Consider the following 57,671-nt stretch of genomic DNA (forward strand, 5'->3'; position numbering starts at 1 on the left):
TGAGGTCGCTTTGAAACTTCAAATATAATCACTTTCAATTTATTAAGGTCACCGAACTGTATTTGCCAAATAATTGCTTTATTTGCTATGTAAAACAGAAATTATGAAATGGATGGGTAGGCGCGAAAGCGACAATGTTGAAGATCGTAGAAAGTTTTCAGGAGGTAAAATAGCTTTAGGGGGTGGACTGGTTGGAATAATTATAATAGTCATCAACTTATTAATGGGTGGCGATCCAAATCAGTTGTTGCAACAAATACAGCAACAGGCAGCAACTCAAACAACATCTCAGGAACCATCAGCTGCCGATGATGAAATGGCAAGCTTTATAAAAGTAGCATTAGCAGATAACGAAGATATCTGGAAGAAAATTTTTCAGGAAAATAAACTTGAATATAGAGAACCTAAATTGGTGCTTTTCAGAGATGTCACACAGTCTGGTTGTGGCAATGCAAGTTCTGCGGTTGGGCCGTTCTATTGTCCTGCTGATGAAAAAGTTTATATTGATTTATCTTTTTTTGATGAGTTGAAGAGTAGGTTTGGTGCTCAGGGTGGCGATTTTGCCATCGCTTATGTTTTGGCTCACGAAGTAGGTCATCATGTTCAACATTTATTAGGCACATCAGATAAAGTGCATGAAATGCAAAACCAATTATCAGAAACAGAAGCAAATAAGTTGTCTGTTGCTTTAGAATTGCAAGCTGATTTTTATGCTGGTGTTTGGGCAAATCAAAATCAAAAATTAAACAATGTTTTAGAAGATGGTGATATTGAAGAAGCATTAAGCGCAGCAAGTGCTGTAGGTGATGACAAGATTCAGAAAAAGTCACAAGGATATGTCGTGCCGGATGCTTTTACACACGGCACTTCAGAACAGAGAATGTTTTGGTTTAAAAAAGGCTTTCAGACAGGAAAATTACAGGAGGGTAATACCTTTAAGGAACTTAATATTTAATTTATTCAATTTCAGATGCAAACTTTTTAAACCCGGTAAAAACTAAATGTTATTTGTCGGGTTGTTATGTTTATATATAAAATTCAAAATCAAATTTAATTATTATGCAAAAATTCACATCATCGTTAATGGCACTTATCATTGCCACAACAACAACTTCAATGGCGCAGCTAAAAACGCCACAACCAAGTCCGACTCAAAGTCTGACACAGGCATTTGGTCTTGGTGAAATAAAAGTCGAATACAGCCGGCCATCAGTCAAAGGAAGAACCGTTTTTGGCGATCTTGTTCCTTATGGGAAAATCTGGAGAACAGGGGCCAACCAATCAACCAAAGTAACATTTGGTGCTGATACCAAAATAAATGGTAATGATATTGCTCCCGGTACTTATGCGCTTTATACAATACCAAATACAACTGATTGGGAAATTATTTTTTATAAAGACTTAACTCTCGGAGGCAATGTAGGTGACTATAAGAAAGAAGACGAAATGATGCGTTTTAAAGTGAAGCCAATGGCCACAGCCGATAAGATGGAAACTTTCACTATCAATATTAATAACATTACACCAACTTCATGCAGTATTGATTTGCTGTGGGACAAAACAAAGGTGAGTATTCCGGTAACTACCAATATTGACGAAAATGTTATGAAGCAAATAGATAAGGCTATGGGTGACAACAAGCCCTATTTTCAGGCAGCAAACTATTATTATGAAAATGATAAAGACTTGAATAAGGCACAGGAGTGGATAAACAAAGCTGTGGAAAACAACCCTAAGGCATATTGGGTTTTACACACAAAAGCAAAAATTGAATATAAATTGAAAAATTACCCTGAAGCAACCAAGGCAGCAGAACAAAGTCTGGCTTTAGCTAAAGAAAGCAGCGATAACAGCTACATTAAAATGAATGAAAAATTGATTGCCGATGTTAAGAAAATGGGTAAATAAAAAGTTATTAACAATCTGATCCTCAAAACGCTATTCTCCTACATTTGTGGAGGGTTTATTGTTTTTAGGTTAGAGGGGAACAACATAATAGTTGTTTCCCTTTTTTATTAATCCTAAGTATAAAGATGAATTCCAATAAGAGATGATTTCTGTTCTCATGAATTAATGGTTTATCAACATAAGATTACAATAAAAATAAAATATGCATGTCAAATCATCGTTTTGATTACTAATTTTGGAAAAAAATAATATAATACAATAAAATAAAATGAAAAAGTTAGTTAAACGCTTGTCTGCTCTTAGTGCAATGCTTATTATCTCAACTGTAGCATTTTCACAGTCAACTACAACACCTGAAACAGAACAAACAACCCCACCGCCTACAGAATCAACTGAAAGCACAGAAGACTCCACAGCAGCTTCGGAGGCTTTACCCGATTCAACGGCAGTTGCACCAGAAGGTGATGCCGCTGCCGGTGCTGCCAATGAAAAACCTGCCACCAGACACAAGTTATATTCAGGTAAGCAACGTGGCAATAATGTAATTTATGATCCTAAAAAATAAAGAGTTGTTAAAGTCCTTTCTTTATTGTATTTTTACTTAATTAAAAATATATCAATCAATGAAAAAATTATTATTAAGTTCAACAGTTTGTTTGGCAGTAATTCTCTGCACAATGGTGTCATTCGGTCAACAGACTGAAAAAAAATCAACAGAATCAGGATTCTTTATTCGAAATGGCCTTGTCTATTATATCAAAGGCAACACAGTTAATTTTCTGGAAAGCGATCAAGAACTTGATAATGGTGCATCCATTAATCAAAGAGGAATGATAAAATATCCCGATGGAAAAACAGCACAGCTGCAACAGGGAGAAATTTTTACATTCAACAACGTTCTTGTTCCCAAGGCAGTTGAAGAACATCTTGAATTAAAAGATGGAAAGCTTCAAATTGTAACTAATGGTATTTTTACGCCTGTCCAGAAGGCTATGAAACTGGAAACTGGTGTAACAATTGATGAAGAAGGACATACATCATCAGGAATAACACTTATGCCAAAGCAAAAAATGAACATGATGGGAGAATTAATGAAGTAGTATTGGTTCAAAAAATATGTCAAAGCCGGGTAATACCGGCTTTTTTTATGCTTAATTTTACCTGACATGTTTAAGTATATTGATCAAACAGGATTTGAAATAAAATTGGAAGCACCTCCTCAAAGAATAGTTTCCCTGGTTCCATCACAAACAGAATTGCTGGCAGATTTAGGATTGCAAGATAGAATAGTTGGTATTACAAAATATTGCATTTATCCACCCGAACTTTTTTTATCTGTACCGCGAGTAGGAGGAACAAAATCAATAAATCATGAATTAGTCAACCAATTGAATCCTGATCTTATTATAGCAAATAAAGAAGAAAACAATCGCGATGCTATTGAGCGCCTCAGAGAGAAATTTCCGGTTTGGTTAAGTGATGTGAGTAATCTGCACGAAGCATTGGATATGATTTATAACATAGGTGTGATGACTAACTGTCAAGAGCGTGCTTCTGAAATAAATAATCAGATTGCTGAAAAATTTAAAGCAATTACAGAAAAGAATAAGAAGCATGTTGCCAGACGCGCATTATATTTTATTTGGAGAAACCCTTATATGTGTGCCGGTGGCGATACGTTTATTAATGACATGATGAATAAAGCCGGATTTGATAACCTGATGTACTATCATAAACGATATCCGGAACTGTCGGAGAAAAAAATTGCAGAATTGAATCCGGAAGTAATACTTCTTTCATCGGAGCCTTATCCTTTTAAAGCAAGACACATTCAGGAATTCAAAAATATTTGCCCTAAAGCTGAAATTTTATTGGTTGACGGAGAGTTTTTTGCATGGTATGGCAGTCGAATGGTTAAAGCTGCTGATTACTTTCATCAGTTGTGCGATAACAATTCTAATGTATCAGAATAATACCTTTGCACAATGATGCAGAAGTGGATAAAATTGTTATCTATAATTAGTTTGTTGAATGTAAATTTTTTGTTTGCACAAAAAGTTGGCTTGGTATTAAGCGGAGGTGGTGCAAGAGGGTTTGCGCATATTGGTGTGATAAAAGCACTTGAGGAGAATGGAATCCCTATAGATTTTATTACCGGAACATCTGCGGGTGCACTGGTTGGTGGCATGTATGTTTCTGGTACCAGTCCACAACAAATGGAGAATATCGTTTTAAGTGACGATTTTAAAAATTGGGCAACAGGTACTTTAAGTGATGAACTTATATATTATTTCAAGGAACGCGAAAGGGATGCATCATGGGCAACTGTTAAACTTAGCTATGATTCGACTTTAAGAATGAATCTTAATGGGTCGTTGGTCAATAGTGGCCAAATAGACTTTGCTCTGCTCGAAAATCATTCAGCCGCAAGTGCCGGTGCCGATTACGATTTTAATAATCTATTTGTTCCTTTTCGTTGTGTTGCCTCAGACATCAAAAATAAACGCCCTGTAATTTTTAATTGTGGCGATCTTAGTCAGGCAATAAGAGCCTCTATTGCCTATCCGCTTTATCTCTCACCAATGACAGCCGATAATCAGCTTTACTACGATGGGGGTATTTATAATAATTTCCCATCAGATGTTATGCTCAATGAGTTTGAGCCAGATATTATGATTGGTGTCTCAGTAGGTGGTGGTCCCGATATTCCGAAAGAGGACAATATGTTTTCACAGCTCAGAACAATGATAATTCAGTCGCAGCATGTTGTGTTGCCGGGAACTGATGATATATTAATTCAACCTGATGTTACCAATTTTGGAGTGTTTGACTTTTATAATTTTCAATCATTAATTGATAGCGGTTATCAGGCTACGATGGCACGGATGGATGATATTAAACTTGCTATTGCCAGAAGAATTTCACCCGAAGTTTTAAATCAAAAACGAGATAGCTTTATAAGTAAACTACATCCCTTAATTGTTGGTGATATTGTAGTTACAGGCGTAAATTCACAAAAAGCAAAATATATTAAATCAATTTTAAATCCACGGGGAAGTAATATGTTACTGCGTCAACTCAAACCCCGTTATTTTAGACTTTTGGCTGATGAGAATATCAGATATGCTTTTCCTAAATTGGTTTATGATCCTAAAACAGAAGTTTACAATCTTGAAGTATATATTAAACCGGAAACAGATTTGCGTGTTGACATAGGAGGAAATTTTTCTTCCCGACCAATTAGTGAAGGATTTATTGGATTTCGGTATAATATTCTTGGTCCATATAGTTTAAGTATTCATGCCAACACCTATTTCGGCAAGCTTTATAATTCCGGCCAGTTAAAGTTAAGACTTGATATACCCGGGAGACCTGATTTTTTTATCGAGCCGTTTACAACAATCAATAGGATGGATTATTTTAAGAGTAGTAATTTTTTCAAAGATGATATCAAGCCTGCATATTTGTTAGTAACAGATCAATCCTATGGTTTGAATTTAGGTATGCCTGCACGGAATAAAGGAGTGCTGACAGTCGGTGGAAATTTCTTTAATATTAAAGACAGGTATTACCAAACCAGAAATTTTTCTGTCAATGATACGGCAGACTTTACCCGGTTCGAAGGATTGAGTTGTGTTGTTGGCTTTGAGAGGAATACTTTAAATCGGAAGATGTACGCATCAAAAGGCTCTTTTTTATCTATTCGCACACGTTTTGTCTCCGGCAATGAAGTTACCAATCCCGGAACTTTACATAGCAATGCTCCAACCATTAAAGAGTGGCATCAATGGTGGCAGGTTAAAATGATTTACGATAATTATTTTTTCAGAGCAGGAAAGTATAAACTCGGTTTTTATGCCGAAACAAATTTTTCCGGTCAACCATTTTTTAATAACTATACTGCAACTATCTTGCAAATGCCCGGATTTTATCCCACTCAGGAAAGTAAAACTTTGTTTCTTGACAATTTTCATGCACCAAATTATTTCGGTTGTGGTGTTCGTAATATATTTAGTTTACGCTCGAATATTGATTTTCGGTTAGAGGGTTATGCATTTCAACCACTTCAGGTAGTTACAAAGAATGATAATGAAAAAGCAGTTTTTGGCGATGCCTTCTCTGCACGTTATTTTATTGCCTCATTTTCTGGAATATTCCATAGTCCAGTAGGTCCAGTAGCAATGACTCTAAATTATTACGACAGAAAAACAAAGTCATTTACTGTGCTTTTCCACATTGGCTATATTTTGTTTAATAAGCATGCATTGGATTAGTTAGTTGATTTTTTCTGAAACAAAAGATGAGCAAAACGGTCATTGTAGCTCCCTTAAACTGGGGACTGGGTCACGCAACAAGAAGTATAACTGTTATTAATAGTCTTATAGCTGCCGGTTGCAAAGTAATTATTGCTTCTGATGGAAATAGCTTAAATGTATTAAAGAAACAGTTCCCTTTTTTGCATTCAGAAGTTTTGCCTTCCTATAGTCCAGTTTATCCAACAACTGGAAATATGGCTTGGGCAATGCTCAAACAAGCACCCAAAATGCTTCTCAATATTAGAAATGAACAGTCGGTAATAAGGAAGATTGCTTTAAAATATAAGTCGGAGATTATTATTTCTGATAATAGGTATGGATGTTTCACAGATTTCACAAAGAACATTTTTTTATCACATCAACTGATGATACAGGCATCCGAATCATTACAGTTTTTGCAACCTTCAATCAACAGACTCCATGCAAAATATATAAATCGTTTTCACGAATGTTGGATTCCTGATGTTGGACAAGGATTTAAGTTGTCAGGAGTTTTATCCGTAAATAAATATATTAAAATCCCTCAATTTAATTGTGGATTGCTCTCCACTTTTCAATTTTCTAATATTTCAAATGATAGTAAATTTGATTTAGTTGCAATCCTGTCAGGACCGGAACCACAGCGAACAATATTTGAAGGTATGATTATTGAACAATTGACAAAAATCCGTTGTCGTTCTTTATTAATTCGCGGAAAAATTTCTGACCCTAATGAAATACCGGATAGGGGAATGGTGCAGTTTAAAAACTATGTAACAGCAGAAGAAATTGTTAAATACTTAAGCACAACAACATTAGTGATTGCAAGGTCTGGTTATTCTACAATAATGGATCTGGCACAATTAGGAGTAAAAGCGTTATTGATACCGACTCCTGGCCAGACAGAGCAAGAATATCTTGCTTCATATCTTGATGATAACAAAATTTTCATGATGCAAACTCAAAATAATCTTGACATTCAAAAAGCAATTGAGATGAAGTTGAATTTCTCAGCTTTAAAAACTGAAAATAATATTTTATTACAGCAAAACTTGAATCGGATATTACAAACCTAACTTAAAGCAAGTTCATATTGTATTCCTGTAATAGCATTGAGTTCACTGATGCAAAACAACGCATCTTCAATTTGTATTTCACTTTTTTTGATAACAGCTTCATAATATCCTTCTGTTGACAGCCATAAGCCTTCGGGTAAATCAACCAGTTCGTGAGTATAAAGGATCATCACCAATTCACCCTCATCATCATAAAGCTCGTTTACCGAGGCAGGAAATTCCTCTGAGGCTTTTAACTGCGGATTATTCATGGATTATATTAAAATATTCTTTTTATCAACCTGAGTTTATGGGTATATCGTTTGGTTTCCTGATTGTAAATACCAACTTGATCAAATGCATCAATACGAACTTTTCCTGATGCATGTATAATGGTATCACGAGAAGTTAATATGCCAACGTGAATAATATGACCTTCTTCATTATCAAAAAAGGCTAAATCGCCTGGCATGGCCTCATCAACTAGGTTTACAATACTTCCCTGTTCAGCTTGTAAAGAAGCATCGCGTAGAAGTGAATATCCTGACAGTTTATATACCAACTGCGTAAATCCGGAACAATCTACGCCAAATGGTGATCTTCCTCCCCATAAGTAAGGTGCATTGAGATACATGTATGCGTTTTCAATTAGTAATGCTGAAGAAGCTGCTTTTTGAGGAAACTTTGCATTACCATCAAACCTATATGTTTTTGTATTAATTCTGCAATGCTGGTTTTCAAAAAAGGGCAAGGCACTGCCTAAAATTACAGTCTGAATTTTATTATCGTGTAATAATAGTTGCACCAAATCAAAGCAAACAAATGCTCCGGTTTTTTGCAGAAATTGAAAATCGTTATAGCTGATTTCTGTATGTTGAGCTAAAGAAATGAAACCTTCATAACCATCATGAGAAGTTCTAATCTTAAACCACTCTTTTTGCGATTCTACAATTTCGTAATGCTCTCCAAAAAGTATTTGTGAAACCAACTCACTTCTGTGCGAAGGCTCCTTCCTCATAGGAACAAGACTCATTTCACAAATGCCGAATGACATATTCTGTTAAATATTGAATTTAGGCCAATGCATCAACTACATCTTGCCTGGTTACAATGTAGTTTCTGTCAGCTTTAAAATCTTTTACAATAACTGCCTGATTGTTTTTGCTAAGCAGGTCACTTAACGTGTCAATTGAAGTACTGATATCAATAAATGGCATAGCTTCTTGCATAATATCACTCACCGGCTTATTCTTTAGCTCAGGATTTTTTAATAAAGACGAATAAATATGATTCTCGGTAATATTTCCAACAATTCTTCCTTCACGCGTAACTGGAAGTTGTGAGAAATTGTTTGTGTTGATGATTTTTAATGTGTCACCAATTGGCAATGATGCCTCAACGGTAGTTAAGTTAACGTCTTTTTTTGATCCGATAATATCTGATGCCGTCATACCTTTCTTATCGAAATAACCTTTAGAGCGCATCCAATCATCATTAAATATTTTTGCTATGTATCTTGATCCATGATCATGAAAAATAATTACAACTACATCTGTCGGTTTCAATTGATCTTTCAACTGAAGCAATCCTGCAACAGCCGAACCCGCACTGTTGCCCACCCAAATTCCTTCTTTGCGAACCAAATCACGAGTCATCAAAGCAGCATCTTTATCGGTAACTTTTTCAAAATGATCTATTACCGTAAAGTCATAATTCTGTGGAATAAAATCTTCTCCAATTCCTTCTGTAACATAAGGGTAAATTTCATTCTTATCTAAAATGCCTGTTTCATGATATTTTTTAAGTGCGGAGCCATAAGTGTCAATTGCCCACACTTTAATTTTTGGATTTTTTTCTTTCAAGTAACGACCGGTACCTGTTATTGTGCCACCTGTTCCGGCACCAACTACCAGGTGTGTGATTTTACCTTCCGTTTGCTCCCAAATCTCCGGACCGGTTTGCTCATAATGTGCTTGTCGGTTACTCAAATTATCATACTGATTTGGATAAAACGCATTTGGAATTTCTTTACTTAATCTGGCAGCAACAGAGTAGTAGGACCGGGGATCTTCTGGTTCAACATTGGTTGGACAAACAATCACTTCTGCACCAAAAGCACGCAACGCATCTACTTTTTCTTTACTTTGTTTATCAGTTGTTGTAAATATACATTTGTATCCCTTAACGATTGCGGCAATAGCTAACCCCATTCCGGTGTTACCGCTTGTGCCTTCAATAATTGTTCCTTCGGGCTTTAACTTTCCACTCTTTTCTGCATCTTCTATCATCTTCAGTGCCATCCTGTCTTTAATAGAATTGCCAGGATTCACAGTTTCAATTTTAGCTAATACTGTGGCTTGAACATCTTTAGTAACTGAATTCAATTTAACCAATGGCGTGTTACCAATGGTTTCAAGTATATTGTTGAAATACATTAAATATTATTTGAATTGATTAAATAACTTTCTTTCAAACTTCTTTTACGAGTAAAGGCATTCTCCATTTCGCAATCGCAAATACACCAAAAAGTAGTGCATTGAAAAATAAATCACCCATAATAGTACCTCCAAAAAATGGGACTGCACTAACATAGCAACTCATTAATCCTGCACCGTTAAGTGGATACATTAATCCTGTTGTCCATACCCCAAAGTTGGTCAACACAAAGAATAGTATTGATCCCATTAACGAAGCTGCAATTACATTCTGTACTTTTAGTTTATTTCCTAGTAGAAAACCTAATGGTGTGATTAAAATAAAACTTAAGTAAACCCAAAACCATCCTTCATAAAATGCGCTGCCCGGCTTGATTAGTTGCAATAAAAGATCTGAAATTAATAATGCTGCCAAAGGAAGGCCAAACGCTATCTTCTTATCTTTGAGAAAAGTGCCACCAAAAAGTGCCATAGCTCCAATTGGCGTGAAATTATATGGATGAGGTAACAAGCGTGAAATGGCAACTACCAGAATTGTTATTGTTATAAATTTTGTTTTGTTGTCTTTTAAAATATTATTCATAATTAACTGATATTTTAAAGGCAAAGATAGGCTTATGATAGTTAAGATTCAAAAGTTTATTCTATGCTTTTTTAACGTAGTTTAAAGGTGCAAAACAGGCTATTAGGTATTGATATCTAAGTATTCCAGATTACCCAGGAGGCCTCGGCTTGCTCAGTAAGCATTTCATACCCATTGCAAACCATGCACCCTTTTTTTATGCCCTCAGCCATAAATGCAGTAATTTTAGGATTATAATTTAAGTCAAAAAGAATGTGCTTGTCAGTTAACTTGAAATAATTCAGGGGAGGTGATAGGTGTATATCGGGAAACCTTCCAATTGGTGTACAATTTATAATCAATAAATTTTGACTTATTCTGTCATTGGCTTGATTATAAGAAATGGCATCCTCATTAGCATTTCTTGAAACATATTGAAATGAAATGTTTTTTTGCTTGAGAACAAATGCTACTGCCTTTGCAGAACCACCGGTCCCTAATATCAAGGTTGGAGGTATTTGATCTCCAATGAGTCGTTCAAGACTTTTTTGAAAACCTATAATATCAGTATTATAACCAATTAATTTTTTATCTTTTATCAGTATTGTATTGACAGAACCAACAGTTTGTGCAGTTAGTTCTACTTGGTCGAGGTGGGGTATGATGCTTGTTTTGTATGGGGAAGTAACATTTAGTCCTGTTAGTTGATAATTGAAGATTAATTTCTTTAATTGGCTAAGATCATCTAATTCGTAATTATTGTAACTGCAGTTTACATTTAATTTCTTAAATTTATCAGTAAAAAATTGTTGTGAAAAGGAATGGCCTAATGGGAACCCAATTAATCCCAAATTTTTCATTTAGAAGAAAATTTCTGTTTAAGAATACCAACTAAAATGGGTACTAACGAAATTCCAATGATAGCTATTACAACTAAGGAGAAGTTGTTTTTAACAACATCTAATCTGCCAAAAAAATAACCGGCCCAAACGCAAATGTTAATCCATAAAACACTTGCTAAAATACTGAATCCGATAAAACGCTTATAGGTCATGCTACCTACACCGGCAACAAATGGAGCAAAGGTTCGCACAATTGGAACAAAACGTGCAAATATAACGGCCTTACCGCCATGTTTTTCATAAAACTCTTGAGTCCTATTCAGGTAATCTTTTTTCAGAAAACGATAATTTTTTTCAAAAACTTTCGGGCCAATATAATTACCGATAAAATAATTTGTGTTGTCTCCACCAAAAGCAGCAAAAAAGAAGATGATCATCAGATAAAAAACATTTAGTGGATTATCAGGAGGGGCAGCTAATGCTCCAGCAGCAAACAATAAGGAGTCACCGGGTAAAAGTGGAGTCACAACCAAGCCTGTTTCAGCAAAAACAATTAGAAATAGTATAAGATAAATCCATGTATCATACCGTTGTACCAGTTCGAACAAGTGTTTATCTATATGTAATATAAAATCAATTAAAAATTTTATGTGTTCCACAGGCTTAGTTTAAATGACGTTAAGTGTTGAATCAATTTCTTGCGAGTATGCTTTTATACCACCTTTTAAGTTAAATATATTGGTAAAGCCATATTGTGTGTTAAGTACTTGATAAATTGCAGCACTTCTTGACCCCGACCTGCAATGTAAAACAACAGGTTTGTCTTTTGCAATTTCATCAATTCTGTCAATGATTTCTCCCATTGGAATAAGTGTTCCGTTAAGATTACAAGCATCATATTCATATTCTTCACGAATATCTATAAGTTGAAAGTTTTTACCTTCATCTTGCCATTGCTTTAATTCATGAACAGTTATTTCTTGCATGATTTTAATCCGAGAATATTTGTTCGCCAAAGATACGAATTGACTTCACTTAGATATCGGTTTGTTGAATATTCTATTCAGATTTTGAGTAATGAATTGTATGGACAAAGCAATAAAAACCACCAAAAGGCATCCTGCTAAATTTAACCATAAAAATGCCATAACATCAAAATACCAGAATGCAATTACAATGGCTTCAGTAATTAAAGCTGAAATAAAAACTGAGTTTCCATTAAGATGTTTTACAAAAATTGCAGAGATGAAAATACCTAATATAGTGCCGTAGAATAGTGACCCAAGTATGTTTACTGCTTCAATCAGATTTCCTGTATTGCCTGCAAAAAAAGCACAGAGTATGCAAAAAACACCCCATAGTAGTGTTGCAATTTTAGAATAGTAAAGCTTCTTGCTTTCAATAATTTCTTTTTTTGACGACCGGAAATAGAAATCTACAACAGATGTTGAAGTAAGTGAATTAATACCTGCTGCTAATGATCCCATTGATGCTAAAAAAATAATAGCTATAATCAATCCTATAAAACCTTTTGGGAAATGATGCATTACAAAATGTAGAAAAACAAAATTGGTGTCATTTATATCGGCCCCGGGATTGACAGTCTTAATTATTTTAACAGCCTCCTGTCTTACTTCATTCGCTTCATTCGAAGTTTGAAGGATCTTGGTTTTGGTGATTTCAGCTTTGGTAAGATCATTAATTCGTAAATATTTTATATATTCTCTTGATAAGTGTGAATTACTTAGGTTTATATCGTTGAACTTATGCTCTAGAATTTTGTAGTTATCTGCCAAAGGGCTTTCCTTGGCAATCTTTTCTATGTTTTCATTAAAGAAAATAGGAGGAGGTTGAAATTGATAAAATGAAAACACAATAATGCCAATAAATAAAATCACGAATTGCATGGGGATTTTAACCATCCCATTTACTATTAAACCTAATTTACTTGCTGATGAATCCTTGCCTGTTAAATACCGACCAACTTGTGATTGATCTGTACCAAAATAGGATAGTTGTAGAAAAAACCCGCCTATGATACCACTCCAAACATTGTATCGGTTGTTCCAGTCAAATTTAAAATCTATAATATTCATTCTGTTGTGAATACCTGCAATCTTTAAACTTTCGTACAAACTAGCGTCTGTTCCTATTAAAGAAAGAACTATAACCCCTGCGATTATAATACTCGAAAAAATAATTGTCATCTGTAATACCTGAGAATGTGAGACAGCAAGAGTCCCTCCGTAGAAAGTGTAAATTATTACAAGAACCCCAATTATCATTGTTGTATAAAAAATTGGAATATTCAGCACCGTAGATAATACAATTGAAGGTGCATAAATGGAAATGCCAGTTGAAATCCCGCGCTGCAATAAAAAAAGTAGTGCTGTTAATTTCCTTGTCTTATGGTCAAAACGTCTCTCTAAAAATTCGTATGCAGTATAAATATTGAACTTTCTGAATGCAGGAATAAATGTCGCACTCAAAAAAATCATTGCAAGAGGAAGCCCAAAATAAAACTGAACAAAACGCATCCCATCACTATATGCTTGACCTGGTGCACTTAAAAATGTAATAGCACTGGCTTGAGTTGCCATTACACTTAAACATACATTATACCATGGCAATTCCCTATTAGCAATTAAATAACTGTCTAATGTTTTCTTATGACGACTTTTGTAAATGCCATAGAGAACAATTGCCAGAAGAGTTATTGCCAAAACCAGCCAATCAATTGTGCTCATGAAAATGTCTTAGTAATTATGTAATATAAAGCAATCTGAATGATTAATAAGATTACAACAATAAAATAAAGACACTTCCAAGGAATTTCTTTCTTCATAACTGTCAGTAATTTTGATTCACTAATTCTGCAACTTCCATTCCTACTAAATATCCTAATGCCACACCCATTCCGCCTAATCTCACGGCACAATATATATTAGGCCTTATTTCTTGAATTATCGGGGACTTACTTTCTCCCAAACCCATTATTCCACTCCAACGTTGTTCAATTTTATATTCAATACCCGATAAAATTATTTCGTTTAATAGATTTTCTATAGACGCTTGAATGGGTTGTGTCAAACCAAATTTTGTGGTAGTTTCACCTTGAATATCTAAATTTCTTCCCCCGCCTATTAGCACTCTGTTATTTACATTTCTGAAATAGTAAAAACCACCCTGATAATGAAAACTACCATGTAATTTTAGATGTTTTATTTCGCCTGTAATTAACACTTGTGCCCGTCCTGGTGAAATTGATAATTCGGACAAAAATTCTTTTGCAAAACCATTAGTGCAAATAACAACTTTTCCGGCATTTATCTGAAACCCTTCCGATGTCATTAATGTTACACCATTGCTTTCATTATGAATCTGTTTAATTTCAAGTCCATTCAAAATCTTTACTCCCAAGCATCTTACTTTTTCAGATAAAACATACATCATCTTGCCGGTATCTAATTGCCCTTCAAATTTATTCTGAATTAAGTTTTCTACTTTATTTAAACCAAATTGCTCAATACGCTCATTACTTAAAATATAGGTATTGTCTTTGGTTATAAATTTAAGCTGTGTATTTAAGTATTCTAATTTAGATTCGCATTCCCGGAACGATTTGCCATCTGTCTCCGTGAAGATTTCAAATCCAGAGTTTTGTTGAAAATCAATATTCTCATCACCTAATAGCTCTCTTAATCCTAGTAATCCCTTATAGCGTTTTTCAACACGTTGAAAAACGTTTTCTTCAGACTCTTTTTCTAAGTCATTTAAAATTTCGGAAGCACTACCAATGCATGCAAATCCGGCATTTCTTGTGCTGGCACCATAAGGTAAGAATCCACGTTCAATGATTATGACATTTAATCTTGGATTATTTTTCTTAATAAAATATGCTGAATGCAAACCAACAATTCCGCTACCAAGAACTACCACATCAACATTGTCAAACCATTGCGACTTTTCCCAAAAGCTTAATTGCATATTTAGACGAAGAATTAAGTTGATTTTTAAATACCTAAATTAAATCCAATTCTAATAATAGGATTTGTGTAAGGAGATTCGGCAGAGTCATTTAAATTAAAAAGAAGTAGAAGATATAAGCCGGCATTGTTGCTAAAACGTTGAATATATCCTCCTCCTACAAATGGTGAAATAATATTTTTCCTATAATAATCATTGATATTTACATCATAAAGCTCCATGTTCAATAATTCTACTTCTGCATGAGCAAACAAATTGTTTGTGAATAGGTAACGTCCGAATACTCGACTTCCATAAATACTTGTACTATAAGTATTGTAACTGTCCTTATATTTGTAATAAATATAGGTTATTCCAACACCTGCAGATACGGTTTCAGTTAATTTATAACCTACCAAAGGAGAAATATCAATATAGGTTTGAGTTCCAAATTGTAGTCCGAGATTACCACCAAAATAAATTCTGTCCTTAAATGGTATTTTATCTGACTTTAATTTTGATTTATTTTCTTTGATTGGCGCAATTGTATCATTTTGTGCTAATAATGTTATCGGAAAACAAAACAGTAAAAAGTATAATATTGATTTTTTTATCATTTTTATTCTCAATTTTGTTTGTAAAAGTAATTTAATTCTCAAACATCGCACATAATATGAATATCGTAGTCACAGGTGCTTCATCAGGAATAGGTTTTGAATTGGTGAAATCATTTGCTTTACAAAATCACAATGTACTTGCTGTTTCAAGAAGTAAGAAGAAGTTATTGGAGCTAAAGCAGTTTTCAGAAAGAATTCAAGTTTTAGCAATTGATATTAACAAAGTCAATAAGAATGTCATATCAACGTCATTAAGCGAAATGAAAGTGAAGCATATTGATGTATTAATTAATAATGCAGGAGTACTTGTGAATAAACCTTTTACTGAATTAACCGAGTCTGATTGGCTTAATACTTATAATACTAATGTTTTTGGCGTAGCCAATATGATCAAATGTTGTATTCCGTACTTAATGAAATCTAAGATTAAGCATATTGTAAATATCAGCAGTATGGGTGGAGTAGGAGGGAGTATTAAATTTCCTGGACTTACAGCATACAGTTCATCAAAAGGCGCTGTGACAATTTTAACTGAATGTCTTGCAGAAGAATTTAAGAATTATGCAATAAAAGTAAATGCATTGGCATTGGGAGCCGTGCAAACGCCCATGTTGAAAAAAGCATTTCCCGAATTAACAACAACGCAAACGCCAGAAAGTATAGTTCCATTTATATCCTGGTTTGCTTTAGATGCATATAAGTGGTGCAACGGAAAAATTATTCAAGTTTCTGATTCAACACCGTAGTGTACTTATACCTTGTTTAATTTTCCAGCGACCAAATTATTTTTAGGAAAATACTTCTTCCAGGAGAAGGGTAACCTGTCGTTAAAAAATAATTCCGCCCTGATAGACCGTTATTTATATGACTACATCCTAATTCAATAAGTGCATTCGGCAATTTTATATCAAACGATAAATCTAAAAATGGATAGTTGCCGGACTTTCTATAACCATCCTTCAAATAGAAACTTCCGAATGCAGGTTCGTAAGAATAACTGTGAAATGAACTAAAATAATTAAGGCTTAATTGTGGACTTACTGCAATTTTATTATTCTTAAAATGTTGAGTAAATTTAACACTGCTACCTAAAATTATTTTTGGGAGACGATAAATATCTGTATGTGTAATTGATGAATAGATGAAGTAATTGGTAATATGAAATTTCTTCAGTTTATTATTTGTATAAAGTGCCAATCTATTAATATTGATTGCTGAATTATATTGTCTTGGATTTGCTGAATAATCAAAATAAATATAATTCTTAAGATTTATAATGGAATACTTTATAACTAAAATTGAATCCAAAATTGAAGCATTTAAATCAAATGATTTATTGTTGATTAAACTGAACCGATTTTGCCATATAAAATTGTTTGAATAAAATCTATTTTCAATATATGAAGGCAATTGTTTTTTGGACTCAATTTTCCCGTCTATTCTCCATTTTGACATAGGGGAATAATAAAGAAATATAGAATGGTTAAAATGATTGTAAGTATCTGGATTTCTCAGAAAAGTAAAATCTCCAATATAAAATAATCCAAATTTACTCCGATATTGTAATCCACTTCCCCAAAAGATATTTGAAATATAGTATGTTGAATCAATGTCATTTTGAGACACTTTGCTTAGAATTCCGTTGTAGCCTAAAAAGCCGAGAAAATTACTTTTAGTATCTGAATAATTGTTTTTTAGTTCTAATTTTGATGTAAAACTAATTGGCTTATAAACCAATTTATCATGAGTTGAAGTTGTATCAAAAAAATGGTTTTGATAAAAGTTTTCTTTTTTGTCTGATTCAAACCAATATTTTGATTCAGTATATATAATTGAATTGCACCATTTCAAACTCCAGTCCGGAGATTTTTTAATAGAATCTAATTTATTTTGTAAAACGATGTCGAATAAACGAATATTTAAATCTGCGCCAATCTCAGACAATTTTTTGATCGAACTTGAGGTTAGCAGATTAGTTGTATAAAACTTTGAATTTTGTTCTTTAAATAAGAATAATGAATCTGAACTCAGTCCACCACTTTCATTTGCTTTGATTTTATTATTTAATACATGAAAAGAATAATTAATTCTGTCCATAGAATCCAAACTCATAATGCCAATTTCAACAAAAGTCTTTTTATACGCAGTTCTTGAATAGTAACCATCTGCTTTTAGTGTATTGAAATTTACATACCCGACAATTGAAGATGACACTTTTTGCTTATGATGAACAAAAAGGGAGTTAAATTTTTTAGAGGCAGTTTCAAATTCCAAACTGCTAATAGCTTTATTTGTTTTTTTTAACTTAGAATCTTTGCCAGTCAATAATTTTTGATTGAAAAATTTGGAGTTTATTGATTCTTGATTTAATTCAATAAAACCAATATATGAATAATTATACTTTTCTAAAGATTTTTCAAAAATACTATCGCTAGGATTTAGAGTAAAAGCACAATTTTGATTGCTGTAATTATTTTGTCCAAACAGATTGCTGAAAAATAGTAGTGAAACAACACAAAAACTTAGAGAAAACGTAATTTTCATCAGATCCTAAATGTAATTTTAATTTATCAGGATAAAATAAAGCAATAAAATTGGTTTTCATAGATGAGTAGGGATAAAAAAAAGGCTACCAAATATTTGGTAGCCTTAATATTTACGGCAACGACATACTATCCCACATGTTACTGCAGTACCATCTGCGCTAAGGGGCTTAACTTCTCTGTTCGGTATGGGAAGAGGTGGACACCCTTGCAATAGTCACCATAATTTCTTAAATAAATTATTGACAATACTAGGCAAAAAATAATAAAATAAAATTTTTGATTAAAGTTTCGGGTAATTAGTATTGCTCAGCTTTGACATTGCTGTCTTTACACTTGCAACCTATCAACGTTATAGTCTTTAACGACCCTTATAAAGAAGTCTTATCTTGAGGCAAGTTTCGCGCTTAGATGCTTTCAGCGCTTATCTTAACCGAACGTAGCTACCCTGCGGTGCAGCTGGCGCTACAACAGGTACACTAGAGGTTCGTCCGACTCGGTCCTCTCGTACTAGAGTCAGGCCCTCTCAAACTTCAAACGCCCACAACAGATAGGGACCGAACTGTCTCACGACGTTCTGAACCCAGCTCGCGTGCCACTTTAATGAGCGAACAGCTCAACCCTTGGGACCTTCTCCAGCCCCAGGACGTGACGAGCCGACATCGAGGTGCCAAACCTCCCCGTCGATGTGAGCTCTTGGGGGAGATCAGCCTGTTATCCCCGGCGTACCTTTTATCCTTTGAGCGATGGCCCTTCCATTCGGAACCACCGGATCACTATATCCATCTTTCGATTCTGCTCGACTTGTTAGTCTCACAGTTAAGCACCCTTATGCTATTGCACTCTACGTACGGTTACCAAGCGTACTGAGGGTACCTTTGAAAGCCTCCGTTACATTTTGGGAGGCGACCACCCCAGTCAAACTACCCACCATGCACTGTTTCCCGATAATCGGGATTAGAATTCAAATAATTGAAGGGTGGTATTTCAAGGTTGACTCCATAATAGCTAGCGCTACCACTTCAAAGTCTCCCACCTATCCTACACATCAATTACCCAAACTCAATGCAAAGTTATAGTGAAGGTGCACGGGGTCTTTCCGTCCCGTTGCGGGTAATCGGCATCTTCACCGATACTACAATTTCACCGAGCTCATGGCTGAGACAGTGCCCAGATCGTTACACCATTCGTGCAGGTCGGAACTTACCCGACAAGGAATTTCGCTACCTTAGGACCGTTATAGTTACGGCCGCCGTTTACTGGGGCTTCGATTCAATGCTTTGAATTGCTTCTAACATCTCCTCTTAACCTTCCAGCACCGGGCAGGTGTCAGGCCTTATACGTAATCTTTCGATTTAGCAAAGCCATGTGTTTTTGTTAAACAGTCGCCTGGGCCATTTCACTGCGGCCCTGCATAAGCAGGGCACCCTTTATCCCGAAGTTACAGGGTTAATTTGCCGAGTTCCTTAGCCATGATTCACTCGAGCACCTTAGGATTCTCTCCTCGACTACCTGTGTCGGATTACGGTACGGGTAGCAAATGTATAAGTTTAGGAATGTTTCTCGGAAGCATGATTAGGATCATTATCCACTTGTCCGAAGACTTGTGGTACTATCACTTTCGACAGATTGTATGGATTTGCCTATACAATCTATATCTACGAGCTTTAACGTACATATCCGTCAGTACGCAGATCTTTCACTTCTTCGTAGTTCCATCACTACATTTGCTAGTACTGGAATATTAACCAGTTATCCATCGGCTTTTCCATTCGGATTATCCTTAGGACCCGACTAACCCTGATCTGATTAGCATTGATCAGGAAACCTTAGTCTTACGGTGTGCAGGTTTTTCACCTGCATTATCGTTACTTATGCCTACATTTGCTTTTCCAAGAACTCCAATCCGGCTTACGCCAAATCTTCTGTGTTGTTGGAATGCTCCCCTACCGTCCATATGGACCCATAGCTTCGGTAATATACTTAATGCCCGTTTATTATCCACGCCCGATCGCTCGACTAGTGAGCTGTTACGCACTCTTTAAATGAATTGCTGCTTCCAAGCAAACATCCTAGCTGTCAAAGCAATCGGACCACGTTTTATCAACTTAGTATATATTTAGGGACCTTAGCTGATGGTCTGGGTTGTTTCCCTCTCGGCCCCGGACCTTAGCACCCGGAGCCTCACTCCCGATTATATGTCAATAGCATTCGGAGTTTATCTGGGTTTGGTAGGCGGTGAAGCCCCCTAGCCCAATTAGTAGCTCTACCTCTATGACAATTGAATCGAGGCTGTTCCTAAAAACATTTCGGGGAGTACGAGCTATTTCCCAGTTTGATTAGCCTTTCACCCCTACCCTCAGTTCATCCGAAAACTTTTCAACGTTTACCAGTTCGGACCTCCATCTCGTGTTACCGAGACTTCATCCTGACCAAGGGTAGATCACAAGGTTTCGCGTCTACCCCCTCTGACTATTCGCCCTATTCAGACTTGCTTTCGCTTCGGCTTCCCCCGTTAACGGGGTTAACCTTGCCAGAGAGGAGTAACTCGTAGGCTCATTATGCAAAAGGCACGCTGTCATCCCGATAAATCGGGACTCCAACCGCTTGTAAGCACATGGTTTCAGGTTCTATTTCACTCCGCTGTTCGCGGTTCTTTTCACCTTTCCTTCACAGTACTTGTTCACTATCGGTCTCTCAATTGTATTTAGCCTTACCGGATGGTGCCGGTGGATTCCCGCAGGGCGTCTCCGACCCCGCGGTACTCAGGATACTGCTAGGTATCTAATTGGATTCATGTACAGGATTATCACCTTCTATGATGCTGCTTTCCAGACAGCTTCCATTTCCAATTAAAAGTCCACGTTGCAGTCCTACAACCCCAAGAATGCCTTAACATTATTGGTTTGGGCTGTTCCCCGTTCGCTCGCCACTACTTGGGGAATCACTGTTGTTTTCTTTTCCTCCAGGTACTTAGATGTTTCAGTTCTCTGGGTTATCTTCATTATGATTTAGTATCTTCAATACTAAAGGTTTCCCTATTCGGAGATCTCCGGATCAAAGGTTATTTCCACCTACCCGAAGCTTATCGCAGGTAATCACGTCCTTCATCGACATTGAGAGCCAAGGCATTCACCATGTGCTCTTAGTAACTTTTTTACTCTATTTTATTTTATTATTTTTTTGCCAGTAAGTCAAAGAACATTTCCCATAAAAGGGGAGTGTAAACGATAGTGGATTTGCACCAATTTAATTCCAAAAGGAACGCTTTACTAATATAAGCTAATTGTTTAAGTAAAATAAATCACCGTTGTGATTTATAACAAGTTAATATGGTGGAGGTGAACGGATTCGAACCGATGACCCCCTGCGTGCAAGGCAGGTGCTCTAGCCAGCTGAGCTACACCCCCGAATCAAGTAAAAGACTTGATTAATTATGTAGTCCCGAGCAGATTTGAACTGCTGACCCCTACATTATCAGTGTAGTGCTCTAACCAAGCTGAGCTACGGGACTATTAAATAAGGAATAGTTCCTCGTTGAAGCACCACGTTAACTCGAGTGGTAATAAATGAAGAATAAGGGAAATAACAAGCAATATAAAATCGCTCCAGAAAGGAGGTATTCCAGCCGCACCTTCCGGTACGGCTACCTTGTTACGACTTAGCCCCAGTCATCGGTTTTACCCTAGGCGACTCCTTTCGGTTATCGACTTTAGGTACTCCCAACTTCCATGGCTTGACGGGCGGTGTGTACAAGGCCCGGGAACGTATTCACCGCAACATTGCTGATTTGCGATTACTAGCGAATCCAGCTTCATGAGGTCGAGTTGCAGACCTCAATCCGAACTGAGACCGGTTTTAGAGATTAGCTCCATGTTGCCATGTGGCTGCCCATTGTACCGGCCATTGTAGCACGTGTGTAGCCCTGGACGTAAGGGCCGTGATGACTTGACGTCATCCCCACCTTCCTCACCGCTTGCGCGGGCAGTCTTCTTAGAGTCCCCAGCATAACCTGATGGCAACTAAGAATAGGGGTTGCGCTCGTTGCGGGACTTAACCCAACACCTCACGGCACGAGCTGACGACAGCCATGCAGCACCTAGTTTCGCGTCATTTCTGAAAGACTCTTTTCGGAGTCGGTCGCTAACTTTCAAGCCCAGGTAAGGTTCCTCGCGTATCATCGAATTAAACCACATGCTCCTCCGCTTGTGCGGGCCCCCGTCAATTCCTTTGAGTTTCAACCTTGCGGTCGTACTCCCCAGGTGGATAACTTAATGCTTTCGCTTGGCTGCTGACAGTATATCGCCAACAGCGAGTTATCATCGTTTAGGGCGTGGACTACCAGGGTATCTAATCCTGTTTGCTCCCCACGCTTTCGTGCCTCAGCGTCAGTTACAGCTTAGCAAGCTGCCTTCGCAATCGGTGTTCTGTGTCATATCTAAGCATTTCACCGCTACATGACACATTCCGCCTACCTCAACTGTACTCAAGACTAACAGTATCAACGGCAATTCTGCAGTTAAGCTGCAGGCTTTCACCACTGACTTATTAGTCCGCCTACGCACCCTTTAAACCCAATAATTCCGGATAACGCTTGCATCCTTCGTATTACCGCGGCTGCTGGCACGAAGTTAGCCGATGCTTATTCTGACAGTACCATCAACCCTTTACACGTAAAGGGGTTTTGTCCCGTCTAAAAGAAGTTTACAACCCATAGGGCCTTAATCCTTCACGCGGCATGGCTGGATCAGAGTTGCCTCCATTGTCCAATATTCCTTACTGCTGCCTCCCGTAGGAGTCTGGTCCGTGTCTCAGTACCAGTGTGGGGGATCATCCTCTCAGACCCCCTACCGATCGTTGCCTTGGTGAGCCGTTACCACACCAACTAGCTAATCGGATGCATGCTCATCTTTAACCCCCGTAGGTTTAATATTAAAATGATGCCATTTCAATATATTATGCGGTATTAATCCTCCTTTCGGAGGGCTATCCCCCAGTTAAAGGTAAATTGCATACGTGTTACTCACCCGTGCGCCACTCTCATCAAAATATTGCTACTTTGAATCCCGTTCGACTTGCATGTATTAGGCCTGCCGCTAGCGTTAATCCTGAGCCAGGATCAAACTCTTCGTTGTAGTTTGTCTTTTAATTCTTTTCTTGGCCGAAGCCAAGAAGTAAGAATATAATGCTCTGGGATTTTATTCATGTCCTGATTTTGTGCTTTTTTAAAATCAGGTCAGGCTTGTTATTTCCTTTTAATCTTCAAAGAACGTTTAATATATTTTGATAAACTAAAATATCGTTTTCAAAATGGGAGCGCAAAAGTAGAACTCATTTTTCAATTGCGCAAATTTATTTTAAACTTTTTTTATTTTATTTTTAACTCCGTTGAGTTAAATCCCTTTTTGGTTATTTTGGGGCTGCAAAGGTAACTCTGTTTATGGATATGCCAAATAATATTTCAATCTTTTTTATCAACATTGCTAAATATTGTGATAATATGTTGGTAAGCAGCAGGATAAATTAGATATTTGCCATAATTTATGTCAGAAAGCAGCCAAAATCACTTTAAATTTAAAGAGTTTATCGTTCATCAGGAGAATTGTGCTATGAAAGTTGGCACTGATGGAGTCCTTTTAGGTTCTTGGGTTGAATGTAATATTAATGTGTTAAACATATTAGATATCGGTACGGGGACAGGATTGCTGGCATTAATGCTGGCACAAAAGTGTAACGCACTGATTGATGCTATAGAAATAGATAGCAGTGCATATAATCAGGCGAAACGAAACTTTCATGAATCGAAATGGAAGGAAAGGCTTAATGTTATTCATCAATCGGTACAGCAATTTGCCGCAAATTCAAAAAAGAAGTATGATTTAATTATCAGTAATCCACCGTTTTTTATCAATGCACAGAAGTCGCAACAGTTAAATAGAAATGTGGCAAGGCACTTAGATGATTCATTTACCATGGATGACTTAATTGTATCGGTGGTGAAGTTGTTGAGTGATTCCGGAAAGTTTTGTCTTATACAACCAGTAAAAGAAGGAGGTATTTTTATAGAGGCGTGTGAAAAGCATGGCTTGTATCTGAATAAGCTAATCAGAGTCAGAACTAAAGATGGTAGAGAGGATAAAAGATTGCTTCTATGCTTAAGTAAAATTAAGGATTCAATAGTTACAGGTTTTTTATCTATTCAAAACATTGATGGAAGGTATACTGATGAATATATAAAGCTGACAAAAAATTATTATACACATTTGCCTGAGCGACTTTCCTAACAAACATTTTCACGACTTGAAATATTTAACCAACTGTTTTATGATTTTGATCGCAAATTTTTTATAGTTATTAACTCTATGTAATGTTGTTCTTATATTAAAGAGTTTTCAATAACATGCTTTATTGCCTCAGATGTATCAGAATGAACAGAATTACCAATGCTCTTCTTTAAAAACGACATTGTGTTCTATAAGTTCATTCAACACAGGTTCATAAATTTCAGAAACAACCGGAATTGCCACCCCCTTCGACTTAATTTTTCCATTAAGAATAAGTTTTGAAGCGATTGCCATAGGTAAACCAACTGTTTTAGACATAGCAGTTGCTGTTTCGTTTTCGCCTTTTACACTTAATGATGAAATATGTGTTTCAGTTTTCCCGTTAAGATTATATTCAAATTTATGTTGCATAACTACAAGGTCTAAATCACCATTTTCCATTTTCCATTTTGACTCCAATAAATTAAGTAGAATTTCTGCAGGGGTACCACTGCTAAGAGGAATTGGTGTTTTTTCTAAAACACCGGTCCATTTTATTCTTTCCCAATCATCGGCTGAAAGATTTAAATATGAAAATTCTGATTGTAGTTTTTGGAGTATGGGACTATCATTGTCAGACAAATAGGAGTAAATCCAATCATGGTAAGTCAGTGACGAAGTGTCTATGATATAAGTGTCGTCAGTTATCCCAAGATGTACAAACAAATTCCAAGCTGAACAATATCCTATATATCGTAAAGTGCCACGCAGCAGGGTTGAGATGTTCTTTAGATTATACGTTTCAGTATAAGCATTTGAATTTCTATTGGCATAACCTTCAAACTGACCAGTGCCTGATATATTTATTTTTTCTGTTTGTGAAAACAATCGATGGTAGGGGGTGAACTTGTTTTTTCGATTTTGTCTATATAATGCTGTGCCTTGTCCTGCGAGAATAACGTTTTTGGGATTCCATGTAAATTTATATCCCCATGGATTGTTGTTGGATTCAGGTGAGACTAAGCCTCCGGTAAAAGATTTAAATGAAGTAATTTCTGCACCTTTTGACTGTAATGAATGAATTATTTGCATTGCAGACATATGATCTATTCCGGGGTCCAGACCGCACTCATTTAAAAAAATAAGGTTTTTGTTTTTTACATCATTGTTAAGTGCACTCATCTGCTCAGAAACATAAGATGCTGTTACTAAATTTTTGCTTTCTGACAGACATTCAATTGCAGCAATAGTATGAAGTGCCGGGGGAAGAAGAGAAATTACAATGTCAGCTTTAGTGATCTCTGATTTTCGCTGTGATTGATCATTTATATTAAAATCAATGGCATTTGAAGAAGGATGATTTTTTGTTTTAGATTTAGCTAATTCAAGTGAAGCATCGGCAACAGTAACATGCCAATTTTGTTCCTGAGCATTTGAAAGCAGATAGTTAATAAGATGCCAGGAAGATTTTCCTGCTCCTAAAACAAGTATTTTACGCATATTAAAAATTAAATAGGATGCAAAAGTACAAATTGCATGGTTGAATATTTTTTGTTTTAGTAAAGTGTCCGGCTTTTACTGTATCGAATACATGCGACAAAAAACTTATTTTTACACCGATTTGAATGAGGGATAATTTGTGCAAAAAAATTTTATTGATACTTGAAGATGATTTCATCATAAACTGAAATGAGAGTAGTATTTAGCTGTATTTTGTTTATCGTAATTAATATAAAGCCTGATGAGGACATGAAAATGTTTATCAGGGTTGTGGAAAATTTGTCAACTTCTGATACTGTTGTTATGAATAAGCTTATTGAAGAAGTTAGCGTTTCTAAAACCAACTTAGCACAAGGTTGTCAAGGAGCTTTACTGATGAAAAAAGCAGATTTGGTGAAACGACCTGCAGAGAAATTAAATTTATTTAAAGAAGGAAAGAAGTTGCTGGAGAAAGAAATTAGGCAAGATAGTTCCAATGTAAATTTTAGAATATTGCGATTGATTATTCAAGAAAACAGCCCTGCATTTTTAAAATATAAGAGTAACTTAAATGAGGATGCAGTCATTGTGCAGAAAAGTTTTAATAAGCTTTCATATCAGTTACGTAATTTGATGATAGAATATTCTAAAAACTCCAAATATTTAAATCTAAAAGACCGTGAGTAAGAGAATATTAGTTTTATATTATTCACAAACCGGTCAATTGAAGCAGATAGTGAACAACTTTTGTTCGCCATTTATTAACTCTGGGTGTGATGTTGAATTTGTTGAAATTGTTCCGAAGGAAGAGTTTAAATTTCCTTGGAATGGGGAGCGATTTTTTGATGCAATGCCTGAGTGTGTATTGGACATTCCTATTGCCATAAAAAAAGTAGAGGTTTCAAAAGACCATTATGACTTAATTGTTATTGCCTGGCAACCTTGGTTTTTATCTCCTTCATTACCGATAATTTCGGCCTTGAAAGATTCCTTAATCAAATCTGTAGTTAACCAAACACCTGTTATTACAATTTGCGGTGCACGTAATATGTGGATTTCGGCACAGCAGAGAATCAGAAATTGGATTAGAGATAATAATGGAATACATGTTGGCAATTTAGTTTTAAGAGACAGGCATCACAATTTGATAAGTGGCATTACAATACAATACTGGCTTTTCAAGGGGAAAAAGGACAAAATGTTTGGTGTTTTCCCAAAACCAGGTATCAGTGATGCAGATATAGAGAGCAGTAAAAATTTTGGAGCTGAAGCATGTGAAAGATTGTTGAAAAATGAATGGAAGGGCTTACAGCAAAATTGGATAAATCACGAAGGAGTATTTGTTAGCCCCAGGTTGATGTTTGTGGAAGGCCGGGCAATAAAAATATTTACAGTATGGGCTAAGCTGATTAGAGGAAAGCAAAACCGTAAATTATGGATAAATATTTTTAGAATGTATCTTTTATTTGCTTTATTTTTACTTTCACCGATTGTAATTCTGTTATTTACACTAATAATACAACCAATTTTTAATAAATCATTAAATAGGCAAAAAGATTTCCATGAAGGTGTAAATTTGCAGCCCTAAGTTATGTTACACGAAGTTTACATTACCCGACTATCAAGGTTTTTGCCCAATAAGCCTGTATTGAATGATGAGATGGAGCAGTATATCGGTTTGATTAACGAACATTCAGCCAAGTCAAAGCGAATTGTTTTGCGTAATAATGGTATTAAGTGTCGTTATTATGCTTTAGATAAAAATGGTAAAGCAACTCATACTAATTCAGAAATGACAGCACTTGCGATTAGAGCGCTTTTTGTTAATCGCCAGGAAGAAATCAGGGAGGTTGATTTATTGAGCTGCGGTACATCGTCACCAGACCAATGGATGCCATCACATGCTGTGATGGTTCATGGTTGGCTTACGGAGGCAAGAGATATGGAGGTGGTGTCGCCAACGGGTAATTGTTGCTCCGGCATGCATGCTTTAAAATATATATGGCTTGCAGTAAAAACGGGTCAATCTAAAAAAGCAGTTGTTGCCGGCTCGGAACGTACTTCCAGAATCATGCATCATCAGTCGTTTGAAGAGGAAGCTAAAAAACTTTCTCAGATTGAAGAAAATCCATACATATCATTTGATAAAGAATTTTTAAGATGGATGTTAAGTGATGGAGCTGCGGCAGCATTAGTAGAAAATAAGAAGAATGATACGGGATTGTCGTTGCGAATTGACGCCATAGAAGGAGTGTCTTATGCACATTTAGTAGAGCCATGCATGTATTCTGCAGCCGATAAAATGGATGATGGATCATTTGTGAGTTATATGGATATGTCTCCAGCAGAGATTGTATCGAATTCTGTATTGAATATAAAACAAGATGTAAAATTGTTAAGCAAGTACATTGTTGATTTAGGTTCTGATAAATTAATATCTATGCTTAAAACACATAGTTTGGCAGGAGATAAAATAGATTGGTTTTTGCCTCACATTTCAAGTGAGTTTTTCAGAGATAAAATGGACGAAGGATTTCGTTCTAAGGGGTTAGTTATTCCAATGGAAAAATGGTTTACCAACTTATCTGAAGTTGGTAATGTTGGTGCTGGATCTATTTATCTGATGCTTGAAGAATTGATGAGAACTAATCGCCTAAAGCAAGGAGAAAAAATTGTATTAGCAGTTCCGGAAAGCGCACGTTTTTCGTATGTGTTTGCTATACTAACTGTTGTTTAATGGACAAAAAAGATATTCCGCAAGATCATAGCGCACTAGTCAACTATATTAAGGAGTTGTGTTATGCTGTTGGTGAAGATGGACAATATACAACTGCTAACAGTACCGGATGGGATGTTAAAACCAATGCGTTGAATGTAGCCTGGCAGGACATTGAACAAAGAATTATTGCAGCGTACAATAAAGTAAAAAATCATGAAGTAAGTCCTATTTTATATTTCATGGAATTGCGCTTAATGGATATTGGTATTTTAAGTGCTTATACAGGCTTCTGGAAGTGGACCATCAAAAGACATTTGAAGCCAGCTGTTTTTATTAAGCTCGACAATAAAATTTTGTCAAAATATGCTTTAGTATTTGAAATAGATGTTGAAGATTTGAAAACAGAAAAATTTAATGAAGATAAATTTTAATCACCAGCAATCGGCACATTGTGAGAATGGTGTAACTGTTAATCTTTTGAATTATTCGGGGTTGAAACTCACCGAGCCATTAGTGTTTGGTATGGGTTCGGGGTTATTTTTTATTTATATTCCATTTCTAAAGGTTAATAATGCTCCGGCTTTTTCTTTTAGAACAATGCCGGGGTTAATCTTTAAAAGAACATGCAGTCGTTTAGGAGTGAAGGTTATAAGAAAAAAGTTTCGTTCGGAATTTGAAGCACAAAGAATACTTGATGATTGTCTTTCAAAAAACCAGCCAGTTGGATGTCAGGTTGGAGTTTACTATCTGACTTATTTTCCGAAGGAATACCGTTTTCACTTTAATGCACACAACCTTGTAGTTTATGGAAAGACAGATGATAGGTATTTGATCAGCGACCCAGTAATGGAAGGTGCAACATCCTTAACATCGTTTGAATTAAGCAGAGTGCGATTTGCTAAAGGACCATTAGCACCTAAAGGACAATTATATTATCCGGAAATTGATAAAGTTGTTTCTGATGATAAAATCATCTATGCGATAAAACGCGGTATAAAGCAAAACATTAGAGATATGCTTTATATTCCGGGGCCAATAGCAGGTGTCAGTGGGATAAAATTTGTTGCAAAGAAAATTCTCAAATGGTATGATAGTTTAGGAGAAAAAACCACTGGTTTATATTTGGCGCAATTGGTGAGAATGCAAGAAGAAATTGGTACCGGTGGTGGTGGATTTCGTTATATCTATGCAGCGTTTTTGCAGCAGTCGAATCCATATATTAAGAATGACAAAATCGTTAAAATAGCAGAACAGTTTACAAAGGCAGGTGATATGTGGCGTGATTCAGCAATACAATCGGCAGGAATATTTAAAGGCCGACTTACAGAAAGGGCTGATTTTGTGAATATGCATGACAGATTGATGCAGATTGCTGCTGCAGAGAAAACAGCATTTACTGATTTGTCCAAAATAAAACTGTGAAAGCATAAACTTTATGGATGCACTCACTGTATCATCATTAAATTATTCTTATAAAAATACTGAAAATGTTGTATTGTCTAATTTAAACCTAAATGTAAAAAAGGGAGAAGTGTTTGGTGTGTTTGGACCTAATGGTGCCGGTAAAACAACATTATTGTCATTAATCACAGGAATATTGAAATTGCAGTCAGGTACTATTTCAATTTTAGGGAAAGATGCATTTACTCAGCGAAAAGAAATTAATCAGTTAGTTGGATATGTGCCACAAGATTTTGCATTCTACGAAGAGTTAAGTGCTTTAGAGAATCTGAGTTTTTTTGGTGCCATGTATGGTTTAAAAGGGAAATCTTTAGACAGTAGGTCAAATGAATTGCTTGGGGTGTTTGGTTTGATGCATGTTGCAGAAAGGCAAGTCAGAGAGTTTTCTGGTGGAATGAAACGCAGACTAAACATTGCAATTGGTTTGTTACATGAGCCACAATTACTGATACTTGATGAACCTACAGTAGGTGTTGATGTTCAAAGCAGGTTGGCTATATTGAGTTATCTGAAAAAAATAAATTCTGAGGGGACAACAATTATCTATACTTCACATTTGCTTAAAGAAGCAGAAGAATTTTGCAATCGCATTGCATTAATTGACATGGGGCAGGTGGTAGTTGTTGATACATTAGCAAATTTGCTTTTGCAGAATCAATGCAAGTCACTTGAAGAAGTGTTTATTAAATTAACCGGTAAAAGTTACAGAGACTAATGAGCCCGTTAGCAGCATCAATTGTCAAGGAGTTTAAAGTTCTTTCGCGAGATAAAACCGGACTGTTTTTGATGTTTTTGATGCCTCTTGCATTAGCATTGCTTATGACTGTTTTACAAAACAGTGCGTTTAAGATTGTTAATGAAAACAAAGTTGATTTAATGGTAATCAATAATGACTCTAGTAGTCTGTTTTTTCAGAGTTTTAGTAAAGGTCTTGAACAAACCGGAATGTTTAATTTAAGTTTTAATGACGCTAGTAAACCAAGTTTTAAATTGTCAGAAGATAAAGAATCTATTGTAGTTGTAATGGTTCCTAATGGATACACCTATGCACTTGATCAGGAAATTAAGTCAAAGGCAGAACAGTCATTACAATTATTTGGTATGCTCGATACAGTTTCGACAGAAGAAAAAGTAACATTAAAAAATCTTGAATTGAGTTTTGATCCGGTACTACAGGAATCGTATCGCTATTCAATAAAATCAACTATCTTATCGGTAGTCATGGCTATTCAGAACGAAATGCTGTTAAAACAACTTTTTTATGATGTCAATCAATCGCAACCTGATTCTGCTGCATTAGAAAAAATATTGCCAAAGCCATTGTTACTAAGCGAGTCGTTGATAAAAGAAAATAGTGCTGCAAACCCAAATGCAACACAGCATAACATACCGGCATGGACGTTGTTCGCCATGTTTTTTACGGTAATCACATTAGGTGGAAACATTGTGAAAGAAAAAAGAAGCGGAAGTTTTTTAAGAATTAAAACATTGCCTGTATCAATTGCTCAAGTGTTGATTGCAAAACAAGTGGTCTTTTGGGTGGTGACTGTTTTGCAGACATTGGTTTTGTTTTCAATCGGATTTTTTTTATTTCCGGTGTTGCAATTGCCTCCATTAATAATAACATCAGGAATATTGCCATTGCTTTTTGCTACATTATTTTGTGGGTTATGTGCGGTAAGTTATGCATTGTGTATTGGCGTTTATTCTGACACTGTTGAGCAAGCTAATGGCTTTGGTGCTGCTTCTGTGGTTATCTTGGCGGCAATAGGAGGTATTTTTGTGCCTTTATTTGCCATGCCTGAAGTTTTTAAATTAATTGCAAATATTTCGCCATTCAGTTGGGCAATGAAAGCATACTATTCAGCAATATTGGAAATATCGCCATTTCATATCCTACTGCTAAATGTTTTACCTTTGCTTTTGCTGACAACAATCCTTCAGCTTATTGCCTATATCGGTTTAAAACGGAAAAATTTATTATGACAAAAGAAGAAATAAAGCCAGAGTTAAAGAAGCATATCATTAAATATTTAAATCTGCTTGATTTAACTCCAGAAAGTATAAATGATGACCAACCTTTATTTGGAGAAGGGGGTTTAGGATTAGATTCTATTGATTCCATTGAATTAATTGTTCTTTTAGAGCGCGAGTATGGTATAAAAATTACAGACCCAAAAGAAGGAAGAAAAATATTGATTGATGTCAATACTATTGCTGATTATATAATTCAGCATAAGCCTTCAAAATAAGTTTTAGCATTGTGGAAGATGTTTGTATAACAGGCGTTGGTTTGATAACATGTGTTGGAAACAATGCAAGTGAAAACATAAGTGCTATTCATAGTGGACAAACAGGAATAGGCGTTCCGAAAAATGTAAAGAGTAGGTATGCAACAATTTTGCCATTTGGAGAAGTGAAGCTATCGGATATGCAGCTAGCCGAAGAATTAGCAGTTGGAGAAAAAGTTGTCAGCCGTACTCAATTATTGGCTCATAAAGGATTTAATGAGGCGATTAATAATAGTGAGTTACATCTTGATGATTTGAGAAATGCAGAAACCGCTATAGTGCTATCTAGTACTGTTGGAGGTATGTATCTTACAGATGAATTATATGTAGATTCAAATAATCTTTCTAAAGGTTCTGTTTATCTCTCTTTATACGATTGTGCCTCCATTGGAATTTATTTACAGCAACTTACCGGAGCAAAGGGAATCATTAATACTATTAATACAGCTTGTTCATCTGGAGCAAATGCTTTGATATACGGAACGAGGCTAATAAAATCCAAACGCGCCAAACGTGTTATTGTGGGTGGTGTAGATTGTCTTTCTAAGTTTACAATAAATGGCTTTAATGCATTGAATATATTGTCGGCAGAAAGATGCAGACCATTTGATAATAATCGCAATGGATTGAATCTTGGAGAAGGTGCCGGTTTTCTTATTTTAGAGTCATCAGATAGCATAAAAAAGGAAAAAGTAATAGCCAGAATCAGCGGCTTTGCAAATACCAACGATGCATACCATCCATCTGCATTGAGTGATGAAGGGTTTGGTCCTTTGGCTGCAATGCGTGGTGCATTGGAATATGCAGGTTTGATGCCAAATGAAATTGACAGTGTTATTGCTCACGGTACAGGAACACAAAATAATGATAAAGTAGAAGGCTTATCAATTAAAAAACTTTTCGGAGAATCGTTGCCACCGGTGTGTTCTTTAAAATCTATTTTAGGACATACATTGGGTGCAGCATCAGCTGTTGAAAGTGTGCTGGCTGTAATTGGGATTAGAGATGGTTATGTTTATCCAAGCAGAAATTTCGAAATTCCTGATGAAGAGACCGGACTAGTACCTAACATAAATTTCAAGAAAGAAGAGATTAAGAATAGTCTTGTTAATTCATTTGGGTTTGGAGGTAATTGCAGTTCATTAATTTTCTCCTCTGTAAATTGAAAATAGAAAAGTATAAATCAGTTAAATTAAATGGAGAAAAATTTTGTTGATTATGTAAAAATATGTTGTCGCTCAGGTGCAGGTGGCCCCGGATATGTACATTTCCACAGAGATAAAAAAACTGCAAAAGGAGGACCAGATGGAGGTGATGGCGGACGTGGTGGACATATTATAGTTCGTGGTAACAAACAACTTTGGACATTATTACATTTAAAATATCGTAAACATATTCTTGCAGAGGCCGGAGAAAAGGGAGGCAATGCACTTTGTACCGGTGCTGATGGTAAAGATGAAATATTGGAAGTGCCCATAGGTACTATTGCAAGAGATTTTGAAAGCAACAAATTTTTGTTTGAAATTGAAGAAGATGGTCAGGAAGTGATTTTGGCCAGAGGTGGGAGAGGGGGAAAGGGAAATGCTTTTTTCAAAACATCTACATTACAAACACCACGTCATGCTCAGCCCGGAGGAGAAGGTGTTGAAGAATGGAAAATATTAGAGTTGAAATTAATGGCTGATGTTGGTTTGGTAGGGTTTCCAAATGCCGGAAAGTCAACACTGCTTTCAGTAGTTTCTGCTGCCAAACCCGAAATCGCAGATTATCCTTTTACCACACTTGTTCCTAATCTGGGCATGGTAAACTATCGTGACGACAAATCTTTTGTGATGGCAGATATTCCCGGTATTATTGAGGACGCACATAAAGGGAAAGGGCTCGGCTTACGTTTTTTAAGACATATTGAACGAAATTCAATCTTATTATTTATGATTGCTGCTGATGCAAAGAGTATTAAAGAAGAATATAGGATTCTTAAAAATGAACTGCGTCAACACAATCCTGAATTGTTAGACAAGAGAAGAGTGATAGCCATTACAAAGTGTGATATGCTGGATGATGTCTTGATAAAAGAAATGAAAAAGGAAGTACCCAATGATAAAAATCCGGGGAACACTAAGGTGCCTGTGGTTTTTATTTCTTCTGTTTCGGGTTTCAATATCCAAAAACTTAAAGATGTTTTGTGGAAAGAACTTAATGAATGATTGAACTGATTAAGTCATTAGATACGCAATTGTTTTTATTGCTGAATTCATGGAACTGTCCGGCCATGGATACTTTTTTTTATTATGCAACAAACAGGTTTGTGTGGATTCCACTATATGTTCTGCTGCTGATAATGGTGGTGAAAAAACTTAAAACCAATGCATGGAAAATGATGCTGATGATTGTGGTGCTCATCGTTTGCAGCGATCAGGTTTCTGTATTGATTAAAGACAATGTAAAACGTTACAGACCCTGCCATAATCTTAAAATTCAGGAGAAAGTACATAAGGTAAATAACAAGTGCGGTGGTAAATATGGCTTTGTTTCGTCACATGCTACAAACACGATGGCACTCTTTGTTTTTTTGGTATTGTCTGTTTTCAGGAAAGAGCGTTTGATTGTTGGCATACTGACATTTTATGTATTGCTTGTTTCGTACAGCAGAATATATTTGGGAGTCCATTATCCCGGAGATATTATAGGAGGATGGCTATTGGGCTTACTGATTGCAGTGATACTTTTTAGCCTTTTGAAGAGAAGTATCCATGGGCTGACAGCCATAAAATAATCTGCAGTTAGATAAGGAATTTCAAGAAAAAATCGGACTTACGCAAAGCGAAATCAGTAAAATTGAAAACGAATTGAACAACGGGCCTCAAAAAAATTAAACTTCAAGTCTCCTAAAGAAGTATTTTTGTGTGAAACTTTATATGGAAATATACCTTTCAAATAAAGTGAATTCTGTTATATCAAATATAATTTTCAAAAACCGAATTAGGACATTTACGGCATGAACATTAAAACAATTTTTTCAATCGGAGCGGGATGTTTTATCGGTGGGGTGTTGCGGTATTTACTTTCACAATGGCTGCAGAGCAAAGATTCAGCCTCATTTCCTATCGGCACATTGGTTGTAAACATTATTGGCTGTTTTTTCATTGGCATTGTTTTCAGCCTGGCAGAAAAAGGCAATATGCCAATTGCATGGCGATTGTTTTTAGCTACCGGATTGCTGGGAGGGTTTACAACTTTTTCGGCTTTTTCGATGGAGACATTTCTGATGTACAGACATGGTTACTATGGCATGATGCTTACTTATGTTTTGTTGAGTTTGGTTTTGGGAATAGGAGCTACCTTTTCTGCAATGATGTTAGCAAAACATTTTCAATAAACAGGAAGTGTATTTAGCAAGTTGAGTGTAAGCAGGCAACTTAAAATAATTTTGATAATATTAATGATGAAAAGCCTGCCAGCAAGCAACGAGGAGTGTGTAAATACCAAAGCATAGCAGCGCCATACCTGTGATGCGGTTAAGCCAGGTTAATAAATTTAATGTTAAGATAGATTTTAATTTATGGGCTATGTAGGCTTTAAATAAGTCGAAAGAAAAAATAGTTATTAAAATAGCCCCATAAAATAGCAACAGGTGGTTGATGGTGTAATGCTCTTTTACAGAAACCGTACCTGACACACCTATCCAGAAGAAGAGGACGGAAGGGTTCATAGAATTTATCATAAATCCTTTCAGGATATAAAGACCTTTTCTATCAGATTTTTCGTTTAAGGTAATTGCTTCGGCAGGGATAGTATTTTTTTTAATGATGAGTGCAATTCCAAATCCTATGAGCAAAATGCCGGAAACAATTCCCGCAACAAACCTATGGTTGTTGAGCAGTAGAATAAAATTACTTCCGAAATAGGCAATAAAAATAAAAAGGGCATCACTGATAAGAACACCAAAAGCAACTCTACTGGCAAAGCTGAATCCTTTTCTAAGGCTTATGTTAATGATTAGAAAAAAAACAGGTCCTGCCAGAATTGCCAGAAAACAACCTAAAAGAAATCCGCTAATTACAGGCTCTATCAAAACTTCAATAGTTAAAAATTAAGCTTCTTGTTTTATAGTATCACGTTGCGACTCAATAAATTTTTCCCAATCCTGAAAAACTTTGTTTTTCATTACTCTTGGAAATTTATTCTGAGCCCCAATTTTACCTTGCAGTTCCATCCATTTATAAAACCATGATGTTGGAATTATTTCAACAAAAATTTCTTTCAGTGCACTTTTTCTTTCAACCCTATAATCGTCATTAAGTATTTTCAGTTTTTCGTCAATTAGCTTTTTGAGATTCTCCGAATCGCTATATGTGTCACAGCCAACGTACCATTTATGGGCAAATAAAGATTGATAGGGAATACCTGCAACAGCAAACTCCGGTATATCAATATTTAATTCATCAGAAACAAGTTCAATAGCTCTATTCATATTGTCAACAGAGAGGTGCTCACCACATAAACTCAGGTAGTGTTTTGTTCTTCCTATAATCTGGATTTCGCATTTTTCACTATTGGTAAAAGTAATTACATCACCAATTAGATATCTCCAGGCACCGGAGCAGGTAGTTAATAATATTGCATAAGGTTCATTGGCTACAACTTCATTCAATAAGAGTGTTTTCGGTTTATGTTTTAATTCACCATCTGCATCAAAATTGTCTTCGTTAAATGGGATGAATTCATAAAATATTCCATTGTTAATTAATAGCCTCATGCCTCGTGTGTTTGGTTCATCCTGATAAGCAATAAATCCTTCAGAAGCTAAATAGGTTTCAATGTAATAAATTTGTTTCCCCAGAAGTTTGCTGAATCCTTTTTTATAAGGTTCAAAGGAAACTCCACCATGAACATAAATTTCAAGGTTGGGCCATAGTTCGTGAATGTTTTTGAGTTTATAGTGATCGAGTATTTTTTCAATCAATAATTGTACCCATGCAGGAACACCTACAATGATGCCGATGTCCCAGTTTTTTGCTTTTTGTGTTATTTCTTCAAGTTTTGCATGCCAGTCTTTTTCTCTGGAGATTTTACGTCCCGGTTTATAAAAATGTTGAAACCAAAAAGGAATTTGACTTGCGGTAATCCCACTTAAGTCACCTTCAAAATAGCTTCCTTGCTGATGTAAATGAGTACTACCGCCTAGCATTAATATTCCTTTCTCAAAAGTTGAGAAGGGTAAGTCGTATTTCGATAAAGAAAGAATCTGTTTTAAACTGGCTTTCTGTATGGCTTTTGACATATCTTTTGTGACCGGAATATGTTTACTGGAAGAGCCGGATGTTCCAGAACTTAATGCAAAGTATCGAACTTTGCCTGGCCAACAAACATTTTCCTGATCATGGAGGCTTTTATTCCACCAATTTGAAAAAATTGAATTATAATCATGAACGGGGACTGTTGCTCTGAATTTTGTAACAAAATTTTTATTCCCCAGCATACCTTGAAAGTTGTAAGCTTCACCGAACATAGTAAATTGAGCCTTACGGATAAGCTTTTTTAGTACTCGCTTTTGTGAAATAAAAGGAGAAAAGGGTACAATCTCAATTTTCCCTCGAAGGTCAATACTTGCCTTAATTATTCTGCCAATCAAAGTCATACCAAAAAGTTTGCAAGGCTAAAAATAGGAAATACTTTGAAATGCAATAAAAAACCCCGGATTTCCGGGGTTCATTTTTTTTGAAGAGGATTAGTTGACAAGAAACTTTTTACCCTGACTATTTTGGTTTTGATCAATAATCTGGAAATAATACAATCCTTTGGCAAGGTTAACTGGCAGGCGGACAGAATTTATTCCTGAGGTAAGTGAAATTTGTTCTTTAAAAATAATGGATCCTTTAAGGTCAAACAAGCAAATTTCTGCTTCTGTTTTCTCAGGACTTGATACGATTGAGTTCACAAAGTCTTCAACCTGATTTACTGTAACAAGTTTAAACTCGTCATTGTTGCATGAAGCTGCATAAATTGTTTTAAGGTTATGTACATCACCATTAAAATCATGTTGTTTTAGTCTGTAATAGGAAGCAATACCGGCATCAGTATTAAGTTCATAGTTTATAGGAGTATTCACTGTTCCATTTCCTTTTACAGTTCTGAATAATGTAAACTCATTACCATCAGTGCTTTTTTCAATCGAGAAATAATCATTATTAAGTTCTGATGCCGTAGTCCATTTGATAAGATGGTTGTTATTGGAACAAGTTGCATTGAAAGAGAGCAGTTCAACAGGCAGTGGTGTGTTTTCATTTACTAATACCCACCAGTCATTAGTGAGCGTAACTCCTGTGGCAGCAACAGTTCTTATTGGGCCGGCAGAGTTATAGGTTTGAGTACCCTGAAATGTATTGTCCCAAAATCCTCCAACATAATTATAATGTTGTGCTTTATACGGACCTACAATCGCAGGAAATTCTGCAACAGGTGCTGAGAATACAGCATTAAATGTTGTGCTACTTCCAGATTGGTTAATTTTCCAAAACCGATCTACACAATCAGCACTATTGTCGGCTCCGGTAGATGCAGAATTGACATGCCCAACTCCGGGAGGAAAAGGAAGATTGGCAGGGTTTGTTTCAAATGTAGATGTTGAAACAAAACCAGCATTTCCACCGGTTGACGTAACAGTTAATGGAATATAAGTAGTAGAATTAATTCCAAATGGAATAATGTGTGCAGTATTATCTGCTCCAAACATCCATTTTACAATACTGGCACCATCATAGGTTTCGGCTCTAATGTATCCATTAGTTCTCGAAATGGAAGTGCTCGGGCTATTTTCAACTATTATGGTACGACCTCCAACTGTAGGATCATTATCTTCGTCTAAACGTAATTCGCCATTGGTTAATTTCAGTTGATTTCTAACATTTACAGTACCATTGTTTGTTGGGTAAACATATTCTGTATTTGGGGTGCCACCAAAGTTAATTTCAAGAATACCATATTTCTGATTACCTCCAACAGCATTACCCATTCCAATTCCGGTAACAATCTGATTGTCGTCACCGAAGTATTCTACTGTGCTGGTTGCAGAAAGTAGAAATCCCATATTCCCACTAGAGTTGATAGCCGCTGAGCTAAAGCCAGAATAGAGTCCATTGGTATGTTGAATACGTATTCTTGATCCGGCAGCACCTTGTACAGTACTTTTTAGGAAATTTCCTGTAGTGTAAACAGAACTATTATTTCTTAAAGTAAAAGTAGCACCTGATGAAACATAAATCATCCCTAATGTCTGTCCGGCAAATTCTTCAACGTAAGATGTAATCTGCACGTCACCTGAAATCACCTCTAATGTTGTTCCATTGATTACTGTTATTACCGTGTGATCAATAGTATGACCGTTAACTCGGGTAAAAAGTGTTGTTCCTGTTCTTGCAAAATCCAATGCACCACGTGCAGCAATTGTTCCTGCACCGTTTCGTTTAATTGTTCCGGATGGACCTAGAAGTACGTTAGGGCTTTTAATTGTTAAACTTTGCACCGTTGGGTTTAGCGTGTTGTTAACAAAATTGATGGTGCCACCTGAGTGAACAAAATCACCGGTATTATCATCATTACTGTTAATGGTAACTGTAGTTGTAATAGGGGGCACAGTTGCATTATTAGTATAGAAAAAATTGCCGTTTGACATATTAAATCCTCCTAGAACGTTTATGATTATTGGAGTATAGGCTGAATTGCTTTTTAAACTTAATGTGCCTCCGGAAATAATCAAGTCGCCATTAATTGTTCCTATCAAGTCGCCTCGACCTGCAGAAAAATTGTTTATTCCATTATTGCAAGTTACATTATCACCAACAGTTAGTGTAACATTATGAGTGGTTGTAATAACAGCACTCGGATAATTGTTGAAACTATTGTTTCCATTATTGAAAGTAAGATTGCTGTCAAGAGTTATAACTTCGTTGCCCTGTGTAACACTTGAATAGAATGTTCCATTGGCACCTCCAAATATCATATTCCCTGTTACGTGAAGTTTGAGTGGTGCCGTATTGCTGTAAACCGGGTGTAAGTAAGGTATAAAGCTAACTAAGTCTGAGACGGCAGCATAATTCACAATAAACTCTCCATTAACTGTACAAATAACACTGTCATTGGCAGCATTGTATTGTATGAAATTTCCACCAGTGAAGTTAAAACCTCCTAAGGTGAAAACACTTTTTCCGGCAGTAAAAATATTGGTTGCATGTGTGCCTTTGAAGAAACCTCCTGATTGATTTAATGTTCCATCTACGGTAAAAATATTCCGACCTGTACCATCCTGAATTCCATAAAATGCACCTGCATTCTGATTAAAGTTACCTCCAACATGAAATTCAAGATTTCCATTGTTAAGGTAGGTGCCGCATACTCCTTGATTAGTCGCTGTTCCTGAGTTCATCAGATTGAAATCACCTAATACCTGAATGTAGGTATTGCCGGCACCGGAGTTACCTCTGAAGAAATTACTTGGATTTGAAGAATCAAACACAAAACTTCTGGTAACAGAAATTGAATCTATTGCATTAGAACTTGCATTGGCTTGCACATTCATGGAGCCGCCATTGAGATGCAAATTTGAACCTATGCCGACATTTACTATTCCAATACTGTTTGTAACTACAAAATTAACTGTCGAAGCGGAGGAGTTTAAATCATTCCCAACTATTAACATTGTACGTGCTACATTGCCTGGAGATAACATTATGGTTGTATTAGTAACGCCCGAAAGATTAAAATCGTTAATTACGTTCACAGTTGCATAGGCCGTTGGTAGGGGGTAAAGCGGAATGTTTGAAGCATCCAAAAGATCATTTCCTCCAAGAAAAACATTTTTAAGTCCGGCAGAGATATTTAAATTACCTGTTGTATAATTTAAGAAACCATTCCCGGAATCAACAAAGCGCACATAACTTGGGTTCCCTGCAATTTTTGTGTTACCTCCAACATTTAGAGTCAATGGTGCATTTACTTGTTTGCAAAAATCAAATTTATTGCCTGAGCCTTGAATAAATAAGTCACCCATGATGTTAGCTGTGACACTGGCACTTCTGATTGGAAATGTTGAATCAAAAACAGCAATAAAATCATGCCTTGTTATAAAATTACCATTTACTGTCAGGTTTAAAGTGCCTAAAGACATGTTCATGATAATAGTTGGTTGTGTTGCTAATGTACTACTATCGGTAAAGTTCCCCATTGTTAAGGTGAGGTTTCTGTTATTGCCTTCCTGAAAAATTATTGCTGAATTACCTCGGAGTGTTACATCGTTTAAAGTTAATGTGGTTGTGCTGCCACTACCATCATCCATTCTTAAAATCCCATCTGTTACTAAGAGGCTACCCTTTATTCTGTTGGGTGAAAATTGTCCTTTTTGTTCCCATGCAGTACCTGGAACGGAAGTTACTAAGTTTCCTATATCACTTGTAATGCGTGTTGGTCCTATTAAGGGTAAAGCTGTACTAGCCCATTTGCGAATTATCAAGGTACTTGATGGACTAATATTTTCAACTCCATTTTCAAACACTTTTTCGTCAACAGCAATATTAATTCTTGGGTTATGATCATAAACAGCTCCGTTTCCTAAAAAGAAATTTCCAGGAACTGTCATGTCTATTCTTCCATTATTGATTAAGGTGCCACTAACAACTAAGTCACCTGCAAAGATTAATTGAGCAACAGCATTATTCGCAATAGTCAGATTGCCGCCAGAGTTTATTGTTACAGAACCCAATACATCTGTATTAAATCCAACAATAGTTACTGTGGTTCCGGTATTAATAACAACGGTATCTCCTGTTGTTGGATATAATCCAGGTTGATTCCATATCAATGTATTAAAATTTCCTGAGGCCACAGACTGAAATATCAATGCTTCAGAACGAAAAGAACTGAAAACAAAGAGTAAGGTGACTATTAAAAAGGAAATGATTTTTTGGAAATCTTTCATGTTTTAATTGATTTAATAGTTTCGGAGAACATTTAAAAAAATGCTTCTGTAAGTTTAATCGGTAAATTTACTAAAAGGTTAAGAGGAAAAGCAATTTTCTTACCACTTTTTTTCAATGACCCCTATATACTTTAAGAAATTGGTTGTCTGTGTTAAGTACACCCATTAAATTTTGTGATTGAACAACTATAATGGTTAATTGAAGACTTTAAATAATTGTATATATAATATTGATAAACAAAATATTATAAAGCATATTTATTTGACAAAGATATTAATCTACAATGATATGAAATTGAAGTTTTTCTGGAAATAAGTCGTTCAAAAGAGATGAAAAATTATTAACACAGAATGAATTGCATGGTCAATTACATGTAAAAATACTTATTTCCCGACAAAATCTTTCAAGTAGAAAGGCTCAAAATAGGCCAGGTCTTCAAAAGTCTGCTGCGTAAATTTTTTAAAAGCTAATGCTGCCAGGCCGGTTGCAGACATTTTAAAATCTTCTAAAATAATGCTGTTGGAATTGGTTTTTATTGATTGAGGTAGTTTTACTGCACCATTTCCAAAGAAACAAATATTGTTTTTTGATAGAATATCATGCTGAAAATAGTCATCAATAATTACAGCATTTTCCTTTTCGATAAAATCAAGTTGAGGCGTTAAAAGTGCAGTAAAGACTTCCATTCTACGTGCATCAATCATGGGGCATAATAGCTGACCATTGCGTTGTTTGTTTGCAATGTTTGCCATTGACTGTAAAGTAGGAACAGAAATTAATGGCACATTTAAAGCAAAACAAAGTCCTTTAGCAGTAGCTACGCCAATGCGCAAACCGGTATAAGATCCGGGGCCACAACTGACAGTAACAGCAGCAATATTTTTATACGTCAGCCGGTTTCGTTTTAGCAATTCATCAATGAAAACTGCGAGTAATGATGCATGCGATTTGCTGTTATGTGTTTCTTCACAATCAATGATTGTTTCATTGTCAGAAATACAAACCGAACATGTGTCTGTAGAAGTTTCTAAATGAAGTAGAAGAGCCACTTAAATTATTTTTGTTCTTCTTTAAAGAGCTGATTTTGTGGAACAACTTTAATCTTATCGCCATCAGCTAATTTTTTTGATACTGCCTGATATGGGTCGGTAATAATTTCATCTCCAACTTTTATTCCTTCGAGAATTTCAATAAAATTATTGTCTTGAATTCCTGTTTTAACAACATGCATTTTTGCAATTCCATTATCATTGACAAATACAATTTCTTTAACAGGTGTTTCATCCGGGTTGTTAACTACCACTACTTTGTCATTCGGGGTATCATCTGTTTTTCTCACAACAGCTTTGTCAGATACTCTGATGGTGGTATCACGTGTTGTAACTGCCTTAATCGGTACTGAAACAACATTGATTACTTTTTTAGTTTGTATTTCGACCGTTGCTGACATTCCCGGTCTGAATGGGGAATATTCCAGATGATCCGATGGAATTAAATCAGCGTAGGATTCGCGTAGAATTCTGATTTTAACTGCAAAGTTTGTGACTTGCTCTGTTGAAGTCAATGACTCATTTGGTGAGTTGGCAATCTCTGTTACAATGCCTTTGAATTTTCTAGGACTATAAGCGTCAATTTCAACTAATGTGGTATCGTTCAGATGTATTCTGATAATATCGTTTTCGCCAACATCTGCTTTTACTTCCATTTCCTGCAAGTTAGAAATTCTAAGAATTTCAGTGCCATCTGTAAAACTTGTTCCGGCTATACGTTCACCTTTTTTCTTACTGATTTTAGAAATAGTTCCGTTAACAGGTGCAAAAATTTCAGTCTTGTTTAAATTCTCTTTTGCTTCGCGCACAGTTGCACTTCCGCTGTTGATATTGTATTGTGCTCCAGACACACCTTGTTTGGCTGCATCTACTTCGGCTTTCGCTACTTCATAAGCCGATTTGATGGCTTCAAAATCGGATGCGCTGATAACTTTTTCTTCAAATAGTTTTTTGTTTCTCGTATAGGCAATTTCAGCTTTTACCAACTGGCTTTCTGCTTGTGAAAGTCGCGACTTGCTACTTTCATAATTTGCTTTTGTAGTATTCAATCCGGCAACAGCTCTGTCTAATGATGAGATATAGATTTCCGGATTGATTTTACAAAGTAACTGACCTTTCTTTACTACATCACCTTCTTTAACCAGCATCTCAACTATCTCACCCGAAACATCTGAGCTGATCTTTACCTCAACCTCCGGTTGTACCTTGCCACTGGCTGAAACAGACTCCGTGATTGTTTGCAGCGAGGCCTTCTCAGTGCTTACATTGGTGACATTCTCTTCACCTAGCCATCCTGCTTTCTTAGCAATTACCAGAGCAACAATAACGACTCCGGCAATGATGATGATATTCCTTACAGTATTATTTTTCTTACTCATACAATTTACTTAAAATGACAGTGGTTTTCCCAGATAATAATCAAGAACTTTTATTTTTAGAATCAAGTCGAATTTCGATTGAATTAAATCCGACTGTGATTTGGTGTAATTGTTTCTGGCATTTACGTAGTCAATCGAATTTAATAAGCCTGCATTGTACTTTTTTTCTGTATATAAAAATGCTTTTTCCTGTGCGGTAACACTTTTGTTTGCAGCAGCATACTTGTTTAGTGCAGCAATTGCATCGGCATGAGCCTGCTGAACATTTTTTAATACTGTGTTTTTAGTTTGTAATACATTGAGGCGGGCATTTTCAAAACTCAATTTCGATCTTTTGATGCTGCTGTTAATTGCCCATCCATTGAACAATGAGATTGACAAGTTGAATCCAATGGCTTTTCCGAAATTATTGTTCAGCTGATCCTTAAAAGGCGTATCTCTATATTTGTAATTGAAAACCGGTTGTAGTACTTGCTCTCCAGAAGACGTAACAGCGCCAGATGGTACATAGCCTGTAAAAACCGGACTTCCATCCAATGAAGTTGCCTGATTAGAATAATTGGTAGATAATGAGCCAAATGCAGACAACCTTGGGTAGCGTGCGGCACGGGCAATACCTAAAGATTCCTTGGCACTTTTTAATCTGAGTTCAGAAGCTTTTACCTCCGGCAGATTTTTTAAAGCTTCACTATAAACAGATTCTGAAGATAATGAAAGCGATTCCTGAGAAGGAATTTCCAATGCCGGAGTTTCAATGGCAATGTCACTGGCACCCTCAAGTTGCATCAGTTGAATGAGCGTGAGTTTTGATGAAATCAAAAGATTTTCTGCAGAAGCTTTATTGAATTCTTCAGTTGCAAGAAGTGCATCTGCATCGAGTAATGAGCCTTCTGCCAATAAATCATTATCAACTAAAATTTTTGCTCTGTTCCGTTCTTTTGTAACTGCTTCTATTCTGTCGTTGGTTGCTTTTAATTGCTCATTACTATAAAGTATCTGCAGATAGGCTGCAGCAACTGAAAGGGCTATATCATTCTGTACTTTACGCACATCAAATTTACTTGCATCAAAATCAATTGAACTTTTACGCAAATTATGTTGTAATTCCAATCCTTGAAATATCGGCAGATTGCCGTTTAACGATGCCCCACCTGACTGAAATGTTTGGTCAACATATTGATAGCTTGTTGGGTCAAGGCTCCTGCCATAGTTATAATTTAGTGAAGAACTTGCATTTATGCTCGGAAAAAGACTGCCAACACTTTGCTGATACGTGGCAGCTGCAATTTTTGACGCAATGATTGACTGCTGTACGCTGATATTGTTGTTGAGTGCATAGTCAATACAATCTTTAAGCGACCATATTTTCTGAGCATTAACCTCACTGAAGAAAAATATCAATAAAAAAATAAATTTACTATGTTTCATGTTATCCCGGTAACTGCGTTGCGAAATTAAGAATTGTTTGATTGAGAGAACTTCAAAGTGAAATTAATTAATAAGGTTTTATCCTCATTAACAAACTTTAACAATTGCATATTATGCTGAAATTGTTGCCGGATGGTTTATTGCTCAGATTCATTTTTTTATATTCAAAAAACGGCTAAACTTTATTATTTTCGCAGACTATTTTATAAATCATGTTCGAGAATTTAAGTGATAAGTTAGAAAAGGCGTTTAAGAACCTCAAAGGGCAGGGAAAGATAACAGAGATTAACGTTGCCGAAACGCTAAAAGAAGTTAGAAGGGCATTGTTAGATGCTGACGTAAATTATAAAGTAGCTAAACAATTTACGGATACAATTAAAGAGAAAGCTTTAGGTCAAAATGTGTTGACGGCTGTTTCACCGGGTCAGTTGTTGGTTAAAATTGCTCATGATGAATTGGCTACTTTAATGGGTGGCCAGATGACGGATATACAATTAAAAGGAAATCCTTCTGTTATTCTGATGTCGGGATTACAAGGCTCCGGTAAGACTACCTTATCTGGAAAGTTGGCTAATTTTTTAAAGTCCAAGAAAGGAAAAACGCCATTGTTAGTGGCATGCGATGTTTACAGACCTGCTGCCATTGATCAGTTGAAAGTTTTGGGAGAACAGATAGGTGTAGAAGTTTATTCTGAAGTAGAAAATAAAAATCCGGTAGAAATTGCACGTCATGCCATAAAACAAGCAAAGCAAAATGGAAACAATGTAGTTGTTGTTGACACTGCAGGACGTTTAGCAATAGACGAGCAGATGATGAATGAGATTGCTGCTTTGAAAAATGCAATCGAACCTGATGAAATTTTGTTTGTTGTTGACAGCATGACCGGTCAGGATGCAGTGAATACGGCAAAAGCATTTAATGACCGATTGAATTTTGATGGAGTTGTATTAACAAAACTAGATGGCGATACACGCGGTGGTGCTGCACTATCTATTCGTTCTGTTGTAAATAAGCCAATAAAGTTTGTCGGTACCGGAGAGAAGATGGATGCTTTAGATGTTTTTCATCCAGAACGTATGGCCGATCGTATTTTAGGTATGGGCGACATTGTGACGTTGGTAGAAAAAGCACAGGAACAATTTGATGAAAAACAAGCTGCCGAATTACAGAAAAAGTTTGCCAAAAATCAGTTTAATTTTAATGATTTCCTTTCGCAGTTACAGCAGATCAAAAAAATGGGGAACATAAAAGACCTTGTTTCAATGATACCCGGAGTTGGCAAGGCAGTTAAAGACATGGATATAGACAATAATGCTTTTAAAAGTATTGAAGCTATCATTCAGTCAATGACACCGGCAGAGCGCGCCAATCCTGATTTGATTAACGGAAATAGAAAGAAAAGAATTGCAGCAGGTAGTGGAACAGGTATTCCTGAGGTAAATAAATTGATTAAACAGTTTGAAGATATGCGCAAGATGATGAAGATGATGACCACAGGCAATATGAAAAACATGATGCGCAATATGCCCGGAATGAGAAGATGAGTTATCGAATAAGGACAATATTTTTTGGGTATGACAATAATAGATGGTAAGCAAACAGCTGAAGAGTATAAAGCTACTCTTAAACAAGAGGTAAAAGAGTTTGTTGCAAAGGGCAAACGCCCTCCTTGTTTAGCTATATTGCTCATTGGCAATAATGGTGCAAGCGAAACTTATGTTGCCAATAAACTAAAGACTTGCCATGATGTTGGATTTAGTGCATCTCTTTATCGTTTTGAAAATACAGTGAGTGAAAACGAAGTATTAACCTGCATCAATGAGCTCAATTTTAATTCAAATGTTGATGGTATTATTGTTCAATCACCATTTCCAAATCATATTTCACCACAGAAAATAAATGAAGCTATTCATCCTGCAAAAGATGTTGATGGATTTCATCCAATGAATGCAGGCAGACTACAACAGAACAAACCATGTTACATTGCAGCAACACCCAAGGGCATAATGCAGTTAATTGAAAAGTATAAAATTGAAACTCAGGGTAAGCATTGTGTTGTTGTTGGTCGCAGCAATATAGTTGGAATGCCTATGAGTATTTTATTGAGTAGAAACAGTAAGCCCGGGAATTGTACCGTTACAATCTGCCATAGCAAGACAGTTGATCTTGCATCATACACAAAGCGTGCTGATATTTTAATTGCAGCAATTGGTTCACCGGAACTGATAACAGCAGATATGATTAAAGAAGGTGCAGTTGTGTTTGATGTTGGGATAACACGTGTGGCAGACAAGACTGCAAAAAGTGGTTACAGGCTAAAAGGCGATATTAAGTATGATGAAACGGCACCAAAGAGTAGTTATATTACACCGGTTCCAGGAGGTGTAGGACCGATGACAATTATAGGATTATTGCAAAACACCTTGCTTGCGGCAAAAAATGCCATCTACAATTAATCTATTTTAAAATGATTTTTGAACAGGAATTAGCTACCATTACAAACGAGGCATTAAAAGAGCTTTTTAATTTTGAGCCTGATGAAAGTCTTTTAACTTATACACAAACACGCAAAGAGTTTGATGGAGATTTTACTATAGTTGTTTTCCCTTTTGTTCGTCAATCAAAAAAATCACCTGAAGAAACAGGAAGATTGATTGGTGAATATTTAATCAAGCATGCATCTTTTATCAGCAATTACAATGTCATAAAAGGATTTTTAAATATTACAATAAGTAATGAGCAATGGCTTAAGAAAATTGCAACTGCATTTGCCGATCCTGATTATGGTTTTTCTAAAGCCGATAATTCCAAGCCTGTAATAGTAGAGTATGCATCTCCAAATACAAACAAGCCCATACACCTTGGGCATTTACGCAATATACTTTTAGGTTATTCAGTTTCACTGTTACTTAAAGCAACAGGACGAAATGTAAAACGAGTGAGTATCATCAACGACCGTGGTGTACACATTTGCAAATCAATGCTGGCATGGAAAAAGTTTGGTAATGGTGAAACACCACAATCATCAGGCATGAAAGGTGATCACCTTGTAGGAAAGTATTATGTTGAATTCGATAAGCAATATAAAAAGCAAGTTTCAGAAATGATTGCTGCAGGTATTGCGAAAGATAAAGCAGAAAGGAATGCACCATTAATGCAGGAAGTCAGACAGATGTTGATAGATTGGGAGCAAGGGAATGAAAAAGTACGGGATTTATGGAAGATGATGAATGGTTGGGTGTATGAAGGTTTTGATGTTACCTATAACAGATTAGGTGTTGATTTTGACAAGACCTATTATGAGTCAGAGACCTATCTGTTAGGCAAGAAAATAGTTGAAGAAGGACTGTCGAAAGGTGTATTTTATAAAAAAGATGACAACAGTGTTTGGGTTGATTTAACGAGTGATGGTTTAGATGAAAAAATAGTGCAGCGTTCTGACGGGACATCAGTTTATATTACGCAGGATTTAGGTACTGCAGTATTGCGTCACGATGAGTATGATTTTGACTCTAAAATTTATGTTGTAGGCAATGAGCAGGATTATCATTTTAAAGTATTGTTTCTGATACTGAAAAAATTGGGAAATGAATGGGCTGATAAGCTCTATCATTTGAGTTATGCAATGGTTGATTTGCCAAGTGGTAAAATGAAATCACGTGAAGGGACTGTTGTTGATGCAGATGATTTGATGGATGAAATAACTACAGCTGCCGCTGAAGAAACAAGTAAATTAGGAAAGGTTGAAGAATTTAGCAACGATGAACTAAAGCAGCTTTATGAAACGCTAGGTTTTGGTGCATTAAAATATTTTATTTTAAAGGTTGACCCTGAAAAAAGAATGTTGTTTAATCCTGCTGAAAGTGTAGAGATACATGGGAATACCGGTCCATACATTCAGTATGTGCATGCAAGAATTTGCTCTGTAATAAAACGTGCATCGCAAATACAACAACTGAGCGGCTATAAAAACATGGCATTGGAGGCAGTTGTTAATATGAATGATAAAGAGCGTGAACTTGCGATAAATATTCTCCGCTTTAAAGAGACTGTTGAGAATGCAGCAGAAAAATTTTCTCCGGCAATTGTTGCAAATTATGTTTATGAGCTGGCAAAAAACTTTAATCAGTTCTATCACGAAAATTCAATTATATCAGAGAGTGAATTAGAAACAAGTTGTTTCAGATTATGTTTGGCCGATGCCTGTGCGTTGACCATAGAAAAATCATTAAACCTTCTTGGTATTATAGCTCCCGAAAGAATGTGATGGATGCGGGTAAGATTAAGTTGCCTTTTTCAAATTAGCCACTGCATCTAAAACAAATTGCACCTGCTCATCACGACTCAAATAGGTGTTGTCAAGAATGATTGCATCATCCGGTTTGCGTAAAGGGCTTTCTTCTCTGTGAGTGTCTTCATAGTCGCGCAATTCAATATTTTTCCTGATTTCATCAGGGGTGACTTTTATTCCTTTCTCAATGAGCTCATGATAACGTCTGTAAACACGCACTTCGGGTGATGCCGTCATAAATATTTTCAAGTCTGCATTCGGGAAAACTGTAGTTCCGATATCACGACCATCCATCACCAAATGCCCCATGGCAGCCATTTGTTGTTGCATGAAAACCAACTTTTTTCGCACTGATTTTATAGCACTCACATAACTAACATTATCCGAAACATCCATCTGTCTGATTTCTGTTTCAATGTTTTTGCCATTTAGATATATTTCAGATAATCCGGATTTTTCATTTCGGATAAATTCAATGTGTATATTTTCAAGAATAGCGGAGTAGTCCGTTGCAACATCATCAGTTATGCTGAAAGGGATATTGTTTTGCAGAAAATAAAGTGTCACTGCGCGATACATGGCACCTGAATCTATATAATTCAATTTAAGCCGCTTTGCTATGGCTTTTGCAACAGTACTTTTCCCGCAGGATGAATAACCATCAATAGCAATTATCATAAAACTTATCCGGAAAACTTTTCAAAAATAATGAAATGCAATAAGAATGACTGTGAATATTGATTTTATTTTATATTAACTGTCAGTAGTTTTAGGCTTACGTTTAAAGTCGTTTAAATAAGTTGAAATTGAAAGGCTGTTGGTACCACCTGCAAGATGATAAAGACTTCTGCCATAGCTAAGGTGAAATTTAGAGATTTTCAAACCAAGTCCGAATGAAATACCAACCATTGCGGGTCTGCTTTCTACTTTCATCTCATTTCTTCTCTGGAAATTATAAGCCATTCGTAAATGAAAATTTTTACTGATAAGAATTTCATTGCTGATAATAAGATGCCTTAAAAGTTTGTTGCCAAACGATGCCTTTTCAGGCTCTTTAACTTCGCCTGTCAAAGGGTCGGTTTCCTGACTGTTGTTGTCAATATAGGAAAGGTCCCATTTTTCGCAATGGCGATATGTTAAAGTAAAACGAAAAGGGGCTTTGGCTAATTTTTGAGTGATGCCGGCTTCAATTTCAATCGGAAGCGGCTCATTGTTTTTATCAGTGTAGGATTTTAGTTGGCGACCTGCATTTCTGAGAACAAGCGTTGCACTTGTAAGCCTATCGGGGCTGTAATAGTTGACTCCAAGGTCAGCGGCAATTCCAAAAGCCGAGTAAGTATCAATATGACTATAAATAAATTTCAGTGAAGCACCAACAAACAATACACTGTCAATTCCAACGGGTCTTGACATTGATACGTTTAATGCATAATCACCACCTGAAAATGTTCCTAAGTCAGCTGCCGTTTCGTCTGTGCGTTCAAATTTTCCATAGCTTACATATTGTATGCCTGCAGCAAGTGTTCCTATGTTTTCTATGTGATGAGCATAAGCAGTGTAGCCATATTTTATTCCGGAGAAATAGGGATTGTAGTTGAATGTGATTTGTTTATCCATGTCAACATTCAATATGGCAGGATTGTAAAAAGATGTGTTTAAGTCGTTATCGCGAATGGATATGAAATTTCCACCGAGTGCAGCATGACGTGCAGATGCCGGCAGATCAAGAAAACGAAAGGTGGCACTTCCGCCAGTCTGAGCTTTTAAACAAACAGGAAGCAACAATACTGCTATCAGAGTTGTTATTCTCATGGAATTTGGTTTATGCACTCTCAAACGCTAATCGCCTAAAAATATTTTTCTCTATCGAATAAATTAATAAAGCGGAAAATGTTCCATCATGTCGTTGACAGTGGTTTTTACTTCTTCAATCACCAAGTCATTTGTATGATTCATAATTACAGTATCTATCAATTCAACAATACGATTCATTTCTGTTTCTTTCATGCCACGTGATGTCATTGCAGGTGTTCCAATGCGCATTCCTGAAGTCACAAAAGGAGACTGTGTGTCAAAGGGCACCATGTTTTTGTTAACGGTAATGTCTGCACGCACCAAGGCATTTTCAGCTTGTTTTCCGGTTATGTTTTTAGAACGAAGGTCAATCAACATTAAATGATTGTCTGTTCCTCCGGAAATCACTTTATATCCTTTTTTTACAAAGGCATTAGCCATAGTTTTAGCATTTCGAATTACTTGCAGGCAATATTCAAAATACTCATCACTTAAAGCTTCGCCAAATGCAACAGCTTTAGCTGCTATAACATGTTCTAATGGTCCACCTTGTGTGCCGGGAAAAACTGCACTGTCCATTAAGGCAGTCATCATACGTGTTTCACCCTTTGGAGTTTTTAGTCCCCATGGGTTTTCAAAATCTTTGCCCATCATGATTAAGCCACCTCGTGGACCACGCAAAGTTTTATGGGTTGTGGTGGTTATAAAATGACAGTGGGGCAGTGGATCATTGAGTAATCCTCGTGCAATAAGTCCTGATGGATGTGAAATGTCGGCAAGCAGCAATGCATTAATTTTATCGGCAATGGCACGTAGTGCTACATAATCCCAATCGCGAGAGTAGGCAGATGCACCGCAGATAATTAATTTAGGTTTCTCTTTTAAAGCTGTTTCTTCAACTTTGTTATAATCAATCGTGCCAGTATTTTCTTCAACACCATAAAATGTAGGACGATAAAGTTTGCCTGAAAAATTTACAGGCGAACCATGCGTTAAGTGGCCACCATGCGAAAGGTTGAAGCCGAGAATTGTATCACCCGGCTGAAGGCAAGCAAGCATAACTGCTGCATTGGCTTGTGCACCGGAATGAGGCTGTACGTTTGCCCATGTTGCATTAAACAGTGTTTTTGCTCTGTCAATAGCAATCTGTTCTATTTCATCAACCACCTCGCAGCCGCCATAATATCGTTTGCCGGGAAGTCCTTCTGCATATTTGTTTGTCAGACATGAGCCCATGGCATCCATCACCTGTTGGCTGACAAAATTTTCTGATGCTATCAGTTCTAAGCCATGACGCTGGCGTGCAAGTTCTTCTTTAATCAGTTTAAAAACAGCTTTGTCTTTTTGCATATTTGTAGAGTATGTTTGCTATTATTTTTTATAATTATTTACGCATCAATGATTCAATGTCACTTACTTCAACAGGCATTGTAGCCATCAGGTCAACAGGTGCTTTATCGGTAATGAGAATGTTGTTTTCAATACGTATTCCGATATTTTCTTCGGGAATATAAATGCCCGGCTCGCAAGTAAACACCATTCCAGCCTGCATAGCCTGATATTTATTTCCTACATCATGAACATCAAGTCCGAGAAAGTGCGATGTGCCATGCATAAAATACTTCTTATAGGCAGGCCACTCCGGATTTTGATTTTTAATATCGTCCTTGGTTATGAGTTTAAGATTCAACAATTCTTCCTCCATCATTTTACCAACTTCGGCATGATATTTTTCAATAAAGTTGCCAGGCACAAGGAGTTTAGTTGCTGCTTTCATCACTCTCAAAACAGCTTCATACACTTCTTTTTGTCTTGGTGTAAATTTTCCATTCACAGGAATGGTTCTTGTTAAGTCTGCCGCATAGTTGGCGTATTCGGCACCAAAATCCATTAGAACCAAATCGCCATCTTTACAAGGTTTGTTGTTTTCATTATAGTGCAAAACACAGGCAGAAGCACCGGAAGCAATTATAGGACTGTATGCATGACCATTACAACGATTACGTACAAACTCATGAATAATTTCTGCTTCCACTTCGAACTCCATCACACCGGGTTTCATAAATTTTAAAACCCTTCTGAGTGCAGATTCGGTATGTTTAATGGCTTCACTGATTAACTGAATTTCAATTTCGTGCTTACGCGAGCGCAGCTTTGCCATTATCTGACCAAGTCGCTCAAAGTTATGAGCAGGAAAACGGTTTTTCCATTCACGGGCAAAACGCATATCTCTATAAGGTACTTCAGTAGCATGACGATCATTTTCATTAATGTTGACATACACATTCTCCGCATGATGCATCAGCATGGGTACAACAGCATTAAATTCCTCTGTCCAGTAAATATGCTTTATGCCTGATGTTGCCTGCGCTTCTTCTTTAGTATATTTATGTCCCTCCCAGATGGCAATGCGCTCATTGGTTTTTCTGACAAACAGAATCTCCTTGTACTGAGGTAGTGGTGCGTCTGGAAATATGACTAAAATACTTTCTTCCTGATCAATACCGGAGAGGTAAAACAAATCTGCATTCTGACGAAATGTAAAATTCTGATCGCCACTGCGTGGCATCTCATCATTAGATTGAAATATGGCAATAGATTTTGGTTTTAATTCTGCTGTAAATTTTTTCCGGTTGTCAACAAATAATTTATTGTTGATGGAATTGTATTTAATATTCATAACTAACTAAATTTTTAACTGTTACAAATAACGTGAAATAATTTTTACGTGCTTTGTTTTTTTTATGTTTTAAATGTGCCCGACCGTAATTAATATGACGAAAAGTGTATTGAAGAGCAATATGTTAAGAATAGAGGTTTTTAATAGTGTGAAAGAAATACCGGTAAATGACTGGCAGATCATAAATGGTGAAAATGTCATTTTTACTTCATTATCATATTTATTGGCTTTAGAACAAAGCAGACCTGCAGGCCTGCAATTCAGATATGTGATTGTTTATAATAATGAGCAAGCTGTGGCAACATTGTGTTTTCAATTGCTTGATGTTGCCAATAAGGATTTAGGTGGACTTTTGAATTTAAAAGACAAAGGTTGGCTGTTGCAGAATCTGAATAAGTCAATCAACAGACTATTATTTAAATGCCAAACCGGCAAAGTAAATTTTTTAATTTGTTGTGGGAGTTTTTTTGTGAGTGGTGAATATGGCATCAATGTTATAAGTAAAGATGTGTTGCCTGTAATAATTCAACTTTTTCCTGAAGTGAGAAAAAAAATTACCGCTACAATAAATAATGCATCGGTTTGCGGCTGGATGGTGAAGGATTTTTATAACCATACCAAGGTTGATCAGCCATTGTTGGAAGATGGCTTTTTTGAATTACCAATGGACCCTGAAATGATTTTATACATCAGAGAACAATGGCAGACATTTGACGATTATCTGGCATCGCTCACAACGAAATATCGTGTAAAAGCCAATAGTATAATCAGAAAGATAGACAATGTTGAAGTAATCTCATTAAATGCACAAGATATATTGAAATATGGTGATACGTTAATAAAACTGTATCAGAATATTCAGCAAAAGGCAACAGTGCAAATGGCAAGAGTCAACATTGCATATTTTGAAGAGCTCTTAACTTTTATGCCTGAAAATTTTTACGTAAAAGCTTTTAATAAAGAAGGTAAAATAATAGCATTTTACTGTGGATTTCATCATGGAGGCCATCATGAAGCACATTTTATAGGAATAGATTACAGTTTAAACAAAACACTTTCACTTTATCAGAATATATTATATCGTTTTATTGAAGAAGCTATCAATCATCGGTCGTCAAATCTTTACTATGGACGGACAGCTATGGAAATAAAATCAACCACAGGTGCCAAAGCCTATCCATTGCATGCCTACTTTAATTTGAGTAATACAGTCTTAAATAGAATGGTGAAGCCTGTTGTGAAACGATTTACCCCTGAAGAGTGGGTTGCCCGAAATCCTTTCAGGGAATAATAGCCTTTAAAAGCGTTTGCCGTTTTTTTTTGAATTTTCACCCCAATAATTAACATGTTAACATAAAACAGTGCCTCGTTGCATTGGTGGTGTGATAGCTTGCAAGCATCTTAATTGAACCACCAATGATTAGAACAATTCAAAAAACAACAAAGGCTGCCATTATACTGATTATGTTCAGTTATATTGGAAATCCATTTCCTGCTTATGCAAAAGGCAAAGCACTTAAAGCTACCTTAAAGGGTCAAAACGTTACTTGTTTTGGCGGGAGCAATGGCTCAATCAGTCTTGATATTACAGGCGGAAACGCGCCATATCAAATTCAATGGAATGATGGCTCATCAGGTTATGCTATATTAGATAAGCCTGCAGGTGAGTATTCTGTTTTAATAACAGATTCAAAGGGTAATACGGTTTCGCAATCTATTTTGCTAACTGAACCTTATGCCATGACAATTTATTCTCAGGTTACTTCAGAACAATGTTATGCGCGGAATGGTAAAGCAAACATATTAGTTACCGGAGGAACGCAGCCCTATCAGTACGAATGGTCTAATCAAACACGTCAGCAAAACCTTGAAGCAGTTGCGGCTGGTGATTATGAGATAAAAGTTACAGATAAAAATGGATGTGTAAAGCAATCTAACATCACTATTGACAGAAATAAAACTCTTGAACTCAACATAGCCAAGTATTCTCCTTTATGCCATGACGAAGCCAGTGGCTTGATAGATGTTGAAGTAAAAGGCGGTTGGGCTCCATATAGCTATGAATGGTCTAATGGTGCATCAACAGAAGATCAGAGTGGATTAAAAGCAGGAATTTATTCTGTGATTGTTAAAGATAATAATGGCTGCATTTCAAAAGCTGAAGTGCAATTAAAAAATCCGGAACCGATAAAAGTTGAAGCAAAAATTACCGAAGCAGATTTGAATAAAAATAATGGTAGCATAGTTTTACAGGTTTCAGGAGGTACAGGTAATTATACCTACCTGTGGTCGAATATGGCAAACAGTCAGTCGTTAAGTAATATTGAAGAGGGTGTTTATGCTGTTAGAGTTGATGACTTACACCGCTGCAGTGCTGCAGCATATTTTACGGTGAACGAAAAATCGCCAATGCAGGTTGAATCGGTTGTTAAACATGAGTTATGTAATGGAGGAAATAAGGGTTCAATAAAACTGAATGTAAAAGGGGGAGTAGCACCTTATAAATTTGAATGGTCGAATGGGATGAATGGAGCAATGATAAACAATATACCGGCCGGAGATTATAGTGTGCGCATTACCGATGCCAATAATAAAGTTTACAGAAATACATTTACCGTTAAACAGCCTGAGCCAATTGGA

48 protein-coding genes, 2 tRNA genes and 3 rRNA genes (1 of these 53 cut by a window edge) are annotated in these 57,671 nt (G+C 36.2%); 26 read left to right on the top strand and 27 right to left on the bottom strand.

What is annotated here, in order from left to right; genetic code table 11:
* Positions 1-103: 103 nt before the first annotated feature.
* From V9G42_08475 to V9G42_08505, 7 genes are all read left to right on the top strand, one after another.
* Positions 104-955 (top strand): neutral zinc metallopeptidase, encoded by an 852-nt coding sequence (locus V9G42_08475; protein ID MEI2759448.1) that lies wholly within the window; start codon positions 104-106, stop codon positions 953-955.
* Between the two features lie 104 nt (positions 956-1,059).
* Positions 1,060-1,908 carry a DUF2911 domain-containing protein gene (locus V9G42_08480; protein ID MEI2759449.1) on the top strand — a complete coding sequence of 283 codons (849 nt, stop codon included), beginning with the start codon at positions 1,060-1,062 and terminating at the stop codon, positions 1,906-1,908.
* A gap of 268 nt (positions 1,909-2,176) precedes the next feature.
* Positions 2,177-2,473, top strand: a complete 297-nt coding sequence (locus V9G42_08485) for a hypothetical protein (GenBank protein MEI2759450.1) — start codon at positions 2,177-2,179, stop codon at positions 2,471-2,473.
* 58 nt (positions 2,474-2,531) lie between these two features.
* Positions 2,532-3,008, top strand: coding sequence for a DUF6799 domain-containing protein (locus V9G42_08490; protein MEI2759451.1), 477 nt, complete (start codon positions 2,532-2,534; stop codon positions 3,006-3,008).
* Positions 3,009-3,074: 66 nt separating this feature from the next.
* Complete coding sequence (locus V9G42_08495) at positions 3,075-3,881, top strand: helical backbone metal receptor (protein ID MEI2759452.1); 807 nt, start codon at positions 3,075-3,077, stop codon at positions 3,879-3,881.
* 12 nt (positions 3,882-3,893) lie between these two features.
* Positions 3,894-6,182 (top strand): patatin-like phospholipase family protein, encoded by a 2,289-nt coding sequence (locus V9G42_08500; protein ID MEI2759453.1) that lies wholly within the window; start codon positions 3,894-3,896, stop codon positions 6,180-6,182.
* A gap of 26 nt (positions 6,183-6,208) precedes the next feature.
* On the top strand, positions 6,209-7,279 hold the full coding sequence (locus tag V9G42_08505; GenBank protein MEI2759454.1) for a glycosyltransferase: 1,071 nt from the start codon (positions 6,209-6,211) through the stop codon (positions 7,277-7,279).
* Here V9G42_08505 and V9G42_08510 read toward each other — a convergent pair.
* From V9G42_08510 to V9G42_08555, 10 genes are all read right to left on the bottom strand, one after another.
* A complete protein-coding gene (locus tag V9G42_08510) occupies positions 7,276-7,530 on the bottom strand; it encodes a hypothetical protein (GenBank protein ID MEI2759455.1) in 255 nt (84 codons plus the stop codon). The two genes, V9G42_08505 and V9G42_08510, sit on opposite strands and share 4 nt — an antisense overlap.
* 8 nt (positions 7,531-7,538) lie before the next feature.
* Positions 7,539-8,312, bottom strand: coding sequence for a C40 family peptidase (locus V9G42_08515; GenBank protein ID MEI2759456.1), 774 nt, complete (start codon positions 8,310-8,312; stop codon positions 7,539-7,541).
* Positions 8,313-8,331: 19 nt separating this feature from the next.
* Complete coding sequence (locus V9G42_08520; GenBank protein ID MEI2759457.1) at positions 8,332-9,693, bottom strand: pyridoxal-phosphate dependent enzyme; 1,362 nt, start codon at positions 9,691-9,693, stop codon at positions 8,332-8,334.
* Positions 9,694-9,727: 34 nt separating this feature from the next.
* Positions 9,728-10,276, bottom strand: coding sequence for a DUF6580 family putative transport protein (locus V9G42_08525; GenBank protein MEI2759458.1), 549 nt, complete (start codon positions 10,274-10,276; stop codon positions 9,728-9,730).
* Positions 10,277-10,392: 116 nt separating this feature from the next.
* Positions 10,393-11,115, bottom strand: coding sequence for a shikimate dehydrogenase (locus V9G42_08530; protein ID MEI2759459.1), 723 nt, complete (start codon positions 11,113-11,115; stop codon positions 10,393-10,395).
* Entirely contained in the window at positions 11,112-11,756 is a 645-nt protein-coding gene (locus V9G42_08535; protein ID MEI2759460.1) for a DedA family protein, read from the bottom strand. The genes V9G42_08530 and V9G42_08535 overlap by 4 nt, the downstream gene beginning before the upstream one ends.
* Positions 11,757-11,765: 9 nt before the next feature.
* Positions 11,766-12,083 (bottom strand): rhodanese-like domain-containing protein, encoded by a 318-nt coding sequence (locus V9G42_08540; protein MEI2759461.1) that lies wholly within the window; start codon positions 12,081-12,083, stop codon positions 11,766-11,768.
* Positions 12,084-12,128: 45 nt separating this feature from the next.
* On the bottom strand, positions 12,129-13,844 hold the full coding sequence (locus tag V9G42_08545; GenBank protein MEI2759462.1) for a sodium:solute symporter: 1,716 nt from the start codon (positions 13,842-13,844) through the stop codon (positions 12,129-12,131).
* A 103-nt stretch (positions 13,845-13,947) separates the two neighbouring features.
* Entirely contained in the window at positions 13,948-15,084 is a 1,137-nt protein-coding gene (locus tag V9G42_08550; GenBank protein ID MEI2759463.1) for an FAD-dependent oxidoreductase, read from the bottom strand.
* Positions 15,085-15,110: 26 nt separating this feature from the next.
* A complete protein-coding gene (locus tag V9G42_08555) occupies positions 15,111-15,680 on the bottom strand; it encodes a hypothetical protein (GenBank protein MEI2759464.1) in 570 nt (189 codons plus the stop codon).
* Positions 15,681-15,736: 56 nt separating this feature from the next.
* On the opposite strand from V9G42_08555, the gene V9G42_08560 reads away from it, so the two are divergent.
* The gene (locus V9G42_08560; GenBank protein ID MEI2759465.1) at positions 15,737-16,426 is read left to right on the top strand and encodes an SDR family oxidoreductase; all 690 of its coding nucleotides are present in this window, start codon (positions 15,737-15,739) and stop codon (positions 16,424-16,426) included.
* 16 nt (positions 16,427-16,442) lie between these two features.
* Here V9G42_08560 and V9G42_08565 read toward each other — a convergent pair whose 3' ends face one another.
* From V9G42_08565 to V9G42_08590, 6 genes are all read right to left on the bottom strand, one after another.
* Positions 16,443-18,224, bottom strand: coding sequence for a putative porin (locus V9G42_08565; protein MEI2759466.1), 1,782 nt, complete (start codon positions 18,222-18,224; stop codon positions 16,443-16,445).
* A gap of 112 nt (positions 18,225-18,336) precedes the next feature.
* Positions 18,337-18,448: ribosomal RNA gene (gene rrf / locus V9G42_08570) — 5S ribosomal RNA — on the bottom strand.
* A gap of 55 nt (positions 18,449-18,503) precedes the next feature.
* Positions 18,504-21,382: ribosomal RNA gene (locus tag V9G42_08575) — 23S ribosomal RNA — on the bottom strand.
* A gap of 174 nt (positions 21,383-21,556) precedes the next feature.
* Positions 21,557-21,633: transfer RNA gene (locus V9G42_08580), tRNA-Ala, on the bottom strand.
* 29 nt (positions 21,634-21,662) lie between these two features.
* Positions 21,663-21,737 (bottom strand) — tRNA-Ile (locus tag V9G42_08585).
* A gap of 98 nt (positions 21,738-21,835) precedes the next feature.
* A 16S ribosomal RNA gene (locus V9G42_08590) occupies positions 21,836-23,358 on the bottom strand.
* The 16S, 23S and 5S rRNA genes sit together here with 2 tRNA genes alongside, the layout of an rRNA operon.
* Before the next feature lie 408 nt (positions 23,359-23,766).
* Between V9G42_08590 and V9G42_08595 the strand changes: the two genes are divergently transcribed.
* On the top strand, positions 23,767-24,507 hold the full coding sequence (locus tag V9G42_08595) for a methyltransferase (protein ID MEI2759467.1): 741 nt from the start codon (positions 23,767-23,769) through the stop codon (positions 24,505-24,507).
* 153 nt (positions 24,508-24,660) lie between these two features.
* Here V9G42_08595 and V9G42_08600 read toward each other — a convergent pair whose 3' ends face one another.
* Positions 24,661-25,986 (bottom strand): saccharopine dehydrogenase C-terminal domain-containing protein, encoded by a 1,326-nt coding sequence (locus tag V9G42_08600; protein ID MEI2759468.1) that lies wholly within the window; start codon positions 25,984-25,986, stop codon positions 24,661-24,663.
* Between the two features lie 189 nt (positions 25,987-26,175).
* Here V9G42_08600 and V9G42_08605 point away from each other — a divergent pair, with 189 nt between their 5' ends.
* The 12 genes from V9G42_08605 (at position 26,176) to crcB (ending at position 35,815) form a co-directional block, all read left to right on the top strand.
* Complete coding sequence (locus tag V9G42_08605) at positions 26,176-26,652, top strand: hypothetical protein (protein MEI2759469.1); 477 nt, start codon at positions 26,176-26,178, stop codon at positions 26,650-26,652.
* Complete coding sequence (locus tag V9G42_08610) at positions 26,645-27,553, top strand: hypothetical protein (protein ID MEI2759470.1); 909 nt, start codon at positions 26,645-26,647, stop codon at positions 27,551-27,553. The genes V9G42_08605 and V9G42_08610 overlap by 8 nt, the downstream gene beginning before the upstream one ends.
* Positions 27,554-27,556: 3 nt before the next feature.
* A complete protein-coding gene (locus V9G42_08615; GenBank protein ID MEI2759471.1) occupies positions 27,557-28,702 on the top strand; it encodes a beta-ketoacyl-ACP synthase III in 1,146 nt (381 codons plus the stop codon).
* Positions 28,702-29,115, top strand: a complete 414-nt coding sequence (locus V9G42_08620; GenBank protein MEI2759472.1) for a hypothetical protein — start codon at positions 28,702-28,704, stop codon at positions 29,113-29,115. Before V9G42_08615 ends, V9G42_08620 begins: the two co-directional genes overlap by 1 nt.
* The gene (locus V9G42_08625; protein MEI2759473.1) at positions 29,099-30,106 is read left to right on the top strand and encodes a BtrH N-terminal domain-containing protein; all 1,008 of its coding nucleotides are present in this window, start codon (positions 29,099-29,101) and stop codon (positions 30,104-30,106) included. The genes V9G42_08620 and V9G42_08625 overlap by 17 nt, the downstream gene beginning before the upstream one ends.
* A 13-nt stretch (positions 30,107-30,119) precedes the next feature.
* Positions 30,120-30,860: an ABC transporter ATP-binding protein gene (locus V9G42_08630; protein ID MEI2759474.1), complete on the top strand. Its 741-nt coding sequence runs from the start codon at positions 30,120-30,122 to the stop codon at positions 30,858-30,860.
* A complete protein-coding gene (locus tag V9G42_08635) occupies positions 30,860-32,131 on the top strand; it encodes an ABC transporter permease (protein ID MEI2759475.1) in 1,272 nt (423 codons plus the stop codon). The genes V9G42_08630 and V9G42_08635 overlap by 1 nt, the downstream gene beginning before the upstream one ends.
* Positions 32,128-32,397, top strand: coding sequence for a phosphopantetheine-binding protein (locus V9G42_08640; GenBank protein ID MEI2759476.1), 270 nt, complete (start codon positions 32,128-32,130; stop codon positions 32,395-32,397). Before V9G42_08635 ends, V9G42_08640 begins: the two co-directional genes overlap by 4 nt.
* Positions 32,398-32,408: 11 nt before the next feature.
* Positions 32,409-33,602 carry a beta-ketoacyl-[acyl-carrier-protein] synthase family protein gene (locus V9G42_08645; GenBank protein ID MEI2759477.1) on the top strand — a complete coding sequence of 398 codons (1,194 nt, stop codon included), beginning with the start codon at positions 32,409-32,411 and terminating at the stop codon, positions 33,600-33,602.
* Between the two features lie 30 nt (positions 33,603-33,632).
* A complete protein-coding gene (obgE, locus tag V9G42_08650; protein ID MEI2759478.1) occupies positions 33,633-34,643 on the top strand; it encodes a GTPase ObgE in 1,011 nt (336 codons plus the stop codon).
* On the top strand, positions 34,640-35,212 hold the full coding sequence (locus V9G42_08655) for a phosphatase PAP2 family protein (GenBank protein ID MEI2759479.1): 573 nt from the start codon (positions 34,640-34,642) through the stop codon (positions 35,210-35,212). Before obgE ends, V9G42_08655 begins: the two co-directional genes overlap by 4 nt.
* Before the next feature lie 222 nt (positions 35,213-35,434).
* The gene (gene crcB / locus V9G42_08660) at positions 35,435-35,815 is read left to right on the top strand and encodes a fluoride efflux transporter CrcB (protein MEI2759480.1); all 381 of its coding nucleotides are present in this window, start codon (positions 35,435-35,437) and stop codon (positions 35,813-35,815) included.
* 60 nt (positions 35,816-35,875) lie between these two features.
* Here the strand turns inward: crcB and V9G42_08665 are convergent, their stop codons facing one another.
* From V9G42_08665 to V9G42_08690, 6 genes are all read right to left on the bottom strand, one after another.
* On the bottom strand, positions 35,876-36,511 hold the full coding sequence (locus V9G42_08665) for a LysE family transporter (GenBank protein ID MEI2759481.1): 636 nt from the start codon (positions 36,509-36,511) through the stop codon (positions 35,876-35,878).
* 18 nt (positions 36,512-36,529) lie between these two features.
* A complete protein-coding gene (locus V9G42_08670) occupies positions 36,530-38,077 on the bottom strand; it encodes a GH3 auxin-responsive promoter family protein (GenBank protein MEI2759482.1) in 1,548 nt (515 codons plus the stop codon).
* Between the two features lie 90 nt (positions 38,078-38,167).
* Positions 38,168-42,409: a T9SS type A sorting domain-containing protein gene (locus V9G42_08675; protein MEI2759483.1), complete on the bottom strand. Its 4,242-nt coding sequence runs from the start codon at positions 42,407-42,409 to the stop codon at positions 38,168-38,170.
* 384 nt (positions 42,410-42,793) lie between these two features.
* Positions 42,794-43,459 carry a tRNA (adenosine(37)-N6)-threonylcarbamoyltransferase complex dimerization subunit type 1 TsaB gene (tsaB, locus tag V9G42_08680; GenBank protein MEI2759484.1) on the bottom strand — a complete coding sequence of 222 codons (666 nt, stop codon included), beginning with the start codon at positions 43,457-43,459 and terminating at the stop codon, positions 42,794-42,796.
* Positions 43,460-43,464: 5 nt separating this feature from the next.
* Complete coding sequence (locus V9G42_08685; GenBank protein MEI2759485.1) at positions 43,465-44,838, bottom strand: efflux RND transporter periplasmic adaptor subunit; 1,374 nt, start codon at positions 44,836-44,838, stop codon at positions 43,465-43,467.
* A 9-nt stretch (positions 44,839-44,847) separates the two neighbouring features.
* Positions 44,848-46,266 carry a TolC family protein gene (locus V9G42_08690; GenBank protein ID MEI2759486.1) on the bottom strand — a complete coding sequence of 473 codons (1,419 nt, stop codon included), beginning with the start codon at positions 46,264-46,266 and terminating at the stop codon, positions 44,848-44,850.
* A gap of 212 nt (positions 46,267-46,478) precedes the next feature.
* Here V9G42_08690 and ffh point away from each other — a divergent pair, with 212 nt between their 5' ends.
* Genes ffh through argS form a run of 3 tightly spaced genes read left to right on the top strand, consistent with a single transcriptional unit; the run spans position 46,479 to position 50,533 of the window.
* Positions 46,479-47,810, top strand: coding sequence for a signal recognition particle protein (gene ffh / locus V9G42_08695; protein MEI2759487.1), 1,332 nt, complete (start codon positions 46,479-46,481; stop codon positions 47,808-47,810).
* 30 nt (positions 47,811-47,840) lie between these two features.
* Positions 47,841-48,722 carry a tetrahydrofolate dehydrogenase/cyclohydrolase catalytic domain-containing protein gene (locus tag V9G42_08700; protein ID MEI2759488.1) on the top strand — a complete coding sequence of 294 codons (882 nt, stop codon included), beginning with the start codon at positions 47,841-47,843 and terminating at the stop codon, positions 48,720-48,722.
* 11 nt (positions 48,723-48,733) lie between these two features.
* On the top strand, positions 48,734-50,533 hold the full coding sequence (gene argS, locus V9G42_08705) for an arginine--tRNA ligase (protein MEI2759489.1): 1,800 nt from the start codon (positions 48,734-48,736) through the stop codon (positions 50,531-50,533).
* 15 nt (positions 50,534-50,548) lie between these two features.
* Here the strand turns inward: argS and cmk are convergent, their stop codons facing one another.
* The 4 genes from cmk to V9G42_08725 all read right to left on the bottom strand — a co-directional run bounded on the left by cmk (position 50,549) and on the right by V9G42_08725 (position 55,025).
* The gene (gene cmk / locus V9G42_08710) at positions 50,549-51,235 is read right to left on the bottom strand and encodes a (d)CMP kinase (protein MEI2759490.1); all 687 of its coding nucleotides are present in this window, start codon (positions 51,233-51,235) and stop codon (positions 50,549-50,551) included.
* A gap of 75 nt (positions 51,236-51,310) precedes the next feature.
* Positions 51,311-52,369, bottom strand: coding sequence for a type IX secretion system protein PorQ (gene porQ, locus V9G42_08715; GenBank protein MEI2759491.1), 1,059 nt, complete (start codon positions 52,367-52,369; stop codon positions 51,311-51,313).
* 63 nt (positions 52,370-52,432) lie between these two features.
* Positions 52,433-53,701 carry a serine hydroxymethyltransferase gene (gene glyA, locus V9G42_08720; protein MEI2759492.1) on the bottom strand — a complete coding sequence of 423 codons (1,269 nt, stop codon included), beginning with the start codon at positions 53,699-53,701 and terminating at the stop codon, positions 52,433-52,435.
* 34 nt (positions 53,702-53,735) lie between these two features.
* Positions 53,736-55,025, bottom strand: coding sequence for an aminopeptidase P family protein (locus V9G42_08725; GenBank protein MEI2759493.1), 1,290 nt, complete (start codon positions 55,023-55,025; stop codon positions 53,736-53,738).
* Positions 55,026-55,152: 127 nt separating this feature from the next.
* Between V9G42_08725 and V9G42_08730 the strand changes: the two genes are divergently transcribed.
* The gene (locus V9G42_08730; GenBank protein ID MEI2759494.1) at positions 55,153-56,322 is read left to right on the top strand and encodes a GNAT family N-acetyltransferase; all 1,170 of its coding nucleotides are present in this window, start codon (positions 55,153-55,155) and stop codon (positions 56,320-56,322) included.
* A gap of 125 nt (positions 56,323-56,447) precedes the next feature.
* Positions 56,448-57,671 carry the 5' portion of a T9SS type A sorting domain-containing protein gene (locus V9G42_08735; protein MEI2759495.1) on the top strand. Its footprint extends 513 nt past the window's final position, so the window shows 1,224 of its 1,737 coding nt (coding positions 1-1,224); its start codon is at positions 56,448-56,450; its stop codon lies off the right edge, out of view.

The organism is Bacteroidia bacterium (genome assembly GCA_037045145.1).
GTDB lineage: Bacteria > Bacteroidota > Bacteroidia > AKYH767-A > OLB10 > OLB10.

Coding starts and splice junctions, on each gene's coding strand:
- V9G42_08605 (MEI2759469.1), top strand. CDS start 26,176: ATGAGAGTAGTATTTAGCTGTATTTTGTTTATCGTAATTAATATAAAG.
- V9G42_08560 (MEI2759465.1), top strand. CDS start 15,737: ATGAATATCGTAGTCACAGGTGCTTCATCAGGAATAGGTTTTGAATTG.
- V9G42_08595 (MEI2759467.1), top strand. CDS start 23,767: ATGTCAGAAAGCAGCCAAAATCACTTTAAATTTAAAGAGTTTATCGTT.
- V9G42_08670 (MEI2759482.1), bottom strand. CDS start 38,077: ATGACTTTGATTGGCAGAATAATTAAGGCAAGTATTGACCTTCGAGGG.
- V9G42_08485 (MEI2759450.1), top strand. CDS start 2,177: ATGAAAAAGTTAGTTAAACGCTTGTCTGCTCTTAGTGCAATGCTTATT.
- V9G42_08545 (MEI2759462.1), bottom strand. CDS start 13,844: ATGAGCACAATTGATTGGCTGGTTTTGGCAATAACTCTTCTGGCAATT.
- V9G42_08490 (MEI2759451.1), top strand. CDS start 2,532: ATGAAAAAATTATTATTAAGTTCAACAGTTTGTTTGGCAGTAATTCTC.
- V9G42_08550 (MEI2759463.1), bottom strand. CDS start 15,084: ATGCAATTAAGCTTTTGGGAAAAGTCGCAATGGTTTGACAATGTTGAT.
- V9G42_08480 (MEI2759449.1), top strand. CDS start 1,060: ATGCAAAAATTCACATCATCGTTAATGGCACTTATCATTGCCACAACA.
- V9G42_08700 (MEI2759488.1), top strand. CDS start 47,841: ATGACAATAATAGATGGTAAGCAAACAGCTGAAGAGTATAAAGCTACT.
- argS (MEI2759489.1), top strand. CDS start 48,734: ATGATTTTTGAACAGGAATTAGCTACCATTACAAACGAGGCATTAAAA.
- V9G42_08640 (MEI2759476.1), top strand. CDS start 32,128: ATGACAAAAGAAGAAATAAAGCCAGAGTTAAAGAAGCATATCATTAAA.
- V9G42_08525 (MEI2759458.1), bottom strand. CDS start 10,276: ATGAATAATATTTTAAAAGACAACAAAACAAAATTTATAACAATAACA.
- V9G42_08555 (MEI2759464.1), bottom strand. CDS start 15,680: ATGATAAAAAAATCAATATTATACTTTTTACTGTTTTGTTTTCCGATA.
- V9G42_08510 (MEI2759455.1), bottom strand. CDS start 7,530: ATGAATAATCCGCAGTTAAAAGCCTCAGAGGAATTTCCTGCCTCGGTA.
- V9G42_08505 (MEI2759454.1), top strand. CDS start 6,209: ATGAGCAAAACGGTCATTGTAGCTCCCTTAAACTGGGGACTGGGTCAC.
- V9G42_08475 (MEI2759448.1), top strand. CDS start 104: ATGAAATGGATGGGTAGGCGCGAAAGCGACAATGTTGAAGATCGTAGA.
- V9G42_08690 (MEI2759486.1), bottom strand. CDS start 46,266: ATGAAACATAGTAAATTTATTTTTTTATTGATATTTTTCTTCAGTGAG.
- V9G42_08530 (MEI2759459.1), bottom strand. CDS start 11,115: ATGAAAAATTTGGGATTAATTGGGTTCCCATTAGGCCATTCCTTTTCA.
- V9G42_08630 (MEI2759474.1), top strand. CDS start 30,120: ATGGATGCACTCACTGTATCATCATTAAATTATTCTTATAAAAATACT.
- V9G42_08635 (MEI2759475.1), top strand. CDS start 30,860: ATGAGCCCGTTAGCAGCATCAATTGTCAAGGAGTTTAAAGTTCTTTCG.
- ffh (MEI2759487.1), top strand. CDS start 46,479: ATGTTCGAGAATTTAAGTGATAAGTTAGAAAAGGCGTTTAAGAACCTC.
- V9G42_08500 (MEI2759453.1), top strand. CDS start 3,894: ATGATGCAGAAGTGGATAAAATTGTTATCTATAATTAGTTTGTTGAAT.
- V9G42_08615 (MEI2759471.1), top strand. CDS start 27,557: ATGTTACACGAAGTTTACATTACCCGACTATCAAGGTTTTTGCCCAAT.
- V9G42_08520 (MEI2759457.1), bottom strand. CDS start 9,693: ATGTATTTCAACAATATACTTGAAACCATTGGTAACACGCCATTGGTT.
- V9G42_08620 (MEI2759472.1), top strand. CDS start 28,702: ATGGACAAAAAAGATATTCCGCAAGATCATAGCGCACTAGTCAACTAT.
- V9G42_08655 (MEI2759479.1), top strand. CDS start 34,640: ATGATTGAACTGATTAAGTCATTAGATACGCAATTGTTTTTATTGCTG.
- crcB (MEI2759480.1), top strand. CDS start 35,435: ATGAACATTAAAACAATTTTTTCAATCGGAGCGGGATGTTTTATCGGT.
- V9G42_08675 (MEI2759483.1), bottom strand. CDS start 42,409: ATGAAAGATTTCCAAAAAATCATTTCCTTTTTAATAGTCACCTTACTC.
- V9G42_08730 (MEI2759494.1), top strand. CDS start 55,153: ATGTTAAGAATAGAGGTTTTTAATAGTGTGAAAGAAATACCGGTAAAT.
- glyA (MEI2759492.1), bottom strand. CDS start 53,701: ATGCAAAAAGACAAAGCTGTTTTTAAACTGATTAAAGAAGAACTTGCA.
- V9G42_08625 (MEI2759473.1), top strand. CDS start 29,099: ATGAAGATAAATTTTAATCACCAGCAATCGGCACATTGTGAGAATGGT.
- V9G42_08600 (MEI2759468.1), bottom strand. CDS start 25,986: ATGCGTAAAATACTTGTTTTAGGAGCAGGAAAATCTTCCTGGCATCTT.
- V9G42_08685 (MEI2759485.1), bottom strand. CDS start 44,838: ATGAGTAAGAAAAATAATACTGTAAGGAATATCATCATCATTGCCGGA.
- porQ (MEI2759491.1), bottom strand. CDS start 52,369: ATGAGAATAACAACTCTGATAGCAGTATTGTTGCTTCCTGTTTGTTTA.
- obgE (MEI2759478.1), top strand. CDS start 33,633: ATGGAGAAAAATTTTGTTGATTATGTAAAAATATGTTGTCGCTCAGGT.
- cmk (MEI2759490.1), bottom strand. CDS start 51,235: ATGATAATTGCTATTGATGGTTATTCATCCTGCGGGAAAAGTACTGTT.
- V9G42_08515 (MEI2759456.1), bottom strand. CDS start 8,312: ATGTCATTCGGCATTTGTGAAATGAGTCTTGTTCCTATGAGGAAGGAG.
- V9G42_08495 (MEI2759452.1), top strand. CDS start 3,075: ATGTTTAAGTATATTGATCAAACAGGATTTGAAATAAAATTGGAAGCA.
- V9G42_08540 (MEI2759461.1), bottom strand. CDS start 12,083: ATGCAAGAAATAACTGTTCATGAATTAAAGCAATGGCAAGATGAAGGT.
- V9G42_08565 (MEI2759466.1), bottom strand. CDS start 18,224: ATGAAAATTACGTTTTCTCTAAGTTTTTGTGTTGTTTCACTACTATTT.